The organism is Pseudomonas sp. GM18 (genome assembly GCF_000282195.1).
Classification (GTDB): Bacteria; Pseudomonadota; Gammaproteobacteria; order Pseudomonadales; family Pseudomonadaceae; genus Aquipseudomonas.
The window spans coordinates 1-56,992 of record NZ_AKJT01000127.1 but is presented as its reverse complement, the minus strand read 5'-3'; the positions used below and the strand labels follow the sequence as shown (position 1 = coordinate 56,992).

Here is a 56,992-nt window from a genome sequence, read left to right as displayed (position 1 = left end):
CCGCGCCATTCTTCAGATGGCGCGTCCAGCGCAAGATAAAGGTTCCCCTTTCGTCGGTATAAGTACTCATACAGACCTCGTCTCATTGTTGCCGCTCTCGGCTGGTATGGACAAAGCTAATACAGGGGGGTATGATCTGCGCCGCGCTAAGAGGTGCAGTGTCTGATTCCCTATATTGCTCAGCGTAAAGTGAGCGGATTACTTTATCGGCAGATCAAATGCTCCATGTTTTTGTCCTCACATTGCGAGTGTGAGTGATCAGAAAAACCTCAGTTCTAGCTGCTTTTCCTCTTTCAGGGGGATGTGCAAATATTGCATCACTGCGTCAGCAAAATAATCTGCTTGCCATTCAGAGTCCTCTGTTTCGTGAGGAGGGTTTTCGCTGAAGTGAAGCAAAGGTTTGTGGCAGAGAAACACATGCCCTAGTTCGTGCAAAAAAATTCGTATTGCCTCTGATTTTCCCCTCATCAACTCAGTATGCAACTTGTCTGGCATATAGATCATGCCTGCTTGTGGGTCTACCGTTGCCTTCGTATAGTCGAGCCATTCATCGTTGCTAATCACGTCTACATGAATTTCGCCATGATGCTCAAGAGTGTGAATGGTGGAGCCGATTTGCTTGGGTGTGAATGATCGGCGCCCCAGCTTCAGAATCTGGCAAACGCGTTGAGCAATATTCTCAATTACGTCGGTAGTAAATGGGTGAACGCGATGTCCACGCATGCGATACGGTACCTCACTTGCTTCAATCATCTTTACTGCCCTCGGCATATATTTCGGTCAGCAATTTGCCGAGCTTGGCAAGCTGTTCTTGGTTTAAGTGAGAATTTGCAAAACCTGCTATTAGCATCTTGTGATGCGGTGGTAGCCCTTCTAGTGAGACGCTATCGTTAGCTTCGCACGCCAACGATTTCAGCTCACTCTCCTGGACGGGAGCTCCAGCTGTAGAAAAGTACTTCGCGATTTTGCTGGCCCATTCCATAGGCACCTTGCTTCGGCCTGTTTCCATTGCGCTCAAGAACGCTGGAGAAGAGCCAAGCGCAGCAGCCATAGTCGTCAAAGTAATATTTCTTTGGCGGCGATATTCCCTGACCGCAGAACCAAATTTTGTAAGCGACATGGTAGTAAACCCTCGGGTTTTATTGAATCTGGCCCTCAGAATATCCAGTGCCTCAGTAAAATTCAAGTGTTTTAGTTGAAAGGTTTAATTTTGGTCGGTTTTCTTCGGTCGCGTCCGGCTCCGAGGGCGACAGAGGCTAATTTTGCCGATCTATCCTCAGTCCGGCGTCAGCAGTACCGCTAGAGTCATCTTGATGAACTCTTCATTGCGGTCAATTGCTTCCAGAGCGCCGCGCACGTTGTCGGCGACCTCAGCTGACCCGCGTTGCTCAACCCAGTTTGAGAGCTCCAGGATAGCCGCCTCTAGAGCGAGCTGGTTTTCGTTGATCTTGTACAGGAGGGAAGGGAGCAGATCTGAATTGGGCATCGCGAATCCTCGGTTATGAGGTCAGCGTAGTACCGGGTTCTATGAAGGATTTTTTACGATTGGCAGGAGGCCAGGAGAGGAAAAATCAGGAAAGTTTTGTAACGGTTACCAAATAGTTTTGTAACGCATCGAAATCAGCGGACCAAAAGCCAAACCCCAGAAACGACAAAGCCCTGAATAATCAGGGCTTTGTCGTACATAAGATGGCGGAGGCGATGGGATTCGAACTCATGGACCTGTTACAGTCGACGGTTTTCAAGACCGTTGCCTTAAACCACTCGGCCACACCTCCGTTTGCGTTGCGGGCGCCATAATACCTGAATGAAACACACTGTCAAACTCTCTGCATGGCTTGTTACAGAGCGTCTGTTATGATCTTTGCGACTGAACGTTTCAAACCAACAGGAGTGTCGCCATGCGCGAACAGGATTACGCAGTTAATAACAGCGTGCAGGCTGAGCAGCTAGAGGTTAGCCGCGTCCTGCGCAACACTTACGGCCTACTCGCCCTCACCCTCGCATTCAGCGGCGTGATGGCGTTTGTCGCGCAGCAGATGCGTGTCGGTTACCCGAACGTCTTCGTCGTGCTGATCGGCTTCTACGGCCTTTTCTTCCTCACCAACAAACTCCGTGACTCGGCGTGGGGCCTGGTTTCTGCGTTCGCGCTGACCGGTTTCATGGGTTTCCTGCTCGGCCCGATCCTCAACCGTTACCTGGGCATGCAGGGCGGCGCGGAAGTGGTCAGCTCGGCCTTCGCGATGACCGCGCTGGTGTTCGGCGGCCTGTCGGCTTATGTGCTGATCACCCGTAAGGACATGAGCTTCCTGGGCGGTTTCATCACAGCCGGTTTCTTCGTGCTGCTGGGTGCGACGCTGGCGAGCTTCTTCTTCAAGATCAGCGGTCTGCAACTGGCGATCAGCGCAGGTTTCGTGCTGTTCTCCTCGGTCTGCATTCTGTTCCAGACCAGCGCCATCATTCACGGCGGCGAGCGTAACTACATCATGGCGACCATCAGCCTGTATGTATCGATCTACAACCTGTTCGTCAGCTTGCTGCAGCTGTTCGGCATCATGGGCCGCGATGATTGATCGCCAGCCTTGAGTAAAAAACCCGCTTCGGCGGGTTTTTTATTGTCTGGGAATCGGGGCGCCCAAGGTTATTCGGTAATGACAATGCTGCCATCGGCCTGCTGCCGGTAAATGGTGTAGGGCAGGAGCAGGGTGTCGAGAGCGCCGGAAATGACTACGTCGATCAGCACAAAGGGCGTGCCATTGTTGTACTTATACTCATCGATGCCCGGGCCTGGAGCCCCGTGTAGGCTGCAAAAGTCATAAGTCACGCCGCTATAGATCCGTGGAACCGCACCGCAGTAGGTTTTCTGTTCCTTGAGGCTCTTTGCCGCTGCTTCATCACTACGCACCACTGTCTGGAACGTACCGCAGCCTGCAAGCATCACCGCCGCCAGTAACATGGCCTGAGTTTTCATACCGCCAATCCTTCGCCGGAAAAACACCAATCTACGCCTCTGCGAACAAAACAGCACTCACGCCATCGGTGGCAGCCGGCGCTTGATCGGGGTTTTCTTGACAATGGCGGTGTTGGTTTCGGCGTGGGTGTTGAGGCGGTCGAGGAGGGTGTCCAGTTGTTCCATCGAGCGCACATGCAAGCGGGCGATGAAGCAGTCGTCACCGGTGACTTTGTCGCACTCGGTGAATTCGGGGATCGCCTGAATCTGCCGCTCCACTTCCTGCAACTGGCCCGGCAACGGGCGGATGCGGACGATGGCCTGGAGTTGATAGCCGAAGCACTTGGGGTCGATTTCGACGGTGTAGCCCTTGAGTACGCCGCGTTCTTCGAGGCGGCGCAGGCGCTCGGCGACGCTGGGCGAGGACAGGCCGCTGATCTGTGCCAGGGCCTTGAGCGAGCGGCGGGAGTCTTCCATCAATGCGCTGATCAGCACTTGGTCAATGTCGTCGGTCATGGCGAGTCCCCTGTTAGGCAATCGGCTGGATAAGCCTTGATAAAAAAGGCAGATGCCGAGTTTAGCCTGCTTTTTGCGCTGGAGAAGCCCCTCGGTGGATTGGCATACTTTGGCCTCAAACACAGGAGGTTGATGATGGACAAAACACTACGTCGCGGCTCATTCGAGATGACCGCCGCCATGCTGATTTCCGGGACCATTGGCTGGTTCGTGCTGGTGTCCGGGCAACCGGTGCTGGACGTGGTGTTCTGGCGCTGCGTGTTCGGTGCCGCCACGTTGTTGCTGATCTGCGCGGCGTTCGGCTTCCTGCGTCCTGGCATTTTGACGTCCACCACTTTCTTGTTGGCCGTACTGAGTGGTGTGGCGATTGTCGGTAACTGGGTGCTGTTGTTCGCGTCCTATTCTCGCGCCTCGATTGCCATCGGCACGGCGGTTTATAACGTCCAGCCGTTCATGTTGGTGGGGTTGGCGGCGCTGTTTCTCGGGGAGAAAATCACCCTGCAAAAACTGTTCTGGCTGGGCATTTCGTTTCTCGGGATGCTGGCGATTGTCAGCGCACATGGCGAGCAAGGCGAGGGTGGCAACGATTACCTGATGGGGATCGCTCTGGCCTTGGGTGCTGCCTTCCTGTACGCGATTGCCGCGTTGATCATCAAACGGCTGACCGGCACGCCACCGCATCTGATCGCGTTGATCCAGGTCTGCACCGGCGTGCTGTTGCTCGCGCCTTTTGCGCACTTCTCGGCGATGCCGCAAGCGCCCAGTGCCTGGGCCAGCCTGGTGACGCTGGGCATCGTGCATACCGGTTTGATGTATGTGCTGCTCTACGGGGCGATTCAAAAGCTGCCGACCGCCCTGACCGGCGCGTTGTCGTTCATCTATCCGATTGCGGCGATTTTCGTGGACTGGTTCGCCTTCGGCCATCGCCTGGAGCCGCTGCAATGGATCGGTGTCGCCGCGATTCTGCTGGCTGCCGCCGGGATGCAACAGGGTTGGGGCCTGAAGCTTCGGCGGGTGGCTACACAATAAACGGCCTCTCAGATGTTCCAGCGCGGTGCGGTTTTCGCCAGACGCTGGCGCATCTCGCCGATGTTCGCGGTCAATTGTCGGGTCAGCAATCGGTAGCCATCCAGCGGACTGTAGACCGGTATATCGAGCGTTGAGTCCAATGGCGGTTCGGCTGGCCGGCTGAGCCGTTGTGAAGCGCCCGATTTCAATGCCCGAGCCATACCGATCAGTTGCACCCGGATCTGTCGGTGCTCGGTTTTCAATGTCGATTGCAGATGGGCCATTGCCTCAGAGTCATCGGCATTCGGCCGGCTATTGCCGAGGATTTCCAGGATGCTGACGCACATCCGCAGATTGCGCTGAATTGCATCGAGTTCGGTCATGGAAACCCGCACTTCCTTGGACACCGAGGGCATCAGTGAGCGCAGTTGCACCATGACGGCGTTCAAGCGATTCATGAGCTTCAGGTGCTCGTCAGCGGTGACGGACTCGCCGTTGATGATACGGCCGTAGATGGCCGCGCAGTCGCGCAACGCATCGGCCAGGTTGTAACGCCAGGAGTACACCGCATACAGCGGCAGGGCGAAGGAGAACGCCAGTGCCAGGGCGATGCCGATCAGAATATCCACCCCGCGCCACAGGCCATCGGTGACCGGGTTGTCACCGTGCCCCGCAACGATAAACACGGTGATCGCTGACAGCAGCGCCGTATAACCACCCTTGCCGATGGCGTGGTACGAGAAAAATCCGCACACCACCGACATGGCGAAATAGGTCAGCCACGGCATCCCGAGCCAGGCCTGTTGCGCCACCAGCAACAAGCCGACACCGGCCCCGATCAAAGTACCGATGGCTCGCTCGGCGGCTTTTTTGCCGATATTACCGTGGTGCTGCAAGCCGCCGATCACCACCAGCATGGTCACCGACGCCCATTCGCCGTGGGGCAGATGGATGCCGGTGGTCAGCAGAATCGTCGCCAGCAACCCCAACGAAACCCGCACCGCATGGATCAGTTTGGCGTGGCGGTAGCGCCGGTACGGGTCCAGCAACGGACGCAGTATTCGGCGCAACAGCGGTGGCAGTCGAAGGCCTTTGATGATGGTCAGTTTTGGTGTCCTCAGAAGATATAGTCGGTGGTCAGGAAGCTTGAGTTCCGGCCGCTGATGATCTCGCTGATGAGCTCTTTGCTGCTTTCCTGGAACTTGGTCGCCACCAGGGTCCGGATCGAAAACACCCGCAGCGCATCGTGCACCGACAACGTGCCCTCGGCGGAGTTCTTGCGGCCGTTGAACGGGTAAGTGTCCGGGCCGCGCTGGCACTGGGCGTTGAGGTTGATCCGGCCGACCTGGTTGGCGAAGGTGTCCACCAGCCTGCCGACCGCCACCGGGTTGGTGCCGAAGATGCTCAGTTGCTGGCCGAAGTCGGATTCCAGGACGTAATCGATCACGGTGTCCAGATGACGGTAAGGCACGATCGGCACGACCGGGCCGAACTGTTCTTCCTGATAGACGCGCATCTGCGGTGTCACCGGGTACAACACGGCCGGGTAGAAGAACGACGCGCGGGCTTCACCGCCGTTGGGGTTGACCACGGCGGCGCCTTTGCTGACCGCGTCTGCCACCAGCGAGTGCAGATAATCGACTTTGCTCGCCTCCGGTAGCGGTGTCAGGGCCACGCCGCTGTCCCACGGCATGCCGGGTTTCAGTGAGGCGAGTTTGGCGTTGAATTTCTCGATGAACGCTTCGACCACGTCTTCATGGACGAAGAGGATTTTCAGCGCGGTGCAGCGCTGGCCGTTGAACGACAGGGAGCCGGTGACGGCTTCGCTGACCGCGTTGTCCAGATCCACCTCAGGCAACACAATGCCGGGGTTCTTCGCATCCAGGCCCAGTGCCGCGCGCAAGCGGTGAGGCCTTGGGTGGAGTTTTTTCAGGTCGCTGGCGGCCTTGTTGGTGCCGATAAACGCAAAGATATCGATCTTGCCGCTGGCCATCAGCGCACTGACGGTCTCGCGGCCACTGCCGTAAATGACGTTGATCACCCCGGCCGGGAAGCTGTCGCGAAAGGCTTCCAGCAGCGGACGAATCAACAGCACCCCAAGCTTGGCCGGCTTGAACACCACTGTGTTGCCCATGATCAGCGCCGGAATCAGCGTGGTGAAGGTCTCGTTCAGCGGGTAGTTGTAAGGCCCCATGCACAACGCCACGCCCAGTGGAACGCGACGGATCTGGCCGAGGGTGTCCTGTTCCAGTTCGAAACGGCTGGAGCGGCGGTCGAGTTCCTTGAGGGCGTTGATGGTGTCGACGATGTAGTCGCAGGTGCGGTCGAACTCTTTCTCCGAGTCCTTGAGGTTCTTGCCGATCTCCCACATCAGCAACTTGACCACCGCATCGCGCTGCTGACGCATGCGACCGAGGAAGGTTTCGACGTGCTGAATGCGCTCGGCCACGCGCATGGTCGGCCACAGGCCCTGGCCCCGATCATAGGCGCGGACAGCCGCGTCGAGCGCGGTCAGTGCGGTATCGGCATCGAGCAGTGGCGTGCTGCCGAGGATCACTTGTTCATCGCCATTCGCGCCGCTCAGGTACACCGGGCTGCGCACCTGGGCGAGGGGGCCGGACCAGGTTTTCAGTTCACCGTCGACCAGGTATTCGCGCTGTTCGGTCTGGCCGTTGAGGCGGTACTTTTCCGGGATGCTGTCGGCGGTGGGAAACAGGTTGCCAAGGATCGATGCTGTGGTCATGTCGCTACCCCGTCTGGATTGGGTGATGCGGATAAGGTGTTATCGCTACGTACCGCTAATAGGTCAAGGCCTGATCAGCATAGCTGAATCGTTTTACCAGATCGCAACACGAATTGTCATGACCCGCTCCCGGGTTCTGATCTTTTGTCCTGATAGCACACAACTGACGATCCCCCGGTTAAACTCCAACTCTTTTTAAGGAGTTCATATGAGTTACTACCAGCCGGGCATTCTCGCCACCCCAGTTCCGCCTCAAGCTCGTCATATGTTCTTCGCCCTCGAATCCGCCGAGGCACTGCCGGCAGCGCTGGATAACCTGACGCGCCTGGTGGACGGAAAATCGGCGGTGGTCGGTTTCGGCGAGTCCCTGGTCAAAGCGCTGCACACGCAGATCGACGGCTTGCGCGCCTTTCCTGCGCTGGTCGGTGTCGGCGTCGACAACCCGTCGACCCAACACGCGCTCTGGTGCTGGCTGCACGGTGTTGACCGTGGCGAATTGCTCAATCGCAGCCACGCGATCGAAGCCGCACTGGCACCGGCACTGCGTCTGGTGCAGATGAACGAAACCTTCCGCCACATGACCGGCAATGACCTGACCGGTTACGAAGACGGCACCGAAAACCCTCACGACGAAGCCGCTGTAGCCGCCGCGCTGCTGGGCGAGGGCGCTGAGGGGCTGGTCGGTGGCAGCTTCGCCGCGATCCAGCAATGGCAGCATGACTTGAAAGGCTTCCACGCGATGCCGTCCCATGAGCAGGACAACATCATGGGCCGGCGCCTGAGCGATAACGAAGAACTCGACGACGCGCCAATCTCTGCCCACGTCAAACGCACCGCCCAGGAAAGCTTCGCACCTGAAGCCTTCGTGGTCCGTCGCTCGATGCCGTGGATCGAAGGCGATCGCGCCGGGCTGATGTTCCTGGCATTCGGTTTTTCCCTCGATGCATTCGAAGCCCAACTGCGGCGCATGAGCGGTCTGGAAGACGGCATCACCGACGGTTTGTACCGCATCAGCCGACCGATCACTGGCGGCTACTACTGGTGCCCACCGCTCAAGGACGGTCGCATTGACCTGCGTGCATTGCGCGTCGGCTAAATAGCGGATCGCGTACACCAAGTCCTTGCCAGGAAAAAGCCGAAAGAGTACAAATGTACTCCATGACGACTTTAACTCCCCGCCGTACCGCCATCCTGACCTTCATCCGCGATCGCATCGCCGAACACGGTCAGCCCCCGAGCCTCGCTGAGATCAGCGAGGCCTTTGGTTTCGCCTCCCGCAGCGTGGCGCGCAAGCATGTGCTGGCGCTGACCGAAGCCGGTTTCATCGAGGTCAATCCGCATCAGGCGCGCGGCATCCGCTTGTTGAACCAGCCGCCGCGGCCCGAGCTGCTGGACGTTCCGGTACTCGGCCGCGTGGCGGCCGGTGCGCCGATCGGTGCCGATGCCGAGGTCCACAGCCGTTTGCTGCTCGATCCGTCGATTTTCTCGCGGGTGCCGGATTACCTGCTGCGGGTCCAGGGCGATTCGATGATCGAGGACGGCATTCTCGACGGCGATCTGGTGGGCGTGCGGCGCAATCCTGAAGCGCTCAACGGGCAGATCGTGGTGGCTCGGCTCGACGGCGAAGTCACCATCAAGCGTTTCGAGCGGGTCGGCGATGCTGTTCGCCTGTTGCCGCGCAATCCGGCTTACCAGCCGATCATTGTTCGAGCCGATCAGGAGCTGGCCATCGAAGGCGTGTTCTGTGGTCTGGTGAGGCAAGGGTGATGGGCGCCGTCGTTGCGCTGGATACGCTGTTCAATGGCGGCCAGGTCTGGAAGGGCCGGCCTGCGCCACCGGCCGTCAGCCCGCAACCCACGGGGCATGCGGCGCTGGATGCGGCGTTGCCGAGCGGTGGCTGGCCGGAAGCGGCGCTGAGCGAAATCCTCCTGGCCGGGCAGGGCGTGGGTGAGTTGCAACTGGTGTGGCCGGCGCTGGCACGGCTGTCGGCGGCGGGCGAGCGCATCGTGCTGGTGGCGCCGCCTTATGTGCCGTATCCCCAGGCCTGGCAGAACGCCGGGGTTGATCTGCGCCAGTTGTCGATCATCCAGGCCGGCGAGCGCGATGCGCTATGGGCGGCGGAACAATGCCTGCGCTCGGGCAGTTGCGGGGCGGTGTTGTGTTGGCCGCACCAGGCCGATGACCGGGCGTTGCGACGTTTACAGGTAGCGGCCGAAACCGGCCAGACCCTGGCGTTCGCCTATCGCTCGCTCAGTGAAGCCATCAACCCGTCGCCAGCGGCCCTGCGCATCGCCATCGATGCCAAGCCTGCCCAGTTGCGGGTGCTCAAGTGCCGGGGCGGGCTGGCCCGTTCGGCGCCGATTGCCTTTGCCGTGGGGCATTGAGGTTGCCATGCGCTGGGTTTGCATTGTCTTCCCGCAACTGGCGCTGGACGCGGTACTGCGTCAGCGCCCCGACCCCGACGAGCCACTGGCGCTGCTGACCGGCCCGGCCCAGCGTCGGGTGCTGCAGGCGGTCAACGGTTCGGCGCGGGCGCTGGGTTTGCGACCCGGTCAGTCGATGACGGCCGCCCAGGCCCTGAGCAAAGGGTTCGTCACCGCCGAATACGATGCCGCCGAGATCGAACACTGGCAGCAGTTCCTGGCCGCTTGGGCCTATCGGTTCAGCTCTCAGGTCAGCGTGCATTACCCGCGTGCCGTGGTGTTTGAAATCGAATCCAGCCTGGGCTTGTTCGGGCCCTGGCCGCAGTTCGAGGCGCGGCTGCGCGCCGAGCTCACCGAGCTGGGGTTTCGCCATCGGATTGTCGCCGCGCCCAACCCGGTGGCGGCGCGGGTGCTGGCCAACGTTTATGACGGTCTGGTGGTGCCGGACAATGACGCCTTGCAGCATCACCTCGGGCAACTGCCCATCGACCGGATCGCCCTGGAGCCGAGCGTTGCCACGGCGTTATCGCGCATGGGGCTGCGCACCTTGAGTCAGGTGCAGGCGTTGCCCCGGCATAGCCTGGCCCGGCGTTTCGAGGCCCAGGTGCTCAAGCATCTGGACAGCCTGTTCGGTGAGCGGCGGCTGGCGCTGGCGTTTTACCTGCCGCCGGACCGTTTCGATGTGCGCATCGAGCTCAATTTCGATGTGCAGTCTCATCAGGCGTTGCTGTTTCCTTTAAGACGATTGACCGGCGATCTGTCGGCGTTCCTCTGCGGCCGGGACAGCGGCGTGCAACGTTTCGACCTGCACCTGGAACACGCCGGCTTGCCGGACACCGTGATCAAGGTCGGCCTGCTCAGCGCCGAGCGCGATCCGGCGATGCTGTTCGAACTGGCCCGGGGGCGGCTGGAGCAGGTTCAGGTCGAGGCGCCGGTGCGCGGTTTTCGTCTGCGCGCCGAAGATCTACCCGCCTTCGTGCCCCAGTATCAGGAACTGTTCGACGACCGTCCGCAGCAGTCCTTGCCCTGGGAGCAACTGCGTGAACGCTTGCGCGCACGGCTGGGGGATGACGCGGTGCAGGGCTTGCGCTTCCAGGCCGATCACCGGCCGGAATGCGCGTGGCAGACCACTGTCGACAGCCAGGCCTGCGGGGGACTGCCTGCCGTGCAACGCCCGGGCTGGTTGCTGACTGAACCGCAGGCGGTACACGAAGGCTCGACGCGCATCCTCATGGGGCCGGAGCGCATCGAGTCCGGCTGGTGGGACGGCGCTGATGTGCGCCGCGATTACTACCTGATCGAAACCCGTTCCGGTCAGCAGGGCTGGGCCTATCGGGCGGTGGGTGAAGACGGTCCGTTGTGGCTGCAAGGCTGGTTCGCATGAGCGTTGACTATGCCGAGCTGCACTGCCTGTCGAACTTCAGTTTCCAGCGCGGTGCCTCCAGTGCGCTTGAGCTTTTTCAACGGGCGAAAAAGCAGGGCTATCAAGCGCTGGCAATCACCGACGAATGCACGCTGGCGGGTATCGTCCGTGCCTGGCAGGCGGCCAAGACCGTGGAGATGCCGCTGATCATCGGCAGCGAAATGCGCATCGAAGGCGGCCCGAAACTGGTGCTGCTGGTGGAAAACCTTGAGGGTTACCAAGCCCTGTGCCGACTGATTACCCGCGCCAGACGCCGCACGCAGAAAGGCCAGTATCAGGTGCTGCGGGAGGATTTCAGCGAGCCGTTGCCGGGGCTGTTGGCGTTGTGGGTGCCGGACGCCGTCGATGACTTTGCGCAGGGCCACTGGCTGAAGCAGACCTTCGCCGAGCGCCTGTGGTTGAGCGTTCAGTTGCATCGCGGGCAGGACGACCTCCGGCGACTGGCGGCGCTGCTGACCCTGGCGCGGGAGCTGCGAATCCCGGTGGTGGCCAGCGGCGATGTGCACATGCACACCCGGGGGCGGCGCGCCTTGCAGGACACCATGACCGCGATCCGCCATCACCTGCCGGTGGCCGAGGCCGGGTTGCGTCTGCACCCAAACGGCGAACGGCATTTGCGCAGTCTCGACGACTTGCGCGATCTCTACCCGCAGTCGCTGCTCGACGAGACGCTGAATATCGCCCGACGCTGTACTTTCGACCTCGGTCAGTTGCGCTATCAATATCCCCGGGAGCTGGTGCCTGACGGTCACACGGCCACGTCCTGGCTGCGGGCGTTGGCTGAAAAGGGTATTCGGTGGCGCTGGGAAAAAAGCCCCAAGGCCGAGGTGTTGGCGCAGATCGACAAGGAACTGGAGCTGATTGCAGAGCTGGGGTACGAGAGTTATTTCCTCACGGTTCACGACATTGTGAATTTCGCCCGCCAGCAACACATTCTTTGTCAGGGGCGCGGTTCTGCCGCCAACTCGGCGGTGTGCTACGTGTTGGGGATCACCGAGATCGACCCGGATCGCAGCACGCTGCTGTTCGAGCGCTTTCTCTCCAGGGAACGCAACGAACCGCCGGACATCGACGTGGATTTCGAGCACGAGCGGCGCGAAGAAGTCCTGCAGTACGTGTTTCAACGTTATGGCCGGGCCCGTGCGGCGCTGACGGCGGTGGTCAGCACTTACCACGGTGCCGGCGCGGTACGCGATGTGGCCAAGGCGTTGGGGCTGCCGCCGGATCAGGTCAACGCCCTGGCCGACTGTTGCGGCCACTGGAGTGATCAGGCACCGCCGGTCGAGCGTCTGCGTGAGGGCGGTTTCGACCCCGACAGCCCGGTATTGCGTCGGGTGCTGAGCCTGACCCAACAATTGATCGGTTTCCCGAGGCACCTGTCCCAGCACCCTGGCGGTTTCGTGATTTCCGAGCAGCCTCTGGACAGCCTGGTGCCGGTGGAAAACGCCGCCATGGCCGAGCGCACCATCATCCAGTGGGACAAGGACGATCTGGATGCGGTCGGGCTGCTCAAGGTCGATATTCTTGCGCTGGGCATGCTCAGCGCGATTCGCCGTTGTTTCGATCTGCTGCGTCGGCACCGGGGCCGTGACCTGAGCCTGGCGACGGTGCCGGCCGAAGACCCGCAAACCTACGAGATGATTGGCCATGCGGACACCATCGGGGTGTTCCAGATCGAGTCCCGGGCACAGATGTCGATGTTGCCCAGGCTCAAACCCAAGAACTTCTACGACCTGGTGATCGAGGTGGCGATCGTTCGTCCGGGGCCGATTCAGGGCGGGATGGTGCATCCCTATCTGCGGCGGCGTAAGGGCGAGGAAGAGGTGAAATACCCGTCGAAAGAACTTGAAGCGGTGCTCAAGCGTACGTTGGGCGTGCCGCTGTTCCAGGAACAGGTGATGCAGATCGCGATTGTCGCCGCCGACTACAGCCCCGGCGAGGCCGATCAGTTACGCCGCTCCATGGCGGCCTGGAAACGCCATGGCGGACTGGAACCGCACAAGGAACGCCTGGCGGACGGAATGAAGAAAAACGGCTACACGGCGGAGTTCGCCGCGCAGATCTTCGAGCAGATCAAAGGCTTCGGCGATTACGGTTTTCCCGAATCCCACGCCGCCAGTTTCGCCTTGCTGACCTACGCCAGTTGCTGGTTGAAATGCCACGAGCCGGCGGCTTTCGCCTGTGCGCTGATCAACAGCTGGCCCATGGGTTTCTACAGCCCGGACCAGATTCTCCAGGACGCCCGCCGCCATCATTTGCAGATTCGCCCGGTGGACGTGCGGGCCAGTGACTGGGATTGCAGCCTGGAACCGGTCACCGGCGCGCAGCCGGCGATTCGCATGGGGCTGCGGATGATCAAGGGCTTTCGCGAAGACGATGCCCGGCGCATTGAAGTCGCACGGTCGAAAGGGGCGTTTGCCGACATCGCCGACCTTGGCGAACGGGCACGACTCGATGCTCGCGCCCAGGAGCAACTGGCCGATGCCGGTGCACTGCGCGGGCTGGCCGGTGATCGGCATCGGGCGCGCTGGGAGGTGGCGGGGGTGCAGAAGCAGCTCGGTTTGTTTGCCGGTCTGCCGAGTCAGGAAGAGCCAGCGGTGGATCTGCCCAAACCCACCGTGGGCGAAGACTTGCAAGCCGATTACGCCAGTGTCGGCACCACTCTCGGCCCGCATCCGCTGGCGTTGCTGCGGGGGGAACTCAAGGCCCGGCGCTGTCGCAGCTCCAGGGAATTGCTGATGGTCGAGCATGGGCGTCCGGTCAGCGTCGCCGGGCTGGTCACCGGTCGGCAGCGTCCGGGAACCGCCAGCGGTGTGACCTTCGTGACGCTTGAAGACGAGTTCGGCAACGTCAACGTGGTGGTCTGGCGCGACCTGGCCGAACGGCAACGGCAGGTATTGGTCGGTTCGCAATTGCTCAAGGTCGACGGACGCTGGGAAAAGGTGGGCGAGGTGCGGCACCTGATTGCCGGACGCTTGAGCGACCTGAGTTCATTGCTCGACGGTATCCATGTGCGCAGCCGGGATTTCCGCTGAACCCATGGTCACATGCTTTCCCATAGGCGCTGCCGAAGGGCCGGTCGAGAATCAGCTATACCTCTATGAAACCATTGGCGTCGGCAGTGCTCGAAACATACGGGCAGGCACCGTCTCCTCATGCTGTTGCACTGCCTGAAAACATGTCATTCACAAGACATAGGCCAGTCGATGCAGTTTCTAGACAATAGCCACGGATGTACTGGCTGGAGCGGCGAAATGGCCGAACGCATTCGTGCGTTCGACTGGAGCCTGACCGAACTCGGTCGCATCGACACCTGGCCCGGGAGCCTGTGCAGCGCGGTGCAGTTATTGCTCGCTTCACCGCTGCCGATGGTGATGCTGTGGGGCCGCCCCGGTTACATGATCTATAACGACGCCTACTCAAGATTTGCCGGCGGCCGCCATCCTTACCTGCTGGGCTCCCCGGTGGAAATGGGCTGGCCGGAGGTCGCCGAATTCAATCGGCATGTGGTGGACACCTGCCTTGCGGGCGGCACCTTGTCCTATCACAACAAAGCACTGGTGTTGCTGCGCGACGGCGTTCCCGAAGACGTCTGGATGGACCTTTACTACAGCCCTGTCGCCAATGATGACGGCTGTCCCGCCGGGGTCATGGCGATGGTGGTTGAAACCACTGACCATGTGATTTCCGAACGCCGACGCCAGGAAGCCGAAAACGCCTACCGTGCCGACAATGAAAGGGTTCGCCTGGCCCTCAATGCCGGGGCTTTGCTCGGCTCGTTTGTCTGGGATATCAAGGCTGATGTGCTGTCGGGCGATGAGCGATTCGCCCGCACGTTTTCCTATCCGCCAGGCCAGGACCTGGCCAACCTGCCACCGGCTATCGCCCAAATGCAGATTCATCCTGATGATCGCAGCTGGGTCCGGGAGCGGATGAATCAGTCGGTGGAAACCGGCGTGCCCTATAACGTCGAATACCGGGTTCTGCGTCCCGATGGCAGTTACCTGTGGGTGCTCGCCAGCGGGTGTTGCGAGTTCAATGAGCAAGGTGAAGCGTTGCGCTTTCCCGGGGTGTTGATCGACATCCACGAACGCAAGATTGCCGAAGAATCCTTGCTCAAGTTCACCCGCAACCTGGAGCAACGAGTCGCCGAAGAAGTCGAGGCGCGGCTGGCGGCCGAAGAGCAGTTGCGTCAATCACAGAAGCTCGAAGCCATCGGCGGTCTCACCGGCGGGGTGGCCCATGACTTCAACAACCTGTTGCAGGTGATCGCCGGCAACCTGCACTTGCTGGCGCGTCACGAGCCGGACAACGCCAACGTGCAACGCCGGGTCGGCGCCTCGATTGCCGCGGTCGAGCGCGGGGCCAAATTGTCTTCGCAATTGCTCGCTTTTGCCCGTCGTCAGCCCTTGTCACCGGCCGTATGCGACCCACGGCAGATCTTCGAAGACCTCGGGGAATTATTGCAGCGAGCGCTGGGAGAGACGATCCAGATCAAGGTGTCCGCACCTGACGATCCATGGCACCTCTACGTGGACCGCAATCAACTGGAAAACGCCATTCTCAACCTCACGATCAACGCCCGGGATGCCATGAAAGGCGAGGGGACCATTGCCCTGAGCGCCGAGAACATCGTCCTTGACCGCAAGTTTTGCGCCGGCAAGGGGATCGTCGCTGGCGATTACGTCTGCGTGACTGTGGCTGACTCGGGTGTCGGCATGCCGCCGCAAGTGCTTGCACAGGCCTTCGAACCGTTTTTCACCACCAAGGCCGACGGCCAGGGCACTGGCCTGGGATTGAGCATGGTGTTCGGTTTCGTCAAACAGAGCGGCGGGCATATCGAGATCGCAAGCGTCGTCGAGCAAGGCACCCGGGTGCAGCTGTATTTCCCTCGCAGCTTGCGCCCGTTGCCTGATGAAACAACGCACCATGCTCCGCAGCACCGGGGCGGGCATGAAACCATTCTGGTGGTCGAGGACAATGAAGCGGTACGCAGTTCGGCCGTGGACTTGTTGCGCGAAGAGGGTTATCAGGTCCTGACCGCAGCCAACGGTGACCTGGCGATGCAGATGTTGCTGGAAGGCGTAGCGGTGGACCTGATCTTCACCGACGTGGTCATGCCCGGCTTGATCAAAAGCCCGGACCTGGCCGCCTGGGCCAAGGTGCAGAATCCTCCGGTGGCAGTGCTGTTTACCTCCGGCCACACCCGGGACATTATTTCGCGCAATCACCAACTCAGCTCCGACACTTATCTGCTGAGTAAACCTTATGGTCCTGAAGCGCTGACACGCATGGTTCGCACGGTGCTCGGCGGTTGATTCAAGGGGCGCTTTCCAGGCGATCCGGATGATTGTTATTCAATGGAGGCCGGCACTCGGGCAAGGGGTTTATCGCGTTTGCGACATGACGACGAACGGACACCGCTGGTCTGATAGACGGTCGACAGAACCGGGTAAGCGAGGCCATTCTGATAATTGGCGAACGCCATCGATCACGTTTGCCACCGATTAACAAACGGAGGTGTTCCATGCCGGTGACCCATGACCTTTATCAGGACTTGCGCTGCACGAAGGAAGAGATCCAGCAAAAACGCACCAAGGATCCGTTACTGGATTCACTGCTCAACAAGTACACCCAGGCGGACGCAGAGGTGTTGAAGGCCGAGTCCGCACAATCGGATGCTCCCAGCGATGAGGCACTGAAGAAGCTCAAGGAGAGGCGCGTGCAGGTCAAGAATAAGATCGTTGAGCGACTTCAGACGCCGTCCTGAGACGCTGTGCAGAATCACCGACGACCGGTGACTGAACAATTGGAACGGGGATCAATACGGGATCCGCATTGATTCAAAATCAAAAGATTGTCCGAATGCGGCCCGAGCCTTCGGACGATCTTTTGGCTACACCCTCTATTTCAACGCTGCACTCAACGGCAACCGCGCCATGTGCCGCGCTTTCAGCGACCCCAGATACAACCAGTCCCCATATTCGCGTACGGTGGTGATGGGTGAGTAGTTGCCGCTGCTGGCGTCCTGCAGATTGGCAATCACTTTGCCGTCGAGGTCCAGGCCCAGGACGAAGGCGCGTTTCTCCAGGGGTTTGGGCAGGATAGTCAACGCCCGCACGATCATTTTGCGTACCAGAGGGTAGGGCGCCGTGGTGTCAAGCAGTGCAGTGCGCGGTGCATATAGCGCCACCCAGAAACGGTCGCGGCCATTGAATGCCAGGTTGTCCGGCAGCCCGGGCAAATTGTCGATGAACAGATCGTGGGTGCCGGCTTTCGGCCCGGTCAGCCAATAGCGGCTGATGCGATAGGCGCCGGTTTCATTGACCAGCACAAACGCGTCGTCAGGCCCCAGTGTCACGCCGTTGGCGAACTCCAGTTTGTCCAGCAGGACCGCCGTTTTGCCGCTCTGGAAGTCATAACGCAGCAAACGGCCGTCGCCGCCGTGCTCGATGATCGCCTCGCCATCCTTGCCGTAGCCCCAACGGCTGGAGGCGTCGCTGAAATAAGCGTAATGCCCGGGCTTGTCGATGGCCACGTCATTGGTAAAACCGAAGGGCACGTTGTTGGCCGTGGTGGTCAATGGAATCAACCGACCCTGAGCGTCTAGCGACAGCAAACCCTTGACCCCGTCGGCGATCACCAGCAAACCATTGGGATGCCGCGCCAGGCCCAACGGCCTGCCGCCGGTATCGGCCAGCACCTGGGTGGTTTTGCCGTCGAGGCTGGTGCGAATCAACCGGCCGTCATGCAGGCCGGTGATGAGGGCTTCTTTCTCCAGCAGCAACGCCTCCGGGCCGTCGATGTCAGCGGCACCGACACGTTCCACGCCTTTGAGTCGCTGATTGTCGGCGTAGATGCCATCGACGAGGGAAGGCGCCGTTGGCGGTTTCCAGGCTACCGGCTGAACCTTGGTCGGCATTAACAACAGCAAGGCGCTAATCACGATAATCAGCAGCAGCAATAAATGCCGAAACTTGAGGGGTCTTTTCATGCGCTGACTCCTGCTTCGGCCAGATATTTTTGCGCCATCTCGCGTAACGCCAGCATCGACTCCGCCGATTCGCGCTCGATGCGCCGCTTGAGCAACAGACGATTGGCAATGCGCATCCCCAGGCCGCTGAAGTGATACTCCAGGGTGCGGACAAACCGCGTGCCATCACCCTCAACCTCACACTCGTAAGTCACCACCAACGACAGACCATGATCGCCCCGGGCCCGAGCCCTCCAGCGGCGTCCGGGCAGGTATTCGTCGACTTCCCAGCTCAAATGCCCCTCACGCCCGCCGGCGCGTATGTCTTCCTCGAACCGTGCACCGGAATACAACGGGCCGCTCTGACCGTCGACCTTGAGGGAGGACGGATGCCACTGCGGCCAATGGGTCGCGGTGCTGGCGTAGGCGAGCACCGCGACCGGGTTTCCAGCGATGTCGATCACATGCTGCATACGGGTCATGGACGTTCTCGTCAGGTGCGGGGGCGCTTGCTCCGGTTCCCAGTAGAGGGTGCCGAACAGGTAGTCCATCAGTGGCAACACGATATTGAAATTGCGCTCCTGCATCAGCTCACGACGGTGATGCAGCTCATGCAGACGGCGCATCTGGCGGATCCATGGAAAACGCGTCACCGGGTTGCCGGGCGGTAGATGTTCGCAGGCATGGAACACCTCGTAGGTCAGGTAACCGAGCACCATGCAGCCGCCAAACAGCCCCGCGACGTTGGTATTGAGCTGAGCCAGCAGCCACCAGGCAGGCCCCGTGATGACGAGGGTGTGCAACACGATCAGCCAGGCCGGAAACAGAATCACCCGCCAGTCCCGGGCGCTGTCACAGGTCATGTGGCCGGGGGTGAAAAAGCTGTGATGGTCACCGGCGTGACGGGCGTAGAACATCCGCGCCAGGCTCTTTTTATGGTGCCCCAGATGCCGATGCACGACGTACACGCCGAAGTTGAAAAACAACAAGGTCAGCGGCACCGCCAGCCATTCCAGCGGTTGCACCTGATGCACCGTGCTCCAGAACCCGCCGATGGCCAGCAACCCGAACAGCAACACAAAGGCACCGTGCAACCAAGGGTTGTAGAGCGGATGAATGTCGGCACGGTAGCGCGCGCGGAACGCCTCGGTGGTCTGCCTCACTGGGTTCACCTGTGGTTATTGTTATAACCAGCAGATTAGCCGATCCCGCCGCACAGACAGGCCAAACCTTGAGGACACAAGCGCCATGCTCCGGTGCAAGACGCCCGCATGGTGTCAGGTCAGCGGGTTCCAGCGCTGGGACCAGTCGTCGTCCGTCTTGATCACTTCCCGCAGCAGGTCGAACGCCCGTTGCAGGGTCGCCGAGTCGCGGTCCCGGGAGTAAACCAGATAGGTCGGGTAGCTGAACTCCGGGGCTTTGGGCACTTGTTCCAGCAAGCCGTTTTCCAGGTAACTCTGGACCACCCGGGTGCGGAAATAGCCGCTGCCGCCGTTTTCCAGGATGTATTGCAAGGCCAGCGGTCCGAGGTTGAAGCTCAGGGCTGCCTTGGCTTTTTCCGGCAGCGCGGCATCGTGCTGGCGGCGGAAGTCCGGCCCCCAGTCGATATACACATAAGGATCGGGCTTTCCGGCCAGGCGTACCAGGATCAGTTTTTCTTCCAGCACCTGCTCGACTTGCAGGCGTGGCCAGTATTCGGGCTGATAGACCAGCGCTGCATCCAGCACCCCCAATTCCAGTTGGCGCAGCAGGTTTTCGCCGTCGCGGATTTCCATGCGCAGGGCGTGGCTGGGAATCTTCTCGCGCAGTTCCCCGGCCCAACTGAGCATCAACGGGTTGCACAGACTGACCTCGCCACCGATGTGCAGCACGTCGCGGTAGCCCTCGGGCAACGGCAAGTCGCGACGAGCGGCTTCCCAGGTCTGCACCAATTGATTGGCGTAAACCACAAAGGCCTCGCCGTTCGGCGTCAGGCGCGCACCGGCGCGGTTGCGCACGAACAGCGTGCTGCCCAGCTGACTTTCGAGCTTCTGCACCCGGGCAGTGATCGCGGTCTGGGTGACGTGCAGCTTTTCAGCCGCCGCGGCCAGGCTGCCGTGGCGGACGATTTCCAGAAAGGTGCGGGCGAGGTCGATGTCCATGGGCAGGCCGATGTGGGAAGTGCGGGCATTGTAAGAGCAGCATTGGCCGGCGGATAGAAAGCAGGATCAAAAGATCAATCCGCCAACTCAACCTCCTTCACCACCGCCCAATCGGCCACCAGCCGCTGCGGCGTGCCACACGCCTTGCGCTTGAGCACAAAGTTACGGCACTTCTCGGCGAACTGCTTGCGGTTCTGCACCATGTCCTGGTGCATTTCTTCCAGCTCGGCATTGCGGCAGTGCTGCATCAATTGAGTATCGAACCGGTTTTTACGCTCGCGCACCGCCTGGTACGCCGGATCACTCAATGCACCATTGGCCCGCTGCAACAGCCACAGGCCAAACTCGTCCGGACAGCGCGGACCGATTTCCTGGACCATGCCCAACTGCAAGGCCTGGACGGCGCTGATCGGCAGACAGTCTTCGGTGAGTTTTTCCGCCATCGCCGGGCCGACGGCGCGGGGCAGGCTGTAGGTCCAGTATTCGGAGCCGTACAGGCCCATGGTTTTATAGTGGGGGTTGAGCACGATGTCGGAGCGGGCGAAGACGATGTCGGCAGCCAGCGCCAGCATCACGCCACCAGCCCCGGCATTGCCGGTCAGGCCACTGACCACCAGTTGCCGGGCGCTGAGCAGTTCCTGGCAGACGTCGTCGATCGCCTGAATATTCGCCCAGGCTTCCAGCCCCGGAACCGCTGCGGCCTGAATCACGTTGAGGTGTACGCCGTTGGAGAAACTGCCGCGTCCACCCTTGATCAGCAGCACTTGAGTGTCCCGGGACTTGGCCCAGCGCAGGGCCTCTACCAGTCGCTGGCACTGTTCGGTGCTCATGGCGCCGTTGTAAAACTCGAAGGTCAGCTCGCCGACATGCCCCGACTCGCGATAGCGGATCGGTTGATAGCTTTCGTTGTTAAACGGTTGAGAGGCGATCGACCAATCAAGGGTCGGGACTTGCGCAAGCTGTTCGGCGAGCACATGCCGGGCCGGACGCTTGAAGGTTTCTTCGCCGGGCCGGGGTTTGCGTCGCAGCGAGCCGATCCACAGGCTGTGATCGCCGGTCGCCACCAGCACCGCATCGTCGTGCACCGCGAGAATCTCTCCCGGCGTGCCGCTGCGCGAATCCAGATGAGCGTCATACAGGTAATACTGACCGTCGGCCAGGCTGGCCAATACGCCGGGCTGACCGTCGGCGGCGTCGATGCAGCGTTTGATGAAGTGTGCGCTGTCGTGCCAGCTGAAGATCCGGTCGGCTTGCTTCATGTTCGGCTGCAAGCGGCCAACCACATGGCGTTGACTGTAGTCCAAAGGCACTGGCTCGAAACCGTCGATAAACTTTTCCACGACTTCGCGAATGCAGGAAATCGCGGCGTCGCTGACGCGCCCGTTGTACAACTCGGATTTGCGCAGCCCCTGGGGCAGGTTGAATTCACAAGTGGCCCAGACCGGCCCGGCGTCCATTTCCTCCACCGCTTGCAACGCGGTCACGCCCCAACGGCTGAGTTCACGGGTGATCGCCCAGTCCAGCGCGCTGGCGCCACGGTCGCCGACGATGCCCGGATGAATGATCACCACAGGGCGCTTGAGGTTGCTCCACAGTTGCTGCGGTACCCGGTCCTTGAGAAACGGGCAGATCACCAGGTCGGCGCCGGAGTGTTCGATCTGCTCGCACACCGCGTCTTCATCGGTGAACAGCACCACGCTGGGCGAGTGACCGGCCTGACGCAAATCCAGCCAGGCCCGCTGGGTCAGGCCGTTGAACGCCGATGCCAGCAAAATGATTTTCAATGACCGCATGATTGACTCTTCCTTGAAAATGATCGGCCGCAGGCTCCCAATGAGCCGTCCTTGGCCTTCGATGGAAGCGCGATAGTAGAGAGTGTGGGGGGGAGAACAACTGATCGAGATCAAGCTTGTGTCAGCGAGTGTTTCTTTGGCGGTCGAGCGGTCGAGCTGCTTATTCCTGCGAGACGTATCTGTTCATCAGCCACGATTTGGCTGTGGTCCGGGGCGCTGGCCCATGACTTGATTGTGATGAGGGATAGTGAAGTGCTGGAGCGTGGGGCCACAGCCGAGCTGTTTGGCTCGGCGCGGCAACCGTATACGTGGGAGTTGTTGGCGGCTTCAAAAGTCGTGTAGGAACATGGATGCATTCCTTATGACTATTTATTACGCTGCGAATGTTCGTCCTTCTAGTGGGGTGTCACAGATGTGGAAAGTCATTGTCTTTTTCTTTTTGTGGTTGAAGTGTTTCTCTAGTTCTTCTTTTAGTGCTGGGCTTTCAATGCCGGGTGCTAAATAATTAAATCCTTCAAGGTGTATGCTTTTGCTGTCTTTAATGGAGAACATAGGTTCGATTATTTCAATGGCCTGGAGTGATTGCCAGTAGTAGCTGAATACTCCGCTATGGATAAAATTGTTGCTCCATTTGTTGAGTTCTTTAAGCGCTGTGATGCTAATTGGGAACGTAAAAAGATGTGAGTTTTTTTCACAGAAATTCAAAAGTTCGGAGATTTGTATGATGCTGGATGAGCCATCGCTATAGGTATGGTCCAGAATTCTCAGCATATTTTTTATCTTGAATTCTATAGCGAACCTGATCTGCGCTGGCGTCGAGATGACCTTGAAGGTCCTGCCGCTTGTGGACGCAGGGACGTAATTGGCATAGGAGAATTTCGCATTAAGGAACGCTTCCATGCTTGTTAGATAGTTTTGAGCGTGAATGCCGACATCCCAACTGAATACTTTGTGATGTTGATTGAATATGGAAATATCCGTTATTAACTCGCGGGAGATTTTTTCTGGCTCTAATGTATAGGCGTTGTCGTGGATCAATCGCTTTAGTTGATGCTCGATTGACTGGCATTGGGCGATAACCCAGTTTTCATCTTGATTGCTCTTGAATAGGTGAGTGATGAGGTCGAATTCTGGGAACTTGTTTTTTGACTTGAAGAAGGTTTCAAGTCCTCGTTCCACGTTTTGGAGATCCTGTATATTCTGTTCGTGGTTTTTATGGGTGAGTTTGTCCAGGGTTTGTTGATCTATTATCATTTGATGTGCGCTTGTGTAGTGGGGTTAAAGGCTGGGTTGGATATTTTTCGAGTTTTAAATGTATGAAGAATCCTATTTATGAGCAGGGTTTTGAACCCGGTATCACTCTTTCTGTGCGAGTACATTGCAGACTAAGAGATGGGGTGTTATTGCACATCGAACATTCCTTGTTCGCAGATCCATGATCCCATGGGGGGGATAGTGGGGATTGGCCACTATATAGGGTTTGCAAATTGTTTAGTCGTTTAATTTCAGGCCTGCTTGGCGATGCATATTCCGGGACGCTTTGCCTTTCGGAAAATCAGAGTCGCAGAGCTCAAAGCCCTGTTCTGCTTTCCAACAACCCGCCGCCGTAGTGTTTCAGAACGCAAAACACGAACAGCCAAACGCCCCCCAGAACCCTTGATAGTCACTGACCGGCGCGGACGACAATCGCGCCCGTTCATGGCTGTGGGCATGTACCGCGCATGCGCCCACACACTGGTGGGCTTGCGCGGTCAGCGGTGCCAAGGGTTTCCAGTGCCCCGGTACATTCACCACCGGCGACCATTCAGGCACCACCGGGATTGGCGGAGGCCCCAGTTTTTCGAACTCGACGCTACCGTGAACGATCTTGCCGTCGACAATGGTCAGCACCGACTCGATCGATTTGATGGCTTCGTCTTCGATGTGAAAGTAGTCCGCCGACAGCGCAATCAGGTCCGCCAGTTGCCCGACCTTGATCTGGCCTTTCTTGCCTTGTTCGGAGGAGAACCAGGCGCTGCCGTGGGTGAACAGTTCCAGCGCCGTATCGCGGCTCAAGCCTTGCGGGTAGAGCGCCAGCCCACCGACGGTACGGCCGCTGACCAGCCAGTACAGCGATGTCCAGGGGTTGTAGCTGGAGACGCGCGTGGCATCGGTGCCCGCGCCCACCGGTACGCCCTCGGCGAGCATGCGCGCGATGGGTGGTGTCGCTTCGGCCGCTTTGGCACCGTAACGGTCGACGAAGTATTCGCCCTGGAACGCCATGCGGTCCTGAATGGCGATGCCGCCGCCCAGGGCCTTGACCCGTTCGATGTTGCGGGGGGTGATGGTTTCGGCGTGATCGAAGAACCAGGGCAAACCGTTGAACGGAATATCCCGGTTGACCTTCTCGAACACGTCGAGCATGCGGCTGATGGATTCGTTGTAGGTGGCGTGCAGGCGGAAGGGCCAGCGCTGCTCCACCAGATGCCGCACCACCGGTTCCAGCTCCTGCTCCATGGTTTGCGGCAGGTCGGGGCGTGGTTCGAGGAAGTCTTCGAAGTCCGCTGCCGAAAACACCAGCATCTCGCCGGCGCCGTTGTGCCGCAGAAAGTCATCGCCCTGGCCGTAATGGGAAGTGCTGGTCCAGTTTTTGAAGTCGGTCAGTTCTTCCTTGGGTTTCTGGGTGAACAGGTTGTAGGCAATGCGCACCGTGAGCTGTTGGTCTTTGGCCAGTTGCTGAATGACTTGATAGTCGTCCGGGTAATTTTGATAACCGCCGCCGGCATCGATGGCGCTGGTGACGCCCAGTCGATTGAGTTCGCGCATGAACTGGCGGGTCGAGTTGACCTGATATTCCAGTGGCAGCTTTGGCCCTTTGGCCAGGGTCGAGTAGAGGATCATCGCATTCGGGCGGGCGATCAGCATGCCGGTGGGGTCGCCATTGGCATCGCGCTGGATCTCGCCGCCCGGCGGGTTCGGCGTGTCGCGGGTATAGCCGACTACTTTCAGCGCGGCGCGGTTGAGCAGGGCGCGGTCGTAGAGATGCAGGACGAACACCGGAGTGTCTGGCGCGGCCTTGTTCAGTTCTTCAAGGGTCGGCATGCGTTTTTCGGCAAACTGGAATTCGTTCCAGCCACCGACCACCCGCACCCATTGCGGCGTGGGCGTGCGGTCGGCCTGATCCTTGAGCATACGCAAGGCATCGGCCAGAGACGGCACGCCTTCCCAGCGCAGTTCGAGGTTGTAGTTGAGGCCGCCACGAATCAGGTGCAGATGGGAGTCGTTGAGGCCGGGAATCACTGTGCGCCCATGCAGGTCAACGATTTGCGTGCCGGGGCCTTGCAGGGCCATGGCCTGGGCATCGCTGCCGACCACCACGAAGCGCCCGTCCTTGATCGCGACGGCACTGGCCTGGGGTTTCTTGCGGTCGACGGTGTGCAGGCGTCCGTTGTACAGAATCAGGTCGGCGGGGGCATCGGGCATGGTTTTACTCCCTGCGGTTAACGGACTGATCCAGGCACCGATGGCGCCTGCCGAAAGGCCTTGCAGTACGCGGCGGCGACTAAAATCGTTGTGCTCGTCAGGTGGGCTCATGGCAGTGTTCTCCGCTCAGTTCTTCACAAAAGAAGCAGGGGTTGAACAGCCGATGTCTGACGCATGCGGCCAGCAAGGAATATAGACCGCAAATCCGCTGGCGGCCTGTTTTAACTACCTGATGGATCGGTTAGATTCCCTGCCCGGCTCAAACAAGGACGTAGACGATGGCAAACGCTACCGCTCGATCCGAAGGACAAGGACAACTGCTCAGTGACATCTTTTAAAGTCAGTAACCCGAAAGGTATTTTGATCGCGGCGCTGATAGCCGTCGGCCTGGTCGGGACTTATCTGTACGCCAGTCAGGGCAGCAGCATTCCCGACACCGTGATGATGACGACTCGCGCTACGGGGGCAAGTGGACCCACGTTCGATGCCACGAAGTGGTTTCGCAGTGGCATGTATGTGCCCCAGGAACTCGACGGCAAGTTGAATCCGTTCATCATGACGCGTAGCAAGCCATTTGTTTTCACCGCCAAAGACAACGAATTTCTGATCCAGGCGGCCATTGAGGCGCTGGAGGATGTCCAACCTGAAGTGAATACTCAGCCCGTCTGGGATACATGGCCGGTGCTGACCCGGCGTGTGCGTTACAACTATAGCGTCTTCAGTGCCCCGGATAAGCCGGCGGATCTTTACAATCTTTATCTGCAAGTGAGCTATCGCAAGTTTGTCATCGGTCTTCAGCTCGACGGAGATGACGGTAACCTTACCTACGATGGTGAGGTGGTGGAGGTCGACAGCGCAAACGAAGAACACGAAGCGTACATCAAAGTGTTCGAAGAAATGGACGACGCCGGTACGCGTTGAGCCCAGAAACGACGAATCCCGCCATATAGGCGGGATTCGCATGCAGCCAGAGAGGCTCCCGAGAGCGGGAGCCGTCGTCTTAGCCTGGGAACAGCTCGGACAGTTTCATGGCCAGCATCATGTCGCCTTCAGCGCGCAGTTTGCCGCCCATGAACGCTTGCATGCCGTCGGTCGAACCGTCGACGATGCCTTCCAGGGTTTCGCCGTCCATCACCAGAGTCACTTGGGCGTCCGGGTTTTCGCCTTCTTGCAGCTCGCAGGTGCCGTCTTTGACGATCAGCGAGAAGTTCTTGGTGTCGTCGATGCGGAAACCGAATACCAGGTCCAGACCGGCAGCAGCGGCTGGGTTGAACTTGGCTTTCATTGCTTGTACGGCATCAGCTACGGAGGTCATGGTTCGATCCTTTCTTGGGTAATAAGAGCTGGGTGATTACAGCCAGGGTCACAATAGTCCGGAATCAGCGAAACGTGATGAGTTCCGGGGCCTTCAGCAGTTGCAGGTGGGTATGACTGTTGAAGGAAGCCAGGGCCACCTCGCGACCACGAAACTTGAGCAGGTTGAGCGAGGTGTTGACGATTTGCCAGTTCAGTTCAAAGGCCTGTCGGGCAGGCATTTGCGTAATAAGGTGGAGCAGGGCAGTGATGGTGCCGCCGGAGGTGAACACGGCGATTTTCTGGGTGTTGTCGGCGTTTTCGAGCAGCCGCTGCAGGCCAGCCTGCACACGATCGACGAATCCCAGCCAGCTTTCCAGGCCCGGTGTGTCATAGGTGCCGGCGAGCCAGCGCTCGATGATCAGGGCGAAGATGCGCTGGAACTCGGCACGGTTTTGCGCGGCGTTGCGCAGGATGTCCAGCGCCTCGGGCTCGTCTTCCAGCATGGCCGGCAGCAGGGCATGGATCACTGCGTCGGCGTCGAATTCATTGAAGGCGCAATCGATTTCCAGCGTCGGTACCGGTAAGCCCGCGGCGGCGAGCTGTTCCAGTGCGCTGGTGGCCGTGTGTTGCTGACGGCGCAGGTCGCCCGACAGACAGCGATCGAAGCTGACACCGAGTTCGGCCAGGTGCTGGCCGAGGACTTCTGCCTGGCGAATACCGGTCGGCGACAGAACGTCATAGTCGTCTGCACCAAAGGAGGCCTGGCCATGTCGAATCAAATAGATGCTGCCCACGTCCGCGTCATCCCGGTACGTTGAAGGTTTGGCGAGGTTATGAGGATGGCGGTGAGCTGTCAATGAAAAAACATACGCTTGTTTGAAATGCCCGTTACAGGCCTGTCCCAGAGGTTTCACGACTGGTCGCCGGGCCGGCTCATGGGTATGCTGGAGGTATCCCGCGCGTGTTCATGCCGCGCATCGTGTTGAAGGAGTCTCTGTGGAGTTTTTGTCCGAGTACGCCAGTTTCCTGGCTAAAACCGTGACACTGGTGATCGCCATTCTGGTGGTCCTGGCCAGTTTTGCGGCGTTGCGCAGCAAAGGTCGGCGCAAGTCGACCGGCCAACTGCAAGTCAGCAAGCTCAATGATTTCTACAAAGGGCTGCGCGAACGCCTGGAGCAAACCTTGCTCGACAAGGACCAGCTCAAGGCACTGCGCAAGTCCCAGGCTAAAACCGAGAAAAAGCAAAAGAAGAAACCCGAGGCCAAGCCGCGGGTGTTCGTGCTGGATTTCGACGGCGACATCAAGGCATCGGCCACTGAAAGCCTGCGCCACGAAATCACCGCGCTGCTGACCCTCGCCACGCCTAAGGATGAAGTGGTGCTGCGCCTGGAAAGCGGCGGCGGCATGGTTCATAGCTATGGCCTGGCGTCTTCGCAGCTGGCGCGCATTCGCGAGGCCGGCGTGCCGTTGACCGTGTGCATCGACAAGGTCGCGGCCAGCGGCGGCTACATGATGGCGTGCATCGGCGAGAAAATTATCAGCGCACCGTTCGCGATTCTCGGCTCGATCGGCGTGGTGGCGCAGTTGCCCAACGTCAATCGCCTGCTGAAAAAGCACGACATCGACTTCGAAGTGCTGACGGCCGGTGAATACAAGCGCACCCTGACAGTGTTTGGCGAAAACACCGAGAAGGGCCGGGAGAAGTTCCAGGAAGAGCTGGACATCACCCATCAGCTGTTCAAAAACTTCGTTTCCCGCTATCGCCCGCAACTGGCTATCGACGAAGTGGCCACCGGTGAAATCTGGCTGGGCGTCTCGGCCCTGGACAAGCGACTGGTGGATGAACTCAAGACCAGCGATGAATACCTTGCCGAACGGGCCAAACAGTCTGAGCTTTATCATTTGCATTACGCCGAACGTAAAACTCTGCAGGAGCGCATCGGCATGGCGGCCAGCGGTTCGATCGATCGCGTATTGCTGAGCTGGTGGAGCCGGTTGACCCAGCAACGCTTCTGGTAAGTCCCCGTATCCGTTACACCTTCCTGATAAGACGCTGGAAGGTGTAAACCTTATTCGGGATGCGACAGACACAAAAAAGCCCTGAACCGGATTTTCGATTCAGGGCTTTTTTTAGACGCCGTATTTAGCGGCGACGGAACAGCGGCAGCGGTTCGTCGGTGGCGGCCTGATAGGTCACCGAGAAGTCCTTGAGGCCTTCGAGGGCTTCGTAGGGGTCTTTATCGGCGCGAATGGCAAACGCATCGAAACCGCAGCGATGCATGTAGAACAGCTGGTCGCGCAGCACGTCGCCGATCGCCCGCAGTTCGCCTTTGAAACCATAGCGGTCACGCAGCAGACGGGCGTTGGAGTAGTTGCGGCCATCGGTGAAGGCCGGGAAGTTCAGGGCGATGACCTGGAAGTTCGCCACGTCGTCACCGATTTCTTCAGCTTCTTCGTCGGCATCCAGCCACACACCCAGGCCGCCATCGCGGGCCTTGAGCATACGGCTGTGTTCGCGCCACAGTTGCAGCGGGACGATCAGGTCGTCGCAGTTGCTGATCTCGTCGATGTTGAAATCTTTCGGCAGCAAGTGCCAGGTTTCGTCGACGACTTCGTTGTTCTTAATTATTCGCTGCATAGACGCGCTCCTTGAAGAGGTCAATGCCGATACGCTGATAGGTGTCGATGAAGCGCTCGTCTTCGGTACGTTGTTCGATGTACACGTCGATCAGCTTCTCGATCACATCAGGCATGGCTTCCTGGGCGAAGGACGGGCCGAGGATCTTGCCCAGGCTCGCATCGCGACTGGCGCTGCCGCCCAGGGACACCTGGTAGAACTCTTCGCCTTTCTTGTCCACTCCGAGAATGCCGATGTGGCCGACGTGGTGGTGACCACAGGCGTTCATGCAGCCAGAGATGTTCAGGTCCAGCTCACCGATGTCGAACAGATAGTCCAGGTCGTCGAAACGGCGCTGGATCGATTCTGCGATAGGGATCGACTTGGCGTTGGCCAGGGAGCAGAAGTCGCCGCCCGGGCAGCAGATGATGTCGGTCAGCAAACCGATGTTCGGCGTGGCGAAACCTTGCTCGCGCAACTCGCCCCACATCGCGAACAACTGACTCTGCTCGACATCGGCCAGAATGATGTTCTGCTCGTGGGAGGTGCGCAGCTGACCGAAGCTGTAGCGGTCGGCGAGGTCGGCAACGGCATCGAGCTGTTTGTCAGTGATGTCGCCCGGTGCAACGCCGGTCGGCTTCAGGGACAGGGTGACGGCCACGTAACCCGGCTTCTTGTGCGCCAGGGTGTTGCGGGTGCGCCAGCGAGCGAAGCCCGGGTGCTGTTTGTCGAGCTCGGCCAGTTCGGCTGCCTGGTTTTCCAGAGCCTTGTAGTCTGGATCGACAAAGTGTTTGGCCACGCGATGCACTTCGGCCTCGGTCAGCGTGGTCTGGCCACCGCGAAGGTGTTCCATTTCCGCGTCGACTTTTTGCGCGAACACTTCAGGTGTCAGGGCCTTGACCAGAATCTTGATCCGCGCCTTGTACTTGTTGTCGCGACGGCCGTAGCGGTTGTAGACCCGCAGGATGGCGTCGAGGTAGCTCAACAGGTCCTGCCATGGCAGGAATTCGTTGATGAACGCGCCTACCACCGGAGTACGGCCCAGGCCGCCACCGACCAGCACGCGGAAGCCCAGTTCGCCCGCGGCGTTGTGCACCGGCTCGAGACCGATGTCATGGACTTCGATGGCCGCACGGTCGGACGTCGAACCGTTGATGGCGATTTTGAATTTACGCGGCAGGTAGGCGAATTCCGGGTGGAACGTGGTCCACTGACGGACGATTTCGCACCATGGCCGCGGGTCGATCAGTTCGTCGGCGGCGACACCGGCGAACTGGTCGGTGGTGACGTTGCGCAGGCAGTTGCCACTGGTCTGGATCGCGTGCATCTGCACGGTCGCCAGTTCCGCCAGGATGTCCGGGATGTCTTCCACGGCCGGCCAGTTGAACTGCACGTTCTGCCGGGTACTGATGTGGGCGTAGCCCTTGTCATAGTCGCGGGCAACTTTGGCCATCATTCGCGTCTGGCGCGAAGTGAGTTGGCCATAAGGCACCGCCACCCGCAGCATCGGGGCAAAGCGCTGGATATAAAGGCCATTTTGCAGGCGCAGGGGGCGGAATTCTTCTTCGCTCAGCTCGCCTGCCAGATAGCGTCGGGTCTGATCACGGAACTGCTTGACGCGGTCCTCGATGATCCGCTGATCGTACTCGTCGTATACGTACATATAAGTCCTGTTCTCAGGCTTGGGCCGGTCGGATACAGCTGCGTTTTCGCAAGCTTTCATCCGATTCTGCCTCGGCAATTCTGCGCGCACGGCCGCGCACTCCCAACGGAGCCGACGCAAGATACCAGTTTGCAGTTATGCGCAAAAGTGATGTTTGAGTATATGCAAAGAACCAAAACGACTAATGAAAATCATGGTGGTAAAACCCTCATTTGTCGTGCGGGCAATCATCGTCTTAACTGTGCTCGAGTCTTTATGCAATCACCGATAAAACCGACAAGAGGCGATGCAATGAGCAACCCAACCAAAGCAAGGAAAAGCGATAGCACGGTCGATGCCTGGGCGATTTTGTTCCTGATCATCCTGGTCGTGGGGACGGCGGTATTCTGGGTCAGCCATCAATAAACGACCCCGTCCGGGCCCGGTTCCGACGATTGTTGGACAAAAAGCCGGAATAAGCGCCGTTTCAAGGGACTTCGCTGGCTATAATGCGCGGCGGATTTTCGGGGGCTCGGACGATCAATGTTGAAGTTCTTTTGCGGTGTAGTGCTGGCGCTTGGCGCGGTCCTGGGACCGTGTGCCCAGGCGGCGTCCGTATTGTTCCTCAATCCCGGGACCAGCCAAGAGGCGTTCTGGGTCAGTTACTCGCAGTTCATGCAGGCCGCGGCCAGGAACCTGGGCATGGATTTGCACATCCTCTATTCCGAACGAAACGCTGAAACCACGCTCAAGCAAGCCCGCGAAGCCCTGCAAGGGTCGAATCGGCCAGACTATCTAGTCTTCGTCAACGAACTGTACGTCGCGCCCGAAATTTTGCGTCTGGCTCAGGGCAGCGGCGTGAAGCTGTTTTTGGTCAACAACGGCCTGACCGTGGACCAGATGCGCCTGCTCAGTGCCCAGCCGGGCAAGTATCCCGACTTGCTGGGCAGCCTGGTGACCAACGATGAGGAGGGCGGCTACCTGATGCTCAAGGAGCTGATTCGCCTGCATCGCCCGGTCGAGCCCGGCCAGGTCATTGACCTGGTGGCCTTTTCCGGTCTGAAAATCACGCCGGCCGCGCAACTGCGGGAGAAAGGCATGATGCGGGCCTTGGCCGAACACCCTGAAGTGCGTTTGCGCCAGGTGGTCTATGGCGGCTGGAGCCGTCAGCGCGCCTACGAACAGGCCAGGTTACTGTTCAAGCGTTACCCGCAAACGTCGCTGGTCTGGTCGGCCAACGATGAAATGGCCTTCGGCGCCATGCAGGCGTACTCCGAAACGGGTGGCCAGCCCGGCAAGGACGCGCTGTTCAGCGCCGTCAACAACTCCCCGGCCGCCTTGCAGGCGCTGCTGGATGGCCGATTGAGCGCGCTGTTGGGCGGGCACTTCAGTCTTGGCGGTTGGGCCATGGTGCAGTTGCATGACTACGATCAGGGCGTGGACGTCAGCCAGTACGGTGGGCGCGACCGGCAGATTCCGGTGTTGCAGTTGATCGATCACGCGCAAGCCCGGCGACTGCTGGGCTTGAGTGCCACTCAGGATTACGACGTGGATTTTCAAAAGCTCTCGGCCAAGGGGCGGCCGACGTCGTACCGCTATCCGTTCAGCTTGCAAACCCTGATGCATTGAGCCGGCTCAGATCCCGGCCAGGTGCAACACCAGTTTAACGATGCCGAACAGCGTCAGGGCGAACACCACCGTGAACAGAATCCCCAGAATCACAAAATGACTGGGTTTGCCGTGGGTGAAATCCCGGGCCCGGTTTTTCCCGCTCTGCACCCCGAATGCCGCCGCCATGACGCTGTGCAGCATCTGCCAGAAGGTCGGCGGTTTGTGGTTATTGTTGTCGACTGGATCGTCCATATATCCCTCGTCACGAATGTGTATGAGGCAAGCATAGACAATCGATACAAATCCTGTAGGAGCGAGGCTTGCCCGCGAAGAATGATGACGCGGTCTCATATGGAAATCGCGTGATCGTTCTTCGCGGGCAAGCCTCGCTCCTACAAGGGGTAACGAACGTTAGTTGTCGTAACCCAGGTTAGGCGCCAGCCAACGCTCGGTCACGCTCAACTCCTGACCTTTGCGCGAGGTGTAGCTCTGCACCTGATCCTTGTCGATCTTGCCCACGGCGAAATACTGCGCCTGCGGATGAGCGAAGTACCAGCCGCTGACCGCCGCCGCCGGGAACATCGCGTAGTGCTCGGTGAGGAACACGCCGCTGCGGCCGGCCTTGAGTTCTTCCGCTTCCGGGTCCAGCAGCTTGAACAGTGTGGCTTTCTCGGTGTGATCCGGGCACGCCGGGTAGCCCGGAGCAGGGCGGATGCCGGTGTATTGCTCTTTGATCAGCGCCTCGTTGTCCAGCGTCTCGTCCTTGGCGTAGCCCCAGTAGTCTTTACGCACTTGCTGGTGCAGCCACTCGGCGCACGCCTCGGCCAGACGGTCGGCCAACGCCTTGACCATGATCGAGTTGTAATCGTCGCCCGCTTCCTGATAAGCCTTGGCCACTTCTTCGGCGCCGATCCCGGCGGTGGTGATGAAACCACCCACGTAGTCGGTCACGCCGCTGTCCTTCGGCGCGACGAAGTCGGCCAGGGAGAAGTTCGGCTTACCGTCGGTCTTGATGATCTGCTGACGCAAGTGATGCAGCTTGGCCAATGGCTTGCCGTCATCGCCGTAGACTTCGATGTCGTCGTCGCGCACCTGGTTGGCCGGCCAGAAACCGAACACGGCACGGGCGCTGATCAGCTTCTCGTCGATCAGCTTGGCAAGCATTTCCTGGGCATCGGCGTACAGCGCGGTGGCGGCTTCACCGACCACTTCATCCTGCAGGATGCGCGGGAATTTGCCGGCCAGGTCCCAGGAGATGAAGAACGGTGTCCAGTCGATGTATTCGGCCAGAACCTTCAGGTCGATGTTGTCCAGCACCTTGGCACCGGTGAACGTCGGTTTGACCGGCTCATAGTTGGCCCAGTCGAACTGCGGTTTCTTGGCAATGGCCGCCGGATAGCTCAGGCGCTCGGTGCGGGCGCTGCGATTGGCGGTGCGCTCGCGAACGTCGATGTATTCCAGGCGGGTCTTCTCGACGAAGCCGGCTTTCAATTCCTTGGACAGCAACTGCGTCGCCACGCCCACGGCGCGGGAGGCGTCGGTGACGTAGATCACCGCGTCGTTGCTGTACTTGGGCTCGATCTTCACCGCCGTATGCGCTTTGGAGGTGGTTGCGCCACCGATCATCAGCGGCAGATAGAAGTCCTGACGCTGCATCTCGCGGGCCACGTGAACCATTTCGTCCAGCGAAGGCGTGATCAGGCCGGACAGGCCGATGATGTCGCATTTCTCGTCTTTGGCGACTTGCAGGATCTTTTCCGCCGGCACCATCACGCCGAGGTCGACGATGTCGTAGCCGTTACAGCCCAGCACCACGCCGACGATGTTCTTGCCGATGTCGTGCACGTCGCCCTTGACCGTGGCCATGAGGATCTTGCCCTTGGCTTGCGGCTTGTCGCCTTTTTCCAGTTCGATGAACGGGATCAAGTGAGCCACGGCCTGCTTCATCACGCGGGCGGACTTCACCACTTGCGGCAGGAACATTTTGCCGGCGCCGAACAGGTCGCCGACGATGTTCATCCCGGCCATCAACGGGCCTTCGATGACTTCGATCGGGCGCGAGAACGACAGGCGCGATTCTTCGGTGTCTTCCACGATGTGGGTGGTGATGCCCTTGACCAGCGCGTGCTCCAGACGTTTGTTGACGTCCCAGTTGCGCCACTCTTCGGTCTCGGCTTCCTTGACGCTGCCGTCGCCCTTGTACTTGTCGGCGATGGCGAGGAGGGCGTCGGTGCCTTCCGGAGTACGGTTGAGGATCACGTCTTCAACGGCGTCGCGCAGTTCCTCCGGGATCTGGTCGTAGATCTCCAGTTGGCCGGCGTTGACGATGCCCATGGTCAGGCCGTTACGGATCGCATACAGCAGGAACACCGAGTGAATCGCCTCGCGCACCGGGTTGTTGCCACGGAACGAGAACGACACGTTCGACACGCCGCCGGAGCTCAGGGCGTACGGCAGTTCGTCGCGGATGTAGGCACAGGCGTTGATGAAGTCCACAGCGTAGTTGTTGTGTTCTTCGATACCGGTGGCCACGGCGAAGATGTTCGGGTCGAAGATGATGTCTTCCGGCGGGAAGCCGACTTCGTTGACCAGAATGTCGTAGGAGCGTTTGCAGATTTCTTTCTTGCGCGCTTCGGTGTCGGCCTGGCCGGCTTCATCGAAGGCCATCACCACCACCGCGGCGCCGTAGCGTTTGCACAGTTTGGCGTGGTGAATGAACTGCTCGACACCTTCCTTCATGCTGATGGAGTTGACGATGCCCTTGCCCTGGATGCACTTGAGGCCGGCTTCGATCACTTCCCACTTGGAGGAGTCGATCATGATCGGTACGCGGGAGATGTCCGGTTCACCGGCAATCAGATTGAGGAAGGTCACCATGGCCTTCTTCGAATCGAGCATCCCTTCGTCCATGTTGATGTCGATCACCTGGGCGCCGGCTTCGACCTGCTGCAGGGCGACTTCCAGGGCTTCGGTGTAGTTGTCCTCACGGATCAGGCGGGCGAATTTGGCGGAACCGGTGATGTTGGTCCGCTCGCCGACGTTGACGAACAGCGAACTGCGATCGATGGTGAACGGTTCCAGGCCCGACAGGCGGCAGGCCTTGGGGATGTCCGGGATTTCACGCGGGGCGTAACCGGCTACCGCTTTGGCGATGGCTTCGATGTGGCCCGGCGTGGTGCCGCAGCAGCCGCCGACGATGTTGAGGAAGCCGCTTTGGGCGAATTCTTCGATGACCTTGGCGGTTTCCGCTGGCAGTTCGTCGTACTCGCCGAACTCGTTCGGCAGGCCGGCGTTCGGGTGCGCCGACACGTGGGTGTTGGCCTTGTTCGACAGTTCTTCCAGGTACGGGCGCAGTTCACGGGCGCCGAGGGCGCAGTTCAGGCCGACGGAAATCGGCTTGGCGTGGGCCACGGAGTTCCAGAACGCTTCGGTGGTCTGGCCGGAGAGGGTGCGGCCGGAGGCGTCGGTGATGGTGCCGGAAATCATGATCGGCAGCTCGACGCCCAGCTCTTCGTAAACCCCTTGCACGGCGAAGATCGCCGCTTTGGCGTTGAGGGTGTCGAAAATGGTTTCGATCAGGATCAGGTCGGCGCCGCCTTCGATCAGGCCTTTGGTGGCCTCGGTGTAGTTTTCCACCAGTTCATCGAAGGTCACGTTGCGGTAGCCGGGGTTGTTCACATCGGGCGATAGCGAGCAGGTACGGCTGGTCGGGCCGAGCACGCCGGCGACGAAACGCGGCTTGTCCGGGTTCTCGAGGGTTTTCGCATCGGCAATCTTGCGGGCCAGGCGTGCGCCTTCTACGTTCAGTTCGTAGGCCAGTTCTTCCATGCCGTAATCGGCCATGGAAATCCGGGTGGCGTTGAAGGTGTTGGTTTCCAGAATGTCGGCGCCGGCATCCAGGTAGGCTTTCTCGATGCCACCAATCACGTCCGGACGCGTCAGCACCAACAGGTCGTTGTTGCCTTTGACATCGCTCGGCCAGTCGGCGAAGCGTTTGCCACGGTAATCCTGTTCCTCGAGCTTGTAGCTCTGGATCATTGTCCCCATGCCGCCGTCGAGAATCAGGATGCGCTCTTTGAGGGCGTGCTTGAGAGCTTGAAGGCGAACGCTGCGATCGGACATTTGGACTACTCGGTAAGGCCATGACGAAGGGCCGGGATAATAACAAACCTGTGTGCTTTTGGAGCATGTGCCGGTTTTGCATGAATATCGTTCATGTTGGTGCGCAGGCCATACCGGTAGAATCGCGGCGTTTGCTTATGATCAGGACCAGGGATATGTCGTATCGCGTCGTCACCAGCCTATTGATGCTGTTTTTAAGCGGGGGCGCCGCTGCGCAAGGTCCGGACATTTCCTACGTTCGCGACATTCAACCGATCTTCACCGAAAAGTGCGTGGCCTGCCATGCCTGCTACGACTCCGCCTGTCAGCTCAACCTGGGCAGTGGCGAAGGGGCGGCCCGAGGTGCGACGAAGGCGCCAGTCTATGACGGCGAGCGTAGCAAGGCCGCCGCGCCGACCCGGCTGTTTTATGACGCCTTCGGCAAGCGTGCCTGGCAGCAAAAGGGCTTCTATTCGGTGCTCGACGCCCAAGGCAGTCAGGCGGCACTGATGGCGCGCATGCTTGAGCTGGGGCACAAAACCCCGTTGCAACCCAATGCCAAATTGCCGGAAGACATCGTCCTGGGCCTGAACCGGGAAAACCAGTGCGCCGTGCCGGCGGAGTTCGACGGCTACGCCAGTTCCCACCCGAAAGAGGGCATGCCGCTGGCAGTTACCGGCCTGACCGATCAGCAATACCAGACGCTGCAACGCTGGCTGGCCTCTGGCGCGCCGATCGACCAGCAGGGCCTGGTGCCCAGCACCAGGGAAGCCTTGCAAGTGGTGCAGTGGGAAAACCTGCTGAATGCGCCGGGCGCCCGGGAGAGCCTGGTCGGGCGCTGGTTGTTCGAGCACTGGTTCCTGGCCCATCTCTATTTCAAGGACGGCGAGCCGGGGCATTTCTTTCAGTGGGTACGTTCGCGCACGCCGACGGGGCAGCCCATTGATCTGATCAACACTCGCCGTCCGAATGACGATCCGGGCACTCAGGTCTATTACCGTCTGTGGCCGGTGCAAGGCGTGATCGTGCACAAGACCCACATCACCTACCCGCTGAGCGCGGCGAAGATGGCGCGGATCAAGAGCCTGTTTTACAACGGTAACTGGCAGGTCCATGCGTTGCCGGGCTACGGGCCGGAGCGGCGGGCCAATCCGTTTGCCACGTTCGAAGCGATCCCGGCCCAGGCGCGTTACCAGTTCATGCTCGATAACGCCGAATACTTCGTGCGCACCTTTATTCGCGGTCCGGTCTGCCGTGGTCAGATCGCCACCGACGTGATTCGCGACAACTTCTGGGCACTGTTCCAGGCCCCGGAACATGACCTTTACATCACCGACCCGAAATATCGCGGCCAGGCTACGCCGTTGCTGGCGATGCCGGGGCAGAACGATGACGTCGGCAGCGTCCTGAGCCTGTGGCACGACTACCGCAACAAGCGTAACGAATATGAGGCCCTGCGCCGGGACAGCTATGCCAACTTGCCAGCGCCGAGCTGGTCGACCCTGTGGGCCGGCAATGACAACGCACTGCTGAGTATCTTTCGGCATTTCGACAGCGCCTCGGTGACCAAGGGCCTGATCGGCGATGTGCCGCAGACGATGTGGCTGTTCGATTACCCGCTGCTGGAGCGCACCTATTACCAGCTGGCGGTCAACTTCGATGTGTTCGGTAACGTGTCCCATCAGGCACAGACCCGGCTGTACTTCGACCTGATCCGCAACGGCGCCGAGCAGAACTTCCTGCGCCTGATGCCGGCCGATTCCCGCGATGGCTACCTCGACGATTGGTACCAGAACAGCGGCAAGTTCAAGATGTGGCTGGATTACGAGGACATCGACAACGACAAGCCAACGGCGCTGAATCTGGACGAAAAGGACCCGAAACGTGACTTCGTCCAGCAGTTGCTGACCCGTTACGGCGACCTCAACGCCAGGCCCGACCCGATCAACCGCTGCGACGGCGCTTATTGCTCGCGGCCGAACATTGATCTGGCGTTGCAGAACGCTGAGCAAGCCCTGAGCCGCCTGACGTCACGCCCGGCCGCCGGTTTGAAAGTCATCGATCAGTTGCCGGAAGCCACGATGTTGCGCATCGAGACCCCAAGCGGCAAGCGCGAGGTCTACAGCCTGTTGCGCAACCGCGCCCACAGCAACGTGGCGTTCCTGCTCGGTGAATCGCTGCGTTATCAGCCGGGGCTCGACACGTTGACGATCTATCCGGGGGTTCTGAGCAGCTACCCGAACTTCATGTTCAACATCCCGGCCGGGCAAGTGCCCGCGTTCGTCGACGAGATGGAAAACGCCAAAGACGCTGCCAGTTTCGAGAAAATCGTCGAACGCTGGGGCATTCGTCGCAGTCATCCGCAGTTCTGGCAGTATTTCCATGATCTGAGCCGGTACATCCATGACACCGACCCGGTGGAAGAGGGCGTGCTGGACATGAATCGCTACGAGAATCTCTGAACTGCCTGCAATCCAGTGTGGGAGCGCATCTTTCCCGACAAAAATACTAGGACTTTGTGCGGCGCGTCGATTGGCGTAAACTGCGTCCAAGCCTGCGAGGAGTTTCCATGACCGCTATTACCATTACCGACGCCGCCCACGATTACCTGGCTGATCTGCTGTCCAAGCAGAACACCCCGGGTATCGGCATCCGCGTCTTTATCACCCAGCCTGGCACCCAGTACGCCGAAACCTGCATTGCCTACTGCAAGCCGGGCGAAGAAAAACCTGAAGACACGGCGTTGGGGCTCAAAAGCTTCACCGCATACATCGATCACTTCAGCGAAGCCTTCCTGGACGATGCCGTTGTCGACTACGCCACCGACCGCATGGGCGGCCAACTGACCATCAAGGCGCCAAACGCCAAAGTACCGATGGTCAACGCCGACAGCCCGGTCAACGAGCGCATCAACTACTACCTGCAAACCGAGATCAACCCGGGGCTGGCCAGCCATGGCGGTCAGGTCAGCCTGATCGATGTGGTCGAAGACGGCATCGCCGTGCTGAAGTTCGGCGGCGGTTGCCAAGGCTGCGGCCAGGCAGACGTCACCCTGAAGGAAGGCATCGAGCGCACCTTGCTGGAGCGCATTCCCGAGCTCAAGGGTGTACGCGACGTGACCGACCACACGCAGAAAGAAAACGCCTACTACTAAGGTGTTCGCTGCAAACATAAAAAACGGCGCCCCGTGAGCGCCGTTTTTTTATGGGTGAAGCTTTTAAGGACGATCGTTCCCACGCAGAGCGTGGGAACGATCATGGTCGATACAAATGCGCATGCCCCGCGCGATACAGCGACGATTCACTGAAGTGATCGCTGCCCAGCACCCGACCCACCAGAATCAGCGCCGTCCGGCGAAAGCCCTTGGCTTGAACCTTCTGCGCAATGTCTTCAAGCGTCCCCACTACCCAATCCTGATCCGGCCAGGTCGCCCGGTGAATCACCGCGATCGGGCAATCGGCGCCGTAATGCGGCAGCAATTCGGCAAGGATCTTCTCCAGATGATTGACCCCCAGGTGGATCGCCATGGTCGCCCCGTGCTGCGCCAGGCTGCCCAGTTCTTCACCGGCCGGCATGGCGGTTTTGTCGGCGTAGCGGGTCAGAATCACGCTCTGTGACACGTCTGGCAGGGTCAGTTCGGCACCCAAAAGGGCCGCGCAGGCAGCGGTGGCGGTGACGCCGGGAATGATTTCGAAAGGGATGTCGAGTTCACGCAAGTAGCGAATCTGCTCGCCAATCGCGCCATATAGGCTCGGGTCGCCGGAGTGCACCCGGGCCACGTCCTGGCCGTTGGCGTGGGCGGTCTTGATCAGCTCGACGATCTGTTCCAGATGCAGTTCGGCGCTGTTGACCACCTGTTCGGCCCGGTGGCCTTCCAGCACGGCGGCAGGCACCAGGGAGCCGGCGTAGATGATGACCGGGCAGCTACGAATCAGCCGCTGGCCTTTGACGGTGATCAGTTCCGGGTCGCCGGGGCCGGCGCCAATGAAGTAGACGGTCATCGTCGTTTCCTGTCTGAAATAGGGCCTGGGCATGCTTCAGATGAAGAATGCTCATGATCGAAGGCGGGGATTATCGGGGATTTTACGCGGCGCTGGCCAATGCCAGGGTGGCCTGGGCGTATTTTTGTCGTGGAATCAGCAACTTTGCCGGTGCCTGGGCCAGTTGTTCGGCCAAGGCCAACGCGGCGCTTTCCGCCACACCGTAGCAGCCGGTGCGTTCGAACGCGATGTCCGAGTGGTGGCTCAGTTGCGCTTGATAGGCTGCCAATTGTTCACTGCTGAAGTACATCAACGGCAATGCCAGCTGTTCGGCCAGTTCGATCAGGCCAGGCTCTTCGCGCTTCAGGTCGATGCTGGCCAGGGCCTTGATCTCACTGAGCCCGATTTGATGGGCCTGTAGCGCCTGATCGAGCAGCGCCCGCAGCGTGCTGACGGGGCAGCCGCGCTGGCAGCCCAGGCCGACCACCAGGGTCGGCGCTGCGCTGACGTCAGTCATGCGGAGTAATGGCCATCGCTTTTGCGGCGGAACAACCAGGCGCTGATCAGGCCCAGGGCCAGCCAGAACGCCACGTTGGTCAGCTGCGAAGCGATTTTGAATTGCGCTTCCAGGGCTTCCGGCGCCAGCATCGAATGGACTTCCGGTTGTGGTGCGCCAATCACATGCGGCACGGCCAGGATCGCCACGCCAAGGGCTTTCATCAGCCAGTGACGGCTGAACACGATCAGCGCGATGCCGACGGCCGTGGACGCGGCAGTGCCGATCCACCAGATTTGCCGTTGCGCCAGATCAGCCGCGGCAGTGCCCGGCAGCTCAGGCGGCAGGCCGAGGGTCGGTGCCAGCACGAACGTCGCATAACCGGCCAGGCCCCAGAGCAGGCCCTGAGAGGTTTTGGTCGGTGCACGCAGGGTGTAGAGACCGGCGAGCATCAAGGCGAAACCGACTGCCACCACCAGGTTGCCGCCGGTAGTGGACAGCACGCGCTGCCAGCCGTCTTCCGGTTCCCAGGCTTCGGCATCGTGGGTGTGAGCGACTGCGCCCGCGGTGTGCTCGTGGATTTCAACAGCGGCCGGTTCGGACTTTTCGTAGGTCTCGGCCTGCAAAATCAGCGGGGCGACCCAAAAGCTTTGCAGCAAGGTCAACAACAGGGCGGCCAGCAGCCCGGTGAACCCTGCGGTTTGCGCAATACGCTTGATCATCTCAGCAGGTCTCAATGGCACGGAAAGGCGGAGCTGTGACGGGTATCGTGCGCGGCGTTGTGCACCGCTTCGATGTGCGAGAAACCGGCGAAATACACAAGGCACGCGCCAAGGATCGACGCACACACGGCGGCGGTCAGGCGTTGAGTCAGGGTTGTGGTGGTGCTGGCCGTTGCGTGGCCGGTGCTGCTGATGGTCGACATGGCGCTTCCCTCTGGTCTGTCAGCGGGTGAATAGAGCGCATGAAAACCTCCGCACGCCAAGGGCTCGCAGAGATTTCGAACAGCGCCCGCCCACCGCGGGTTTGTTATTCAGTGAACGTAAAAGTCACTTTGTGTTGCGGGCCGGTCTCCGGGCTCGCGAGGGGCTGGGCTTGCGCCTGAACCTGCAAGCATCACCTTCCCATGCCGTATGACCGGCACAGTGGATCTGACGCTTCACTCGCTTACCGTTGCGGGGGCAGCACCGGACTGACATGGCTTTAGAGTAAAGCACATGATTCACCGGTTTCCCGTTTCACCCTGTGAAGGGCACCCGTAACAAGGCGTGTAGGAGAGCATGGGCGAGGGTTGGGCGTCAATTGGAACGGGTTCTCGTTTAGATGCTGATTGGCTTTTGGTAGGGGGAGGCGGCGTGCGCAGTGATTGACCCGCCCCCACACGATGCGTAGCCTTGCGCTTTCGAGGTTCTTCGGCGTCTGCCGGAGCTAAGAAGGGAACGCGGTCGATGCCGCGGCTGCCCCCGCAACTGTGAACGGTGATGTTCGCTGCCACGCCACTGCAAGCCCTGATCCATCAGGTTCGCGGGAAGGCGCAGCAAACGCCAGTCGAACGATTGGCACACCGTCAGCCAGGAGACCTGCCTCGACACAGATTCTCACTTTCAACCGGGCGGGGTGATCCGGTGGCGAACTCTTCAGGCACGCGCGCTCGCGTTGCCGGTCGTCGTCCCGTATGCCCGCCACCTTGCCAAAGGGCATCCGATGAAAACACTGGCCAAACTCCCCGTCACCATCGTTACCGGCTTCCTCGGTTCGGGCAAAACCACCTTGCTGCGCCACATGCTCGACAACGCCCAGGGTCGTCGCATCGCGGTGATCGTCAACGAGTTCGGCGAGCTGGGCATCGACGGCGAGATCCTCAAGCAATGCTCGATCGGCTGCACTGAAGAAGAGGCCAGTGGTCGTGTCTATGAATTGGCCAACGGCTGCCTGTGCTGCACCGTTCAGGAAGAATTCTTCCCGGTGATGCGCGAGTTGGTTGCTCGTCGCGGCGACCTCGACCACATTCTCATCGAAACCTCGGGTCTGGCCCTGCCAAAGCCTTTGGTTCAAGCCTTCCAGTGGCCAGAAATCCGCAGCGCCTGCACAGTTGATGCGGTGATCACCGTGGTCGACAGCCCGGCCGTCGCTGCTGGCACTTTCGCTGCATTCCCGGATCAAGTGGACGCCCAGCGTAAACTCGACCCGAACCTGGACCACGAATCGCCACTGCACGAACTGTTCGCCGACCAACTGGCCAGCGCCGACCTGGTGATTCTCAACAAGGCCGACCTGATCAGCGCCGCAGACCTGGCCCGCGTGCGCCTGGAAGTCGCCGAAGAGCTGCCGCCAGCGGTGAAAATCATCGAAGCCAGCAGCGGTCGTCTGCCGCTGGACGTGCTGATCGGCCTCGGTGCCGGTTCCGAAGAACACATCGACAGCCGCCACAGCCATCACGATCATCACCATGAAGGTGAAGACGATCATGATCACGACCATGACGCGTTCGACTCCATCTCGATCGAGCTGCCACAAGCCGACGAAAGCCTGTTGATGGACGCGCTGACGCAACTGGTGGTGCAGCACGGCATTCTGCGGGTCAAGGGTTTTGCGGCGGTGCCGAACAAACCTATGCGCCTGCTGATTCAGGGCGTGGGCACGCGTTTCGACAAGCACTTCGACCGTCAGTGGGGCGCCGAGGAAGCGCGCACCACCCGCCTGGTGTTGATCGGTCAGGCGCTGGACGCCGTTCAACTCGAAGCGCAATTGCGCGCTGCGCTCAGCGTTTAACCCATGCACCTGCTCAGGACCCAGCCCGGCGGTTTCGTGTCGGATGACAACATTGCCGACCTTGGACAAACCCCCGCCGAGCTGGTGATCCTGTGCAGCGGCGATTCCAGCCTGGCGTTGCTCGCCGAAGCGGCGCAGCAGCTGCCCGACGATTACCCGAGCCTGCGCCTGGCCAACCCGATGCAGGTGCAGAATCACGCCTCGGTGGATCTCTACGTCGACGAGGTGTTGCGCCACGCCAAGGTGATTTTGATCTCACTGCACGGCGGCATCGCCTATTGGCGTTACGGCATCGAGCGTCTGGTGGAATTGTCCCAGCGCGGCGTGCAGCTGATTCTGGTGCCGGGCGATGATCGTCCGGACCCGGAACTCAGCGACCTGAGCACCGTGATCCCCGAAGACCGCGACCGGCTCTGGCACTTCCTGCGTCAGGGCGGCATGGCCAATGCGCTCGACCTGTTTCGCTGCCTCGCCAGTCGCTGGCTGGGTCGCGATTATCCATGGTCCGAGCCGCAAACCCTGCCACGCACCGCGATCTACCACCCACAAAAAAGCCCCGCGCACCTTCAGGATTGGCAAGCCGATTGGCAGGCTGATCAGCCGGTGGCGGCGGTGTTGTTTTACCGCTCGCACTTGCAGGCGGCGAACACTGGTTTCATCGATATTTTCTGCCAGCGTTTGCAGGCGGCGGGGCTCAACCCGTTGCCGATTGCGCTGGCCAGTCTGAAAGAGCCCGGCTGCCTGTCGGTGGTCGAGGACTGGCTGGATGAAGTCGAGGCGGGGGTGATTCTCAACACCACTGGTTTCGCCCAGTCCAGCCCTGAAGCCCCGCACCTGCGGCCGTTTCGCCGCAACATCCCGGTGATTCAGGCGATCTGCGCCCAGGACAACGAGCCCGGTTGGCGTGCCAGCGAGCAAGGCCTCGGTCCCCGTGACCTGGCGATGCACATCGCGCTGCCGGAGCTGGACGGGCGAATCATCAGTCGGCCGATCAGCTTCAAGGATCTGGCCTGGCGCAGCGAGCGCAGTCAGTCCGATGTGGTTTGCTACCGACCACAACCGGAACGCATGGATTTTGTCGCCGAACTGGCGCGGCGCTGGATCGATCTGGCGCGGGTGCCCAACAGCGAAAAACGCATCGCCCTGATCCTCGCCAACTACCCGACTCGCGATGGACGCATCGGTAATGGCGTCGGTCTCGACACCCCGGCTGCGGCGCTGAACATCCTGCGTGCACTGCATCAAGAAGGTTATCCGTTGCCGGCCGAGTTGCCGGACAGCGGCACCGCGCTGATCCAGCAACTGCTCGGTGGTGTCAGCAATGACCTGGACACTCTCGATCAACGTCCGTGTCAGCAGAGCCTGGCGCTGGATGATTACTTTTTGATGTTCAACGCACTGCCCGAAGCCAATCGCCAGGCGGTACTGCAACGTTGGGGCTCGCCTGAAAACGATCCGATGTTCCGTGGCGGGCGAATGATGATTGCCGGGTTGCGCTTCGGCCTGACCTTCGTCGGCATTCAACCGGCCCGGGGTTATCAGGTTGACCCGAGCGCGGTCTATCACGACCCGGACCTGGTGCCGCCCCACGGGTATCTGGCGTTCTACTTCTGGTTGCGCAACACCTACGGCGCCCACGGCGTGATCCACGTCGGCAAGCACGGCAACCTCGAATGGCTGCCGGGCAAGGGCGTCGGGTTGTCGGAAAACTGCTGGCCCGATGCATTGCTCGGACCGCTGCCAAACATCTATCCGTTCATTGTCAACGACCCGGGCGAGGGCGCCCAGGCCAAGCGCCGTACGCAAGCGGTGATCATCGATCACCTGATGCCACCGCTGACCCGCGCCGAAACCTACGGCCCACTGCGCAATCTCGAATTGCTGGCCGACGAATATTACGAAGCGCAGTTGCTCGATCCACGCCGTGCCCGGGAATTGCAGCGCGACATCCTGCAACTGGTGCGCGATACGCACATTGACCGTGAACTGCAACTGGACGAGCAACTCGACAGCGATGCCGACGCGGCGATCTGGTTGCCGCGCCTGGACACCTACCTGTGTGACTTGAAGGAATCGCAGATCCGCGACGGCCTGCACGTGTTTGGCGAGTCGCCGACCGGTCAGCTGCGCGTTGACACCTTGTTGGCCTTGCTGCGCATTCCTCGCGGCGACGGTCGTGGCGCGCAATCGAGCGTGCTGCGGGCACTGGCCAAGGCGTTCGAGTTGGGCTTCGATCCGCTGGATTGCGGTTTGGCTGAGCCGTGGAACGGTCCTCGACCGGATGCATTGCAGGCGGTCAGCGATGAACTGTGGCGCACGGCGGGGGATACCCGTGAGCGTCTGGAACTGTTCGCCGCGCAACTGATCGAGCAGGCCTTGAACACTGAAATCGATCGGCTGAGCGAGCCAGGCTGGTCCGATGTGAGCGCGATCATCGACAGCTTGCGCGAGGTCGTCGCCCCGCGCCTGGACGCCTGCGGCCCGGCGGAAATGCGCGGCCTGCTGGACGCCCTCAGCGGTCGATTCGTCCCGGCCGGGCCGAGCGGTGCGCCGAGTCGCGGACGGCTGGACGTGTTGCCCACCGGGCGCAACTTCTATTCGGTGGACGTGCGCAATCTGCCGACCACCACGGCGTGGCGCATCGGTTTTCAATCTGCGAACCTGATTCTTGAACGGCACTTGCAGGATCACGGCGATCACTTGCGTCAGCTCGGCCTGTCGGTCTGGGGCACCGCGACCATGCGCACCGGCGGCGATGACATTGCCCAGGCCATGGCGTTGATGGGCGTGCGGCCGGTGTGGGCGACCGGCAGTCAGCGGGTCGACGACTTCGAGATTCTGCCGTTGAGCCTGCTGGACAGGCCGCGGGTGGACGTGACCTTGCGCGTCTCCGGATTCTTCCGCGATGCCTTTGCCAACCTGATCCGCCTGTTCGACGCCGCCGTGCAAGCGGTCGCCGCGTTGGATGAGCCGGACGATCTTAACCCGTTGGCGGCCAAGGTTCGGGCCGAGCGAGAGGCGCTGCTGGAAGCCGGTCTGGACGAAGACGCCGCTCGGCGGCAGGCCGGCTGGCGTATTTTCGGCGCGAAACCGGGGGCTTACGGTGCGGGCGTGCAGGGCGCCATCGACGGTCGCTTGTGGCAAAGCCGCGAAGATTTGGCCGAGGTTTACTTGAACTGGGGCGGCTACGCTTACGGCGGCTCCGATGAAGGCACCGCCGCCCGCGAGCAGTTCGCCCAGCGTCTGAGCCAGGTGCAGGCCGTGCTGCAAAACCAGGACAACCGCGAGCACGACTTGCTCGATTCCAACGACTATTACCAGTTCCAGGGTGGCATGCTGGCGGCCGTCGAGAGCCTCAGCGGTGCAGCCGCAGCCAGTTATCACGGCGACCACAGTCAGCCGGACTTGCCGAAGATCCGCACATTGAAGGAAGAACTGAACCGGGTGATCCGTTCCCGGGCGGCCAATCCGAAATGGATCGACGGGGTCAAACGTCATGGCTATAAAGGCGCGTTCGAACTGGCGGCGACGGTCGATAACCTGTTTGCCTTCGACGCCACCACGCAGCTGATCGACGATCACCAGTATGCGTTGCTGGCGGACGCCTATCTGCTCGATCCGGCGACCCGGGAGTTTGTCCGCGAACACAATCCCCACGCCTTGCGCGACATGACCGAGCGCCTGCTCGAAGCGCAGCAACGGGGGATGTGGCAGGAGCCGGGTGAATACCGCGAGGCGCTGGAGAATTTGTTGCTGGACATAGAAGAAGACGGCTAACGGGATCGTTCCCACGCTCTGCGTGGGAATGCCTCTACGGACGCTCCGCGTTCGGCTGTTGGGACGCAGAGCGTCCCGGGCTGCATTCCCACGCAGAGCGTGGGAACGATCATCACCGACCATGACTGAGATTTGAACATGACCGACACCCCCCATTTCCCGCTCTCCGCCGTGGTCGGCGCCGATGACTTGAAGCTCGCCCTGTACCTGACCGCCATCGACCCGAAAATCGGTGGCGTGCTGATCGAAGGCCCGCGCGGCATGGCCAAGTCGACCCTGGCCCGAGGCCTGGCGGACCTGCTGGCCAGCGGTCAATTCGTCACCTTGCCCCTGGGCGCCACCGAAGAACGGCTGGTGGGCACCCTCGACCTCGACGCGGCCCTGAGCGAAGGGCGCGCACAGTTTTCTCCCGGCGTACTGGCCAAGGCCGACGGCGGCGTGCTCTACGTTGATGAAGTGAACTTGCTGCCCGATCACCTCGTGGACCTGCTGCTCGACGTGGCCGCCAGCGGCACCAACCTGATCGAGCGTGACGGGATTTCCCATCGGCATTCGGCGAAGTTTGTGCTGATCGGCACCATGAACCCGGAAGAGGGCGAACTGCGTCCGCAACTGCTCGACCGCTTTGGTCTGAACGTCGCCCTCAGCGGCCATACCGCACCCGCCGAGCGCGGCCAGATCATCCGTCGCCGACTGGATTTCGACAGCGATCCGCAAGGCTTCTGCGCCGAGTGGGAAAGTCAGCAACACGTACTGCGCGAGCGTTGCCAGAAGGCGCGTGCGGCCCTGGCGGGTATCCCGCTCGACGATGCCGCATTGGCGCAGATCACCGAGCGCTGCTTTGCTGCCGGCGTCGACGGCTTGCGGGCCGATCTGGTCTGGCTGCGCGCGGCGCGGGCACATGCTGCCTGGCGTGGCGCGAATGCCATTGCCGAAGAGGATATCGACGCGGTCGCCGAATTTGCCTTGCGTCATCGTCGTCGGGAGCATTCGACCTCGGCGCCGCAACATGCCCAAGCGCCACAGCCAACTTCTGCGCAAACCCCCAGCCCGAATGAAGGCCAGGGCCAGTGGGGCGAAATGCCCGCCCAGACGCTGCCGGTCGGCACACGACGTGAAGTGCCGAGCTGGCCAAAAAAGCCCTAGGCATTCGCCCTCGATCAGACGCGGGGGCGAATGCCAGACCCCGTGCAGGACGGCTGGATCAGGGTAAACAGGGCAAGCGTCACGCCGCCCGTAGCGGATCGGTCAACTGGCCCGGCACCTTGCTCAATGGCCGACCGCGTCAACGCGATGACCTCTTGTTCCATCTGCGTACCCGCACCCCGCATGAACTGTGGCTGGTGATCGTCGATGCCTCGGCCTCGACCCGGCGCCATCAGGCGTTGAGCGATGCCAAGGGCTTGCTGGCGCAACTGTTCGACGATGCCTATCGGCAGCGTGCGCGTCTGGCTTTGCTGACCGCCAGCGGTCATCTGCCGAAGTGGCAGGTGCAGGGGTTGAAAGCTTCTGCGGGCTTGCGCGATTGGCTCGAGGGGTTGGGCGCCGGCGGCGGAACGCCGATGCTGGCTGCGTTGGGTGAGGCGGGGCGCTGGCTGGCGGCACGGCAAAAGCGCTTTCCGGCAGAGCAGCAGCGGTTGCTGCTGGTGACGGATGGACGGCTGAAGGAATGGTCGATGTTGCCGGCGCTGGATTGCCCGGGGTTGCTGATCGACATCGAGCGCGGGCCGATTCGTCTTGGGCGGGCTAAAGTGTTGGCAGATCACCTGCAAACGCATTACCGGCATATCGATGATCTGTAGCGATCTTTTGATCTTCACAGGAGTGACCCATGCGCGTTCTAGCCCGCAACGATCAGGACGATTTTCGCGTCAAAGCCTACGCCGGCACCAACGGCGTGCTGCTGGCCATCGACCTGGCCGAACCCCGCCGCAAAGGCCTGCTGGGGTTTGCCATCGAAAAACAGCAAGGCGACAAACCCTGGCTGTTTCTGTTCAACAGCCTGACCTTTCCCGGCAAGACCCATACCTTCCCCCAGTTTCACGCCACCCCCAGCGATGCCGCGCCACTACAGAAATTTCGCTGGGCCGATTACGCGGTCAATCCGGGTGTGACGATCCATTATCGGGTTCACCTGGCCTACGGCACCGCCGATGCGCCACAACTGGGTGAATGCCTGGAAGTGACGGTCACCACGGACAATGGCCTGCCCAAGGGCCAGCACGTGATTTTCAACCGGGCGGTGGCTGCCAGTCAGGCATTCCAGCGCAAGTTTTCCGACCTTGATGCGCTGCTCAGCGCCAACAAAAAACTGCCCATCGAAGAATGGCCCGACGCGCCACGGCAATGGCTGGAAAATGGTCTGCTCGCCCGCTTGCTGGGGTTCATTGAACGTGCCGTGGATGGCCAGTGGGCGCTGGACATCGCGATCTACGAATACCAATTGCAGGTGATCGTCGATGCGGTGAACGCCGCCTTCGAGCGCGGCGTAAAGGTTCGGGTCCTGTACCACGCCCAACCCGGCGAAGACACCACGGTGCTGAACGAAGCCAGCCTGGAAAAGATCCCGGCGGCGAACAAGCGCGGGCGGGTCACTCACAACATCTTTCACGACAAGTTCATGATCCTGAGCCGGCTCGATGCGGTGGGGCAGCATCAGCCCGAAGCGGTACTCTGCGGCAGCACCAATTTCACCGCCAACGGCGTTTACCGTCAGGCCAACGTCGTGCATGTGCTGGACGACGCCCGGATCGGTGCCAGTTATCTGCAAACCTTCGAGCAGGTCTGGGCCACGCCGGCGGACGTCGACGCCACACGGGACTGGCTCACGGAACACAATCCGATGCAGCCTGACCAGCCGCTGTTCGCCGGTTTTTCACCGCGCACGGGCGAGGGCGACTTGAGTGAGTTCATCAAGATCATCAACGCCGCCAAAAAAGACCTGCTGTTTGTCACCGCATTCACCTTGCCGGACAAAATACTCAACGCGCTGCTCGGCCAGCCCCACGACGACATCTTGCGTTACGGCCTGCAAAACACGGTCAGCAGCATCACCGGTTTCCACGCCGACCGCACCGCCGAATTCGCCGCCACCGCGTTGCTCAACACGGGCCTTGAAGGCTGGCTCAAGGAAAACATGAAAGGCCAGAAGGGCAACTTGCTGGTGCACACCAAAGCCATCGTCGTCGACTTCACCAGCGACTCACCGACCATCATCAGCGGCAGCCACAACCTCAGTGACGCGGCCAGCAATGGCAACGACGAGAACTACCTGATCATCCGTGGCGACACCGACCTGGCCGATCGTTACGGGCTGGAACTGCTGCGCTTCTACGAGCATTACCGGTTCCGCTACTTCGCAAAGAAACTGCAACTCAAGCAGGTCCGGCCGTTGGCGGCGGATGACAGCTGGACCGATGACTATTACCGCGAGGGCGACCTGCGGATGTTGTCGCGGCTGCGCTTTGCCGGACGATAAACACACCGGCGGGCACCCTTTGTAGCAGCTGCCGAGCAGCGCGAGGCTGCGTTCGGCTGCGCAGCAGTCGTAAAACCTGAAACTGCGGTGCATCAGGCAGACCGCGTCAGCCGGACTCACGACTGCTTCGCAGCCGAACGCAGCCTCGCGCTGCTCGGCAGCTGCTACAGGTCGGTTATTTGCCCATTGCCTGGCGGTACTGGCGGGTACGCCGGGCGATGTACAGCCGGTCGAGGATCAATGCCCATACCGCCGAAACCTGCGGCCTGGGCGTGCGCCCGCGGCTCAATCGATGGAGCTGGAACTTCACCACGGCCATGCTCGCCAGCGATGCCAGGGCTTTGCGTTTCCAGCGAATCGGTGGCAGTTGTGGGTGGCTGTTCTGGCCTTCGCGCCAGCGTTTGACCAGCTGCGGTTCAATGGCCAGTGCCGTGCCGATGCCGGCCATGGCGATGCCGCTGTCGAGCACCTGTTCGACGATTGCCAGCCGACGAATTCCCCCAGTCACCATCACCGGCATGCGCGCTACACCGGCCAATTCGGCGGCCATTTCCAGAAAGTACGCTTCTCGCGCCAAAGTCCGACCGTCGCGAGCCTCGCCTTGCATGGCCGGTGCTTCGTAGCTGCCGCCGGAGAGCTCGAGCAAATCAATCTGCTGCTCGTTGAGCCACTGGATTACTTGCCGGGCGTCATCGGCGTCGAAACCGCCGCGCTGGAAGTCCGCGGAATTGAGCTTCACCGCCACGCAAAACTGCGGCGATACCGATTTGCGAACAGCGCTGAGCACTTCCAGCAGCAAACGCGCACGGTTTTCCAGAGAGCCACCCCAGCGGTCGGTGCGGCGATTGGTCAACGGCGACAGAAACTGGCTAAGCAGATAACCGTGCGCGGCATGAATCTGCACCCCGGTGAAACCGGCCTTTTCCGCCAGGGCGGCGCTGGTGGCGAAGCGTTGAATGACTTCTGCAATGTCGTCCTCGCCCATGGGTTTGGGTTCGGCAAACATCTTCGAAAACCCACCCAGATCCAGTGCTACCGCCGAGGGGGCCAAGGCCTGCTGGCCGAGGTTGGCCATGGTCTGGCGCCCGGGATGATTGAGTTGCATCCAGAACTGCGCGCCACCGGTCCGGCCAATGGTTGCCCACTGACGAAAGCGTTCCAGGTGTCGCTCGTCTTCCAGCACCACGCCACCGGGGCCGGTCATGGCACGGCGGTCGATCATCACATTGCCGGTCAGCAACAGCCCGGCCTCGCCGTCGGCCCAGGCTTGATACAGCCGAAACAACTCGCCGGAAGGTGCCTGCCCGGTATCGGCCAGGTTCTCTTCCATCGCGGCTTTGGCGATGCGATTACCGATGGTCTGGCCGTTGGGCAAATTCAGTGTTTGGAAGGGCGACATACTTGACTCCTCATCAGTGATGAGTAGAGGCTAAGCTTAAAGTTAACTTTAATGTCAAGCGTGCAAATGAGGCCGTGATGAAGATTGGTGAATTGGCGCAACTGAGCGGGTTTAACGCTTCGCGTATTCGGTTTTACGAGGCCCAGGGGCTTATCCGTCAGGTCGAGCGTCAGACCAACGGTTATCGGCGTTATCCGCCGCAAGTGCTGCAAACCCTGAAAATCATCCAGTGCGCCCAACAGGCCGGTTTCAGCCTGGAAGAGCTGAAGTTGCTGTTGCCGGATGCCACGACGGGTGAGTTCAAGCACGACGAACTGGTGGCGGGCCTTGAGCGCAAGGTCGAGCAGATTGAAGAGATGCAACAGCACCTGGCCCAGAGCAAGGCGCGGTTACTGGAGGTGATCGAGAGCATCCAGGCGCGGCCCGAGGGCATGGCTTGCAGTGCGAATGCCGAGCGGGTACTGGCGTCGCTCAAGCATTAGCAGCGATGCCGGTAAATTAAGACGCTCCCACAGGGTTCTGCGTTTACCGGCTCAACCGCTCCCGTGCCCGAGGCGCGGTGCATAAAGATTGGAGGGTTTTCTGCAACCACGGCACGTCGTGGCGGGGTTTGCGGGCAGCCCGTTTGGGCCTGAGCTTGCCGATATGCCTGGCGAAGTCGGCTTCCAGGGTTTCCCGGGTGCCTATGCCCTTGAGCTTCTTCAGCAGTTTTCCGTCCTTGTAGAACAGCACAGTGGGGGTGCCGGTGACGTCCGGATGCCGAGGAGACTCGCTCGTACTCAGCACATAAATGTGCGCGTGATCTTTGTACTTCCCGGCAATTTCACGGAAAACCGGCTCAGCCATTTCGCAGGCGTAACAGTTTTTATTGCCGAAATACAGGATCACCGGGCGCCAGGTTTTGAATGCCTTGCGGTAGACCGGCGCCATGGGCGGCTGGGTAGTCATCGAACTCATTGAAATCTCCTTTTCAAAGACTATCGAAGGCCTGTTGACGTTAAAGGAGGCGAGTGGGTGGGTCTACTGTCAGAAATCACAGGTGCGCTCTGCTTCTTTTTGACCTGCAACGCACTGCAATGTGGCTCAACCACACACAGCCTGTAGCCAACGGTAGCGCTCATTCAGCTGTTCATTTCGGAACACCTTCTGCGCACCTGTGCGCATCCATTTGATTCAAAACACTTTTCAAATCCCCCGGGATTCCGCCCACAACCTGTGGCACACTTTCTGCTGTCTATTCCGTTGTTACATACCATGTTCCGGTATAGCGGAATAAACATGACCCTGGAGTGCTTGCCATGCATCGCCGACCTTCCTTGTTTAAAGCGTGTGTTTTCGTTCTCGCGGCTTCGGCCGCTGCCGTGGGTGTCGCTCAAGCGGCGGACAGCAAGCTCGACAGCGTGCTGGCCCGTGGCAAATTGATCGTGGGCACGGGCAGTACCAATGCGCCGTGGCACTTCCAGGGAGCGGACGGCAAGTTGCAGGGTTTTGATATCGATATCGCGCGGATGGTGGCCAAGGGGTTGTTCAACGACCCGAGCAAGGTCGAGTTCGTGGTGCAGTCGTCCGATGCGCGGATTCCGAATCTGCTGACCGACAAGGTCGACATGAGTTGCCAGTTCATCACCGTGACCGCCAGCCGCGCCCAACAGGTCGCGTTCACGCTGCCGTACTACCGCGAAGGTGTTGGCCTGTTGCTGCCGGCCAACAGCAAGTACAAGGAAATCGAAGACCTCAAGGCCGCCGCCGACGGCGTGACCGTGGCGGTGCTGCAGAACGTGTATGCCGAAGAACTGGTGCATCAGGCGCTGCCCAAGGCCAAGGTCGATCAGTACGACAGTGTTGATCTGATGTACCAGGCGGTGAACTCCGGCCGTGCCGACGCGGCGGCCACCGATCAGTCGTCGGTGAAATACCTGATGGTGCAGAACCCTGGCCGTTATCGCAGCCCGACCTACGCCTGGAGCCCGCAAACCTACGCCTGTGCGGTCAAGCGCGGCGATCAGGACTGGCTGAACTTCGTCAACACCGTCCTGCATGAAGGCATGACCGGCGTTGAATTCCCGACTTACGCGGCGTCGTTCAAGCAGTGGTTCGGTGTGGACCTGCCTACACCTGCAATCGGTTTTCCAGTCGAATTCAAATGATCCCATGAGAGCGGGGTGCCGATAACGCGCCCCGCTCAAGGTACTGCTGACCATGAACTATCAGTTGAATTTTGCCGCCGTGTGGCGCGACTTCGACACCTTGCTGGCGGGGCTCGGTCTGGGCCTTGAGCTGGCGCTGGTGTCGATCGCCATCGGCTGCGTGATCGGCCTGCTGATGGCGTTTGCTTTGTTGTCGAAGCACCGCGCGTTGCGGGTGCTGGCGTCGGTGTATGTGACGGTGATCCGTAATACGCCGATTCTGGTGTTGATTCTGTTGATCTACTTCGCGTTGCCGAGCCTGGGCATTCGTCTGGACAAGATCCCCTCGTTCATCATCACCCTGTCGCTGTATGCCGGGGCGTACCTGACCGAAGTGTTTCGCGGCGGATTGTTGAGCATTCCCAAGGGGCAACGCGAAGCCGGGTTGGCGATCGGCTTGGGCGAGTGGCAGGTCAAGGCGTACGTCACCGTGCCGGTGATGCTGCGCAATGTGCTGCCGGCGCTGTCGAACAACTTCATTTCGCTGTTCAAGGACACCTCGCTGGCGGCGGCGATTGCCGTGCCCGAGCTGACCTATTACGCACGCAAGATCAATGTCGAGAGCTACCGGGTGATTGAAACCTGGCTGGTGACCACAGCGCTCTATGTTGCGGCCTGTTACCTCATTGCCATGATGCTGCGTTACCTCGAACAGCGTCTGGCGATCCGCCGATAGGAGGCCCCTCATGTACGAATCCCCCAGTTGGTTGCATGAGTTATGGGTGGCGCGGGAAGTGCTGTGGCAGGGCTTTCTGACCAGTGTGCAGTGCTCGGGCCTGGCGATTTTGCTGGGTACGCTGGTTGGCATTGTCGCCGGCCTGGTACTTACCTACGGCACGTTCTGGATGCGCGCGCCGTTCCGGTTTTACGTCGACATCATTCGCGGCACACCGGTGTTCGTGTTGGTGTTGGCCTGCTTCTACATGGCGCCAGCCCTGGGCTGGCAGATCAGCGCATTTCAGGCTGGTACGTTGGGGCTGACGCTGTTTTGCGGTTCCCACGTCGCCGAGATCGTGCGCGGTGCGTTGCAAGCGCTGCCCAGCGGTCAGATGGAAGCGAGCAAGGCCATCGGCCTGACGTTTTACCAGGCGCTGGGCTATGTGTTGTTGCCCCAGGCGTTGCGGCAGATCTTGCCGACCTGGGTCAACTCGTCCACCGAGATCGTCAAAGCGTCGACCTTGTTGTCGGTGATCGGTGTTGCCGAGTTGCTGCTCAGCACTCAACAGATCATCGCCCGGACCTTCATGACCCTGGAGTTTTACCTGTTCGCCGGATTGCTGTTTTTCGTCATCAACTACGCCATCGAATTACTCGGCCGGCACATTGAAAAGCGGGTGGCCTTGCCATGACACAAGCTCAAGTTTCGACCCAGAACCAGGCGCTGCTGGACATCCGCGGCCTGCACAAACAATACGGCCTGCTCGAAGTGCTCAAGGGCGTCGACCTGACCATGCAGCGCGGCAATGTGGTCACGCTGATCGGCTCCAGCGGCTCGGGCAAGACCACGTTGTTGCGCTGCGTGAACATGCTCGAAGAGTTCCAGGGCGGGCAGATTCTGCTCGACGGTGAATCCATCGGCTATGACGAGGTCAACGGCAAGCGCGTGCGCCACCCGGAAAAGGTCATCGCCCGTCATCGCGCCATGACCGGCATGGCCTTCCAGCAATTCAATCTGTTCCCGCACCTGACAGCATTGCAGAACGTCACCCTCGGTTTGCTCAAGGTCAAAAAGTTGCACAAGGATGAAGCCGTGGCGCTGGCTGAAAAATGGCTGGAGCGGGTTGGCCTGCTGGAGCGCCGCGATCATTACCCCGGTCAGTTGTCCGGTGGTCAGCAACAGCGCGTGGCGATTGCCCGGGCGATTGCGATGAACCCGAGCCTGATGCTGTTCGATGAAGTCACCTCGGCCCTCGATCCGGAACTGGTGGGCGAAGTGCTGAACGTGATCAAGGGCCTGGCCGAGGACGGCATGACCATGCTGCTGGTGACCCACGAAATGCGTTTTGCCTTCGAGGTCTCGGACAAGATCGTGTTCATGAATCAGGGGCGGATCGAAGAGCAGGGGCCGCCCAAGGAATTGTTCGAGCGCCCGCAGTCGCCAAGACTGGCGGAATTTCTCAAGAGCACCCGTTTTTAAGCATTCACTTTTTAATCAGGAGAAACACCCATGAGCATTACTCGTTACGGCACCGGCAGCACCGCCGG

At 60.3% G+C, this 56,992-nt stretch carries 49 protein-coding genes, 1 tRNA gene, 1 pseudogene and 2 riboswitches; of the genes and pseudogenes, 25 read left to right on the top strand and 26 right to left on the bottom strand.

What is annotated here, in order from left to right; all coding sequences use genetic code 11:
• Positions 1 to 258: 258 nt before the first annotated feature.
• From PMI21_RS01625 to PMI21_RS01635, 4 genes are all read right to left on the bottom strand, one after another.
• Entirely contained in the window at positions 259 to 753 is a 495-nt protein-coding gene (locus tag PMI21_RS01625; RefSeq protein ID WP_007941795.1) for an ImmA/IrrE family metallo-endopeptidase, read from the bottom strand.
• Positions 746 to 1,120, bottom strand: a complete 375-nt coding sequence (locus tag PMI21_RS0128335; RefSeq protein WP_033064254.1) for a helix-turn-helix domain-containing protein — start codon at positions 1,118 to 1,120, stop codon at positions 746 to 748. Before PMI21_RS0128335 ends, PMI21_RS01625 begins: the two co-directional genes overlap by 8 nt.
• 156 nt (positions 1,121 to 1,276) lie before the next feature.
• A complete protein-coding gene (locus tag PMI21_RS01630) occupies positions 1,277 to 1,486 on the bottom strand; it encodes a hypothetical protein (protein WP_007941793.1) in 210 nt (69 codons plus the stop codon).
• Between the two features lie 204 nt (positions 1,487 to 1,690).
• Positions 1,691 to 1,778 (bottom strand) — tRNA-Ser (locus PMI21_RS01635).
• Between the two features lie 123 nt (positions 1,779 to 1,901).
• On the opposite strand from PMI21_RS01635, the gene PMI21_RS01640 reads away from it, so the two are divergent.
• Positions 1,902 to 2,573 carry a Bax inhibitor-1/YccA family protein gene (locus PMI21_RS01640; protein ID WP_007941789.1) on the top strand — a complete coding sequence of 224 codons (672 nt, stop codon included), beginning with the start codon at positions 1,902 to 1,904 and terminating at the stop codon, positions 2,571 to 2,573.
• Positions 2,574 to 2,641: 68 nt separating this feature from the next.
• Here the strand turns inward: PMI21_RS01640 and PMI21_RS01645 are convergent, their stop codons facing one another.
• Both PMI21_RS01645 and PMI21_RS01650 read right to left on the bottom strand, forming a co-directional pair.
• Positions 2,642 to 2,971 carry a YceK/YidQ family lipoprotein gene (locus PMI21_RS01645; RefSeq protein WP_007941788.1) on the bottom strand — a complete coding sequence of 110 codons (330 nt, stop codon included), beginning with the start codon at positions 2,969 to 2,971 and terminating at the stop codon, positions 2,642 to 2,644.
• 57 nt (positions 2,972 to 3,028) lie between these two features.
• On the bottom strand, positions 3,029 to 3,466 hold the full coding sequence (locus PMI21_RS01650) for an Lrp/AsnC family transcriptional regulator (RefSeq protein WP_007941786.1): 438 nt from the start codon (positions 3,464 to 3,466) through the stop codon (positions 3,029 to 3,031).
• 135 nt (positions 3,467 to 3,601) lie between these two features.
• On the opposite strand from PMI21_RS01650, the gene PMI21_RS01655 reads away from it, so the two are divergent.
• A complete protein-coding gene (locus PMI21_RS01655; RefSeq protein WP_007941785.1) occupies positions 3,602 to 4,495 on the top strand; it encodes a DMT family transporter in 894 nt (297 codons plus the stop codon).
• 8 nt (positions 4,496 to 4,503) lie between these two features.
• Here the strand turns inward: PMI21_RS01655 and PMI21_RS01660 are convergent, their stop codons facing one another.
• Positions 4,504 to 5,523: an FUSC family protein gene (locus PMI21_RS01660; RefSeq protein WP_081499562.1), complete on the bottom strand. Its 1,020-nt coding sequence runs from the start codon at positions 5,521 to 5,523 to the stop codon at positions 4,504 to 4,506.
• A 68-nt stretch (positions 5,524 to 5,591) separates the two neighbouring features.
• Positions 5,592 to 7,217, bottom strand: coding sequence for an NADP-dependent glyceraldehyde-3-phosphate dehydrogenase (locus tag PMI21_RS01665; RefSeq protein ID WP_007941783.1), 1,626 nt, complete (start codon positions 7,215 to 7,217; stop codon positions 5,592 to 5,594).
• Between the two features lie 208 nt (positions 7,218 to 7,425).
• Here PMI21_RS01665 and PMI21_RS01670 point away from each other — a divergent pair, with 208 nt between their 5' ends.
• The 7 genes from PMI21_RS01670 (at position 7,426) to PMI21_RS01700 (ending at position 16,833) form a co-directional block, all read left to right on the top strand.
• Positions 7,426 to 8,313, top strand: a complete 888-nt coding sequence (locus tag PMI21_RS01670) for a Dyp-type peroxidase (protein ID WP_007941782.1) — start codon at positions 7,426 to 7,428, stop codon at positions 8,311 to 8,313.
• Positions 8,314 to 8,366: 53 nt separating this feature from the next.
• Entirely contained in the window at positions 8,367 to 8,984 is a 618-nt protein-coding gene (gene lexA, locus PMI21_RS01675) for a transcriptional repressor LexA (RefSeq protein WP_007941781.1), read from the top strand.
• Entirely contained in the window at positions 8,984 to 9,601 is a 618-nt protein-coding gene (gene imuA / locus PMI21_RS01680; protein ID WP_007941780.1) for a translesion DNA synthesis-associated protein ImuA, read from the top strand. The genes lexA and imuA overlap by 1 nt, the downstream gene beginning before the upstream one ends.
• Before the next feature lie 7 nt (positions 9,602 to 9,608).
• On the top strand, positions 9,609 to 11,024 hold the full coding sequence (locus PMI21_RS01685; RefSeq protein WP_007941779.1) for a Y-family DNA polymerase: 1,416 nt from the start codon (positions 9,609 to 9,611) through the stop codon (positions 11,022 to 11,024).
• Positions 11,000 to 14,098 (top strand): error-prone DNA polymerase, encoded by a 3,099-nt coding sequence (locus PMI21_RS01690; RefSeq protein ID WP_202948790.1) that lies wholly within the window; start codon positions 11,000 to 11,002, stop codon positions 14,096 to 14,098. Before PMI21_RS01685 ends, PMI21_RS01690 begins: the two co-directional genes overlap by 25 nt.
• A gap of 171 nt (positions 14,099 to 14,269) precedes the next feature.
• The gene (locus PMI21_RS01695; protein ID WP_033064263.1) at positions 14,270 to 16,381 is read left to right on the top strand and encodes a hybrid sensor histidine kinase/response regulator; all 2,112 of its coding nucleotides are present in this window, start codon (positions 14,270 to 14,272) and stop codon (positions 16,379 to 16,381) included.
• Positions 16,382 to 16,590: 209 nt separating this feature from the next.
• A complete protein-coding gene (locus PMI21_RS01700; RefSeq protein ID WP_007941775.1) occupies positions 16,591 to 16,833 on the top strand; it encodes a DUF465 domain-containing protein in 243 nt (80 codons plus the stop codon).
• A 135-nt stretch (positions 16,834 to 16,968) separates the two neighbouring features.
• On the opposite strand, the gene PMI21_RS01705 is transcribed toward PMI21_RS01700, so the two are convergent.
• The 4 genes from PMI21_RS01705 to PMI21_RS01720 all read right to left on the bottom strand — a co-directional run bounded on the left by PMI21_RS01705 (position 16,969) and on the right by PMI21_RS01720 (position 21,970).
• Positions 16,969 to 18,057, bottom strand: coding sequence for an SMP-30/gluconolactonase/LRE family protein (locus PMI21_RS01705; RefSeq protein ID WP_007941773.1), 1,089 nt, complete (start codon positions 18,055 to 18,057; stop codon positions 16,969 to 16,971).
• Positions 18,054 to 19,199, bottom strand: a complete 1,146-nt coding sequence (locus tag PMI21_RS01710; RefSeq protein ID WP_007941772.1) for an SRPBCC family protein — start codon at positions 19,197 to 19,199, stop codon at positions 18,054 to 18,056. The genes PMI21_RS01705 and PMI21_RS01710 overlap by 4 nt, the downstream gene beginning before the upstream one ends.
• A 114-nt stretch (positions 19,200 to 19,313) precedes the next feature.
• Positions 19,314 to 20,177 carry a LysR family transcriptional regulator gene (locus tag PMI21_RS01715; RefSeq protein WP_007941771.1) on the bottom strand — a complete coding sequence of 288 codons (864 nt, stop codon included), beginning with the start codon at positions 20,175 to 20,177 and terminating at the stop codon, positions 19,314 to 19,316.
• Positions 20,178 to 20,251: 74 nt separating this feature from the next.
• Positions 20,252 to 21,970 carry a hydrogenase maturation protein gene (locus PMI21_RS01720; protein WP_007941770.1) on the bottom strand — a complete coding sequence of 573 codons (1,719 nt, stop codon included), beginning with the start codon at positions 21,968 to 21,970 and terminating at the stop codon, positions 20,252 to 20,254.
• Positions 21,971 to 22,143: 173 nt separating this feature from the next.
• Here PMI21_RS01720 and PMI21_RS29975 point away from each other — a divergent pair.
• Positions 22,144 to 22,312, top strand: a pseudogene (locus PMI21_RS29975) (microcin ABC transporter ATP-binding protein); the annotation flags it as partial.
• 30 nt (positions 22,313 to 22,342) lie between these two features.
• On the opposite strand, the gene PMI21_RS01725 reads toward PMI21_RS29975, so the two are convergent.
• The gene (locus tag PMI21_RS01725) at positions 22,343 to 23,149 is read right to left on the bottom strand and encodes a hypothetical protein (protein WP_157214332.1); all 807 of its coding nucleotides are present in this window, start codon (positions 23,147 to 23,149) and stop codon (positions 22,343 to 22,345) included.
• A 435-nt stretch (positions 23,150 to 23,584) separates the two neighbouring features.
• Positions 23,585 to 25,432 carry an amidohydrolase gene (locus PMI21_RS01730; RefSeq protein ID WP_033064261.1) on the bottom strand — a complete coding sequence of 616 codons (1,848 nt, stop codon included), beginning with the start codon at positions 25,430 to 25,432 and terminating at the stop codon, positions 23,585 to 23,587.
• Between the two features lie 324 nt (positions 25,433 to 25,756).
• Here PMI21_RS01730 and PMI21_RS01735 point away from each other — a divergent pair, with 324 nt between their 5' ends.
• Positions 25,757 to 26,353 carry a hypothetical protein gene (locus tag PMI21_RS01735; RefSeq protein ID WP_007941767.1) on the top strand — a complete coding sequence of 199 codons (597 nt, stop codon included), beginning with the start codon at positions 25,757 to 25,759 and terminating at the stop codon, positions 26,351 to 26,353.
• Between the two features lie 79 nt (positions 26,354 to 26,432).
• Here the strand turns inward: PMI21_RS01735 and PMI21_RS01740 are convergent, their stop codons facing one another.
• Entirely contained in the window at positions 26,433 to 26,747 is a 315-nt protein-coding gene (locus tag PMI21_RS01740) for an SCP2 sterol-binding domain-containing protein (protein WP_007941766.1), read from the bottom strand.
• Positions 26,748 to 26,811: 64 nt separating this feature from the next.
• The gene (locus tag PMI21_RS01745) at positions 26,812 to 27,522 is read right to left on the bottom strand and encodes a histidine phosphatase family protein (RefSeq protein ID WP_007941765.1); all 711 of its coding nucleotides are present in this window, start codon (positions 27,520 to 27,522) and stop codon (positions 26,812 to 26,814) included.
• Between the two features lie 202 nt (positions 27,523 to 27,724).
• On the opposite strand from PMI21_RS01745, the gene sohB reads away from it, so the two are divergent.
• Entirely contained in the window at positions 27,725 to 28,747 is a 1,023-nt protein-coding gene (gene sohB / locus PMI21_RS01750) for a protease SohB (RefSeq protein ID WP_007941764.1), read from the top strand.
• 124 nt (positions 28,748 to 28,871) lie between these two features.
• On the opposite strand, the gene PMI21_RS01755 is transcribed toward sohB, so the two are convergent.
• Positions 28,872 to 29,366: a DUF934 domain-containing protein gene (locus tag PMI21_RS01755; RefSeq protein ID WP_007941763.1), complete on the bottom strand. Its 495-nt coding sequence runs from the start codon at positions 29,364 to 29,366 to the stop codon at positions 28,872 to 28,874.
• Positions 29,350 to 31,008, bottom strand: a complete 1,659-nt coding sequence (locus PMI21_RS01760; protein WP_007941762.1) for a nitrite/sulfite reductase — start codon at positions 31,006 to 31,008, stop codon at positions 29,350 to 29,352. Before PMI21_RS01760 ends, PMI21_RS01755 begins: the two co-directional genes overlap by 17 nt.
• Before the next feature lie 522 nt (positions 31,009 to 31,530).
• Between PMI21_RS01760 and PMI21_RS01765 the strand changes: the two genes are divergently transcribed.
• Positions 31,531 to 32,616, top strand: a complete 1,086-nt coding sequence (locus PMI21_RS01765; RefSeq protein ID WP_007941761.1) for an ABC transporter substrate-binding protein — start codon at positions 31,531 to 31,533, stop codon at positions 32,614 to 32,616.
• Positions 32,617 to 32,622: 6 nt separating this feature from the next.
• Here the strand turns inward: PMI21_RS01765 and PMI21_RS01770 are convergent, their stop codons facing one another.
• Together PMI21_RS01770 and metH are read right to left on the bottom strand one after the other, a co-directional pair.
• Complete coding sequence (locus tag PMI21_RS01770; RefSeq protein WP_007941760.1) at positions 32,623 to 32,850, bottom strand: DUF2970 domain-containing protein; 228 nt, start codon at positions 32,848 to 32,850, stop codon at positions 32,623 to 32,625.
• Positions 32,851 to 33,009: 159 nt separating this feature from the next.
• Positions 33,010 to 36,720: a methionine synthase gene (gene metH, locus PMI21_RS01775; RefSeq protein ID WP_007941759.1), complete on the bottom strand. Its 3,711-nt coding sequence runs from the start codon at positions 36,718 to 36,720 to the stop codon at positions 33,010 to 33,012.
• Positions 36,721 to 36,875: 155 nt separating this feature from the next.
• Here metH and PMI21_RS01780 point away from each other — a divergent pair, with 155 nt between their 5' ends.
• Complete coding sequence (locus PMI21_RS01780) at positions 36,876 to 39,161, top strand: fatty acid cis/trans isomerase (RefSeq protein ID WP_007941758.1); 2,286 nt, start codon at positions 36,876 to 36,878, stop codon at positions 39,159 to 39,161.
• A gap of 107 nt (positions 39,162 to 39,268) precedes the next feature.
• A complete protein-coding gene (nfuA, locus tag PMI21_RS01785; protein ID WP_007941757.1) occupies positions 39,269 to 39,853 on the top strand; it encodes a Fe-S biogenesis protein NfuA in 585 nt (194 codons plus the stop codon).
• Positions 39,854 to 39,953: 100 nt separating this feature from the next.
• Here nfuA and cobM read toward each other — a convergent pair whose 3' ends face one another.
• The 4 genes from cobM to PMI21_RS01805 form a co-directional block, all read right to left on the bottom strand.
• Positions 39,954 to 40,700, bottom strand: coding sequence for a precorrin-4 C(11)-methyltransferase (cobM, locus tag PMI21_RS01790; RefSeq protein ID WP_007941756.1), 747 nt, complete (start codon positions 40,698 to 40,700; stop codon positions 39,954 to 39,956).
• An 82-nt stretch (positions 40,701 to 40,782) separates the two neighbouring features.
• On the bottom strand, positions 40,783 to 41,196 hold the full coding sequence (locus PMI21_RS01795) for a cobalamin biosynthesis protein (protein WP_007941755.1): 414 nt from the start codon (positions 41,194 to 41,196) through the stop codon (positions 40,783 to 40,785).
• On the bottom strand, positions 41,193 to 41,897 hold the full coding sequence (locus tag PMI21_RS01800; RefSeq protein ID WP_007941754.1) for a CbtA family protein: 705 nt from the start codon (positions 41,895 to 41,897) through the stop codon (positions 41,193 to 41,195). Before PMI21_RS01800 ends, PMI21_RS01795 begins: the two co-directional genes overlap by 4 nt.
• 11 nt (positions 41,898 to 41,908) lie before the next feature.
• Positions 41,909 to 42,100, bottom strand: coding sequence for a CbtB domain-containing protein (locus PMI21_RS01805; RefSeq protein ID WP_007941753.1), 192 nt, complete (start codon positions 42,098 to 42,100; stop codon positions 41,909 to 41,911).
• 122 nt (positions 42,101 to 42,222) lie between these two features.
• Positions 42,223 to 42,450, bottom strand: a riboswitch (cobalamin riboswitch).
• A gap of 113 nt (positions 42,451 to 42,563) precedes the next feature.
• A riboswitch (cobalamin riboswitch) is annotated at positions 42,564 to 42,777 on the top strand.
• Positions 42,778 to 42,879: 102 nt separating this feature from the next.
• Here PMI21_RS01805 and cobW point away from each other — a divergent pair.
• The 5 genes from cobW (at position 42,880) to PMI21_RS01830 (ending at position 51,202) form a co-directional block, all read left to right on the top strand.
• Positions 42,880 to 43,947: a cobalamin biosynthesis protein CobW gene (cobW, locus tag PMI21_RS01810; RefSeq protein ID WP_007941752.1), complete on the top strand. Its 1,068-nt coding sequence runs from the start codon at positions 42,880 to 42,882 to the stop codon at positions 43,945 to 43,947.
• A gap of 3 nt (positions 43,948 to 43,950) precedes the next feature.
• Positions 43,951 to 47,724, top strand: coding sequence for a cobaltochelatase subunit CobN (cobN, locus tag PMI21_RS01815; RefSeq protein WP_007941750.1), 3,774 nt, complete (start codon positions 43,951 to 43,953; stop codon positions 47,722 to 47,724).
• A 138-nt stretch (positions 47,725 to 47,862) separates the two neighbouring features.
• The gene (locus PMI21_RS01820) at positions 47,863 to 48,870 is read left to right on the top strand and encodes an ATP-binding protein (RefSeq protein ID WP_007941749.1); all 1,008 of its coding nucleotides are present in this window, start codon (positions 47,863 to 47,865) and stop codon (positions 48,868 to 48,870) included.
• Positions 48,871 to 48,989: 119 nt separating this feature from the next.
• Positions 48,990 to 49,526, top strand: a complete 537-nt coding sequence (locus PMI21_RS01825; protein ID WP_007941748.1) for a vWA domain-containing protein — start codon at positions 48,990 to 48,992, stop codon at positions 49,524 to 49,526.
• A 29-nt stretch (positions 49,527 to 49,555) separates the two neighbouring features.
• The gene (locus PMI21_RS01830; protein WP_007941747.1) at positions 49,556 to 51,202 is read left to right on the top strand and encodes a phospholipase D-like domain-containing protein; all 1,647 of its coding nucleotides are present in this window, start codon (positions 49,556 to 49,558) and stop codon (positions 51,200 to 51,202) included.
• Between the two features lie 175 nt (positions 51,203 to 51,377).
• Here PMI21_RS01830 and PMI21_RS01835 read toward each other — a convergent pair whose 3' ends face one another.
• Positions 51,378 to 52,601 (bottom strand): NADH:flavin oxidoreductase/NADH oxidase family protein, encoded by a 1,224-nt coding sequence (locus PMI21_RS01835; protein WP_007941746.1) that lies wholly within the window; start codon positions 52,599 to 52,601, stop codon positions 51,378 to 51,380.
• 77 nt (positions 52,602 to 52,678) lie between these two features.
• On the opposite strand from PMI21_RS01835, the gene PMI21_RS01840 reads away from it, so the two are divergent.
• On the top strand, positions 52,679 to 53,083 hold the full coding sequence (locus PMI21_RS01840) for a MerR family transcriptional regulator (RefSeq protein ID WP_007941745.1): 405 nt from the start codon (positions 52,679 to 52,681) through the stop codon (positions 53,081 to 53,083).
• A 43-nt stretch (positions 53,084 to 53,126) separates the two neighbouring features.
• On the opposite strand, the gene PMI21_RS01845 is transcribed toward PMI21_RS01840, so the two are convergent.
• Complete coding sequence (locus PMI21_RS01845) at positions 53,127 to 53,558, bottom strand: thioredoxin family protein (protein ID WP_007941743.1); 432 nt, start codon at positions 53,556 to 53,558, stop codon at positions 53,127 to 53,129.
• Positions 53,559 to 53,899: 341 nt separating this feature from the next.
• On the opposite strand from PMI21_RS01845, the gene PMI21_RS01850 reads away from it, so the two are divergent.
• The 4 genes from PMI21_RS01850 to PMI21_RS01865 are packed head-to-tail and all read left to right on the top strand — an operon-like array spanning position 53,900 to position 56,924.
• Positions 53,900 to 54,748, top strand: coding sequence for a transporter substrate-binding domain-containing protein (locus PMI21_RS01850; RefSeq protein WP_007941742.1), 849 nt, complete (start codon positions 53,900 to 53,902; stop codon positions 54,746 to 54,748).
• Between the two features lie 52 nt (positions 54,749 to 54,800).
• Positions 54,801 to 55,463, top strand: a complete 663-nt coding sequence (locus PMI21_RS01855) for an amino acid ABC transporter permease (RefSeq protein WP_007941741.1) — start codon at positions 54,801 to 54,803, stop codon at positions 55,461 to 55,463.
• A 10-nt stretch (positions 55,464 to 55,473) separates the two neighbouring features.
• Positions 55,474 to 56,136 carry an amino acid ABC transporter permease gene (locus PMI21_RS01860; RefSeq protein WP_007941740.1) on the top strand — a complete coding sequence of 221 codons (663 nt, stop codon included), beginning with the start codon at positions 55,474 to 55,476 and terminating at the stop codon, positions 56,134 to 56,136.
• Entirely contained in the window at positions 56,133 to 56,924 is a 792-nt protein-coding gene (locus PMI21_RS01865; protein WP_007941739.1) for an amino acid ABC transporter ATP-binding protein, read from the top strand. The genes PMI21_RS01860 and PMI21_RS01865 overlap by 4 nt, the downstream gene beginning before the upstream one ends.
• The last annotated feature ends 68 nt before the right edge of the window (positions 56,925 to 56,992 follow it).

What these genes read in the sequence shown, in the direction of transcription:
- PMI21_RS01720 (WP_007941770.1), bottom strand. Translation starts at nt 21,970, where the DNA reads ATGCGGTCATTGAAAATCATTTTGCTGGCATCGGCGTTCAACGGCCTG.
- PMI21_RS01795 (WP_007941755.1), bottom strand. Translation starts at nt 41,196, where the DNA reads ATGACTGACGTCAGCGCAGCGCCGACCCTGGTGGTCGGCCTGGGCTGC.
- PMI21_RS01740 (WP_007941766.1), bottom strand. Translation starts at nt 26,747, where the DNA reads ATGACCTCCGTAGCTGATGCCGTACAAGCAATGAAAGCCAAGTTCAAC.
- PMI21_RS01850 (WP_007941742.1), top strand. Translation starts at nt 53,900, where the DNA reads ATGCATCGCCGACCTTCCTTGTTTAAAGCGTGTGTTTTCGTTCTCGCG.
- PMI21_RS01855 (WP_007941741.1), top strand. Translation starts at nt 54,801, where the DNA reads ATGAACTATCAGTTGAATTTTGCCGCCGTGTGGCGCGACTTCGACACC.
- PMI21_RS01650 (WP_007941786.1), bottom strand. Translation starts at nt 3,466, where the DNA reads ATGACCGACGACATTGACCAAGTGCTGATCAGCGCATTGATGGAAGAC.
- PMI21_RS01755 (WP_007941763.1), bottom strand. Translation starts at nt 29,366, where the DNA reads ATGCAGCGAATAATTAAGAACAACGAAGTCGTCGACGAAACCTGGCAC.
- PMI21_RS01820 (WP_007941749.1), top strand. Translation starts at nt 47,863, where the DNA reads ATGACCGACACCCCCCATTTCCCGCTCTCCGCCGTGGTCGGCGCCGAT.
- PMI21_RS01865 (WP_007941739.1), top strand. Translation starts at nt 56,133, where the DNA reads ATGACACAAGCTCAAGTTTCGACCCAGAACCAGGCGCTGCTGGACATC.
- PMI21_RS01655 (WP_007941785.1), top strand. Translation starts at nt 3,602, where the DNA reads ATGGACAAAACACTACGTCGCGGCTCATTCGAGATGACCGCCGCCATG.
- PMI21_RS01840 (WP_007941745.1), top strand. Translation starts at nt 52,679, where the DNA reads ATGAAGATTGGTGAATTGGCGCAACTGAGCGGGTTTAACGCTTCGCGT.
- PMI21_RS01695 (WP_033064263.1), top strand. Translation starts at nt 14,270, where the DNA reads ATGCAGTTTCTAGACAATAGCCACGGATGTACTGGCTGGAGCGGCGAA.
- PMI21_RS01765 (WP_007941761.1), top strand. Translation starts at nt 31,531, where the DNA reads ATGTTGAAGTTCTTTTGCGGTGTAGTGCTGGCGCTTGGCGCGGTCCTG.
- PMI21_RS01800 (WP_007941754.1), bottom strand. Translation starts at nt 41,897, where the DNA reads ATGATCAAGCGTATTGCGCAAACCGCAGGGTTCACCGGGCTGCTGGCC.
- PMI21_RS01625 (WP_007941795.1), bottom strand. Translation starts at nt 753, where the DNA reads ATGATTGAAGCAAGTGAGGTACCGTATCGCATGCGTGGACATCGCGTT.
- nfuA (WP_007941757.1), top strand. Translation starts at nt 39,269, where the DNA reads ATGACCGCTATTACCATTACCGACGCCGCCCACGATTACCTGGCTGAT.
- PMI21_RS01715 (WP_007941771.1), bottom strand. Translation starts at nt 20,177, where the DNA reads ATGGACATCGACCTCGCCCGCACCTTTCTGGAAATCGTCCGCCACGGC.
- PMI21_RS01705 (WP_007941773.1), bottom strand. Translation starts at nt 18,057, where the DNA reads ATGAAAAGACCCCTCAAGTTTCGGCATTTATTGCTGCTGCTGATTATC.
- PMI21_RS01630 (WP_007941793.1), bottom strand. Translation starts at nt 1,486, where the DNA reads ATGCCCAATTCAGATCTGCTCCCTTCCCTCCTGTACAAGATCAACGAA.
- PMI21_RS01760 (WP_007941762.1), bottom strand. Translation starts at nt 31,008, where the DNA reads ATGTACGTATACGACGAGTACGATCAGCGGATCATCGAGGACCGCGTC.
- PMI21_RS01730 (WP_033064261.1), bottom strand. Translation starts at nt 25,432, where the DNA reads ATGCCCGATGCCCCCGCCGACCTGATTCTGTACAACGGACGCCTGCAC.
- cobW (WP_007941752.1), top strand. Translation starts at nt 42,880, where the DNA reads ATGAAAACACTGGCCAAACTCCCCGTCACCATCGTTACCGGCTTCCTC.
- PMI21_RS01830 (WP_007941747.1), top strand. Translation starts at nt 49,556, where the DNA reads ATGCGCGTTCTAGCCCGCAACGATCAGGACGATTTTCGCGTCAAAGCC.
- PMI21_RS01640 (WP_007941789.1), top strand. Translation starts at nt 1,902, where the DNA reads ATGCGCGAACAGGATTACGCAGTTAATAACAGCGTGCAGGCTGAGCAG.
- PMI21_RS01700 (WP_007941775.1), top strand. Translation starts at nt 16,591, where the DNA reads ATGCCGGTGACCCATGACCTTTATCAGGACTTGCGCTGCACGAAGGAA.
- PMI21_RS01770 (WP_007941760.1), bottom strand. Translation starts at nt 32,850, where the DNA reads ATGGACGATCCAGTCGACAACAATAACCACAAACCGCCGACCTTCTGG.
- PMI21_RS01645 (WP_007941788.1), bottom strand. Translation starts at nt 2,971, where the DNA reads ATGAAAACTCAGGCCATGTTACTGGCGGCGGTGATGCTTGCAGGCTGC.
- PMI21_RS01670 (WP_007941782.1), top strand. Translation starts at nt 7,426, where the DNA reads ATGAGTTACTACCAGCCGGGCATTCTCGCCACCCCAGTTCCGCCTCAA.
- PMI21_RS01685 (WP_007941779.1), top strand. Translation starts at nt 9,609, where the DNA reads ATGCGCTGGGTTTGCATTGTCTTCCCGCAACTGGCGCTGGACGCGGTA.
- PMI21_RS01835 (WP_007941746.1), bottom strand. Translation starts at nt 52,601, where the DNA reads ATGTCGCCCTTCCAAACACTGAATTTGCCCAACGGCCAGACCATCGGT.
- PMI21_RS01860 (WP_007941740.1), top strand. Translation starts at nt 55,474, where the DNA reads ATGTACGAATCCCCCAGTTGGTTGCATGAGTTATGGGTGGCGCGGGAA.
- lexA (WP_007941781.1), top strand. Translation starts at nt 8,367, where the DNA reads ATGTACTCCATGACGACTTTAACTCCCCGCCGTACCGCCATCCTGACC.
- PMI21_RS0128335 (WP_033064254.1), bottom strand. Translation starts at nt 1,120, where the DNA reads ATGTCGCTTACAAAATTTGGTTCTGCGGTCAGGGAATATCGCCGCCAA.
- cobN (WP_007941750.1), top strand. Translation starts at nt 43,951, where the DNA reads ATGCACCTGCTCAGGACCCAGCCCGGCGGTTTCGTGTCGGATGACAAC.
- cobM (WP_007941756.1), bottom strand. Translation starts at nt 40,700, where the DNA reads ATGACCGTCTACTTCATTGGCGCCGGCCCCGGCGACCCGGAACTGATC.
- PMI21_RS01805 (WP_007941753.1), bottom strand. Translation starts at nt 42,100, where the DNA reads ATGTCGACCATCAGCAGCACCGGCCACGCAACGGCCAGCACCACCACA.
- PMI21_RS01665 (WP_007941783.1), bottom strand. Translation starts at nt 7,217, where the DNA reads ATGACCACAGCATCGATCCTTGGCAACCTGTTTCCCACCGCCGACAGC.
- imuA (WP_007941780.1), top strand. Translation starts at nt 8,984, where the DNA reads ATGGGCGCCGTCGTTGCGCTGGATACGCTGTTCAATGGCGGCCAGGTC.
- PMI21_RS01845 (WP_007941743.1), bottom strand. Translation starts at nt 53,558, where the DNA reads ATGAGTTCGATGACTACCCAGCCGCCCATGGCGCCGGTCTACCGCAAG.
- metH (WP_007941759.1), bottom strand. Translation starts at nt 36,720, where the DNA reads ATGTCCGATCGCAGCGTTCGCCTTCAAGCTCTCAAGCACGCCCTCAAA.
- PMI21_RS01780 (WP_007941758.1), top strand. Translation starts at nt 36,876, where the DNA reads ATGTCGTATCGCGTCGTCACCAGCCTATTGATGCTGTTTTTAAGCGGG.